General features: G+C 53.0%; 51 protein-coding genes and 2 pseudogenes. 33 read left to right on the forward strand and 20 right to left on the reverse strand.

Annotated features, from left to right (window positions below; translation table 11 throughout):
* Positions 1-179 precede the first annotated feature (179 nt).
* Both ACLD4K_RS13760 and mdtD read left to right on the forward strand, forming a co-directional pair.
* Entirely contained in the window at positions 180-884 is a 705-nt protein-coding gene (locus ACLD4K_RS13760; protein ID WP_001131144.1) for a FadR/GntR family transcriptional regulator, read from the forward strand.
* Positions 885-895: 11 nt separating this feature from the next.
* Entirely contained in the window at positions 896-2,323 is a 1,428-nt protein-coding gene (mdtD, locus tag ACLD4K_RS13765) for a multidrug transporter subunit MdtD (protein ID WP_000202071.1), read from the forward strand.
* On the opposite strand, the gene rbsR is transcribed toward mdtD, so the two are convergent.
* The 7 genes from rbsR to kup form a co-directional block, all read right to left on the reverse strand.
* The gene (gene rbsR, locus ACLD4K_RS13770) at positions 2,289-3,287 is read right to left on the reverse strand and encodes a ribose operon transcriptional repressor RbsR (RefSeq protein ID WP_000224487.1); all 999 of its coding nucleotides are present in this window, start codon (positions 3,285-3,287) and stop codon (positions 2,289-2,291) included. The genes mdtD and rbsR overlap by 35 nt on opposite strands.
* A 3-nt stretch (positions 3,288-3,290) precedes the next feature.
* The gene (rbsK, locus tag ACLD4K_RS13775; protein WP_000844728.1) at positions 3,291-4,220 is read right to left on the reverse strand and encodes a ribokinase; all 930 of its coding nucleotides are present in this window, start codon (positions 4,218-4,220) and stop codon (positions 3,291-3,293) included.
* A 132-nt stretch (positions 4,221-4,352) separates the two neighbouring features.
* The gene (rbsB, locus tag ACLD4K_RS13780) at positions 4,353-5,243 is read right to left on the reverse strand and encodes a ribose ABC transporter substrate-binding protein RbsB (protein WP_001056260.1); all 891 of its coding nucleotides are present in this window, start codon (positions 5,241-5,243) and stop codon (positions 4,353-4,355) included.
* A 24-nt stretch (positions 5,244-5,267) separates the two neighbouring features.
* Positions 5,268-6,233, reverse strand: a complete 966-nt coding sequence (rbsC, locus tag ACLD4K_RS13785) for a ribose ABC transporter permease (RefSeq protein WP_000211345.1) — start codon at positions 6,231-6,233, stop codon at positions 5,268-5,270.
* Positions 6,234-6,238: 5 nt separating this feature from the next.
* Entirely contained in the window at positions 6,239-7,744 is a 1,506-nt protein-coding gene (gene rbsA / locus ACLD4K_RS13790) for a ribose ABC transporter ATP-binding protein RbsA (protein ID WP_000339359.1), read from the reverse strand.
* 7 nt (positions 7,745-7,751) lie between these two features.
* Positions 7,752-8,171 carry a D-ribose pyranase gene (gene rbsD, locus ACLD4K_RS13795; RefSeq protein WP_000715944.1) on the reverse strand — a complete coding sequence of 140 codons (420 nt, stop codon included), beginning with the start codon at positions 8,169-8,171 and terminating at the stop codon, positions 7,752-7,754.
* A 216-nt stretch (positions 8,172-8,387) separates the two neighbouring features.
* Positions 8,388-10,256 (reverse strand): low affinity potassium transporter Kup, encoded by a 1,869-nt coding sequence (kup, locus tag ACLD4K_RS13800; protein ID WP_000102338.1) that lies wholly within the window; start codon positions 10,254-10,256, stop codon positions 8,388-8,390.
* A gap of 347 nt (positions 10,257-10,603) precedes the next feature.
* Between kup and ravA the strand changes: the two genes are divergently transcribed.
* Together ravA and viaA are read left to right on the forward strand one after the other, a co-directional pair.
* Positions 10,604-12,100: an ATPase RavA gene (ravA, locus tag ACLD4K_RS13805; protein ID WP_411012022.1), complete on the forward strand. Its 1,497-nt coding sequence runs from the start codon at positions 10,604-10,606 to the stop codon at positions 12,098-12,100.
* On the forward strand, positions 12,094-13,545 hold the full coding sequence (gene viaA / locus ACLD4K_RS13810) for an ATPase RavA stimulator ViaA (protein ID WP_411012023.1): 1,452 nt from the start codon (positions 12,094-12,096) through the stop codon (positions 13,543-13,545). The genes ravA and viaA overlap by 7 nt, the downstream gene beginning before the upstream one ends.
* Positions 13,546-13,549: 4 nt before the next feature.
* On the opposite strand, the gene asnA is transcribed toward viaA, so the two are convergent.
* On the reverse strand, positions 13,550-14,542 hold the full coding sequence (gene asnA, locus ACLD4K_RS13815) for an aspartate--ammonia ligase (RefSeq protein ID WP_000845123.1): 993 nt from the start codon (positions 14,540-14,542) through the stop codon (positions 13,550-13,552).
* Between the two features lie 150 nt (positions 14,543-14,692).
* Here asnA and asnC point away from each other — a divergent pair, with 150 nt between their 5' ends.
* From asnC to glmS, 16 genes are all read left to right on the forward strand, one after another.
* Positions 14,693-15,151, forward strand: coding sequence for a transcriptional regulator AsnC (gene asnC / locus ACLD4K_RS13820; protein ID WP_000433018.1), 459 nt, complete (start codon positions 14,693-14,695; stop codon positions 15,149-15,151).
* Between the two features lie 89 nt (positions 15,152-15,240).
* Positions 15,241-15,684 carry an FMN-binding protein MioC gene (gene mioC, locus ACLD4K_RS13825; protein WP_000763722.1) on the forward strand — a complete coding sequence of 148 codons (444 nt, stop codon included), beginning with the start codon at positions 15,241-15,243 and terminating at the stop codon, positions 15,682-15,684.
* A gap of 378 nt (positions 15,685-16,062) precedes the next feature.
* Complete coding sequence (gene mnmG / locus ACLD4K_RS13830) at positions 16,063-17,952, forward strand: tRNA uridine-5-carboxymethylaminomethyl(34) synthesis enzyme MnmG (RefSeq protein WP_411012024.1); 1,890 nt, start codon at positions 16,063-16,065, stop codon at positions 17,950-17,952.
* Positions 17,953-18,054: 102 nt separating this feature from the next.
* On the forward strand, positions 18,055-18,678 hold the full coding sequence (gene rsmG / locus ACLD4K_RS13835) for a 16S rRNA (guanine(527)-N(7))-methyltransferase RsmG (RefSeq protein ID WP_001519938.1): 624 nt from the start codon (positions 18,055-18,057) through the stop codon (positions 18,676-18,678).
* Between the two features lie 615 nt (positions 18,679-19,293).
* Positions 19,294-19,674, forward strand: coding sequence for a F0F1 ATP synthase subunit I (gene atpI, locus ACLD4K_RS13840; RefSeq protein WP_000116685.1), 381 nt, complete (start codon positions 19,294-19,296; stop codon positions 19,672-19,674).
* A gap of 8 nt (positions 19,675-19,682) precedes the next feature.
* Positions 19,683-20,498 carry a F0F1 ATP synthase subunit A gene (gene atpB / locus ACLD4K_RS13845; protein WP_000135632.1) on the forward strand — a complete coding sequence of 272 codons (816 nt, stop codon included), beginning with the start codon at positions 19,683-19,685 and terminating at the stop codon, positions 20,496-20,498.
* 46 nt (positions 20,499-20,544) lie between these two features.
* Positions 20,545-20,784: a F0F1 ATP synthase subunit C gene (gene atpE / locus ACLD4K_RS13850; RefSeq protein WP_000429386.1), complete on the forward strand. Its 240-nt coding sequence runs from the start codon at positions 20,545-20,547 to the stop codon at positions 20,782-20,784.
* Between the two features lie 59 nt (positions 20,785-20,843).
* Positions 20,844-21,314 carry a F0F1 ATP synthase subunit B gene (gene atpF / locus ACLD4K_RS13855; protein ID WP_183059031.1) on the forward strand — a complete coding sequence of 157 codons (471 nt, stop codon included), beginning with the start codon at positions 20,844-20,846 and terminating at the stop codon, positions 21,312-21,314.
* A gap of 14 nt (positions 21,315-21,328) precedes the next feature.
* A complete protein-coding gene (atpH, locus tag ACLD4K_RS13860; RefSeq protein WP_368372130.1) occupies positions 21,329-21,862 on the forward strand; it encodes a F0F1 ATP synthase subunit delta in 534 nt (177 codons plus the stop codon).
* A gap of 12 nt (positions 21,863-21,874) precedes the next feature.
* Positions 21,875-23,416 (forward strand): F0F1 ATP synthase subunit alpha, encoded by a 1,542-nt coding sequence (gene atpA, locus ACLD4K_RS13865; RefSeq protein ID WP_183059030.1) that lies wholly within the window; start codon positions 21,875-21,877, stop codon positions 23,414-23,416.
* A 50-nt stretch (positions 23,417-23,466) separates the two neighbouring features.
* Positions 23,467-24,330, forward strand: coding sequence for a F0F1 ATP synthase subunit gamma (gene atpG, locus ACLD4K_RS13870; RefSeq protein ID WP_000896506.1), 864 nt, complete (start codon positions 23,467-23,469; stop codon positions 24,328-24,330).
* Between the two features lie 26 nt (positions 24,331-24,356).
* On the forward strand, positions 24,357-25,739 hold the full coding sequence (gene atpD / locus ACLD4K_RS13875) for a F0F1 ATP synthase subunit beta (RefSeq protein WP_000190499.1): 1,383 nt from the start codon (positions 24,357-24,359) through the stop codon (positions 25,737-25,739).
* Between the two features lie 20 nt (positions 25,740-25,759).
* Positions 25,760-26,179 carry a F0F1 ATP synthase subunit epsilon gene (locus ACLD4K_RS13880; protein ID WP_001251971.1) on the forward strand — a complete coding sequence of 140 codons (420 nt, stop codon included), beginning with the start codon at positions 25,760-25,762 and terminating at the stop codon, positions 26,177-26,179.
* A 229-nt stretch (positions 26,180-26,408) separates the two neighbouring features.
* A complete protein-coding gene (locus ACLD4K_RS13885; RefSeq protein WP_183059029.1) occupies positions 26,409-27,107 on the forward strand; it encodes a Bax inhibitor-1 family protein in 699 nt (232 codons plus the stop codon).
* A gap of 319 nt (positions 27,108-27,426) precedes the next feature.
* Entirely contained in the window at positions 27,427-28,797 is a 1,371-nt protein-coding gene (glmU, locus tag ACLD4K_RS13890; protein WP_183059028.1) for a bifunctional UDP-N-acetylglucosamine diphosphorylase/glucosamine-1-phosphate N-acetyltransferase GlmU, read from the forward strand.
* Positions 28,798-28,985: 188 nt separating this feature from the next.
* Positions 28,986-30,815, forward strand: a complete 1,830-nt coding sequence (gene glmS, locus ACLD4K_RS13895) for a glutamine--fructose-6-phosphate transaminase (isomerizing) (protein ID WP_411012025.1) — start codon at positions 28,986-28,988, stop codon at positions 30,813-30,815.
* A gap of 149 nt (positions 30,816-30,964) precedes the next feature.
* On the opposite strand, the gene ACLD4K_RS13900 is transcribed toward glmS, so the two are convergent.
* On the reverse strand, positions 30,965-32,722 hold the full coding sequence (locus ACLD4K_RS13900) for an SgrR family transcriptional regulator (RefSeq protein ID WP_411012026.1): 1,758 nt from the start codon (positions 32,720-32,722) through the stop codon (positions 30,965-30,967).
* Between the two features lie 94 nt (positions 32,723-32,816).
* Here ACLD4K_RS13900 and ACLD4K_RS13905 point away from each other — a divergent pair, with 94 nt between their 5' ends.
* From ACLD4K_RS13905 to phoU, 7 genes are all read left to right on the forward strand, one after another.
* A complete protein-coding gene (locus ACLD4K_RS13905; protein ID WP_411012027.1) occupies positions 32,817-33,635 on the forward strand; it encodes a shikimate 5-dehydrogenase in 819 nt (272 codons plus the stop codon).
* A gap of 48 nt (positions 33,636-33,683) precedes the next feature.
* Positions 33,684-35,057, forward strand: coding sequence for a fructose-specific PTS transporter subunit EIIC (locus tag ACLD4K_RS13910; RefSeq protein ID WP_000162544.1), 1,374 nt, complete (start codon positions 33,684-33,686; stop codon positions 35,055-35,057).
* A gap of 165 nt (positions 35,058-35,222) precedes the next feature.
* A complete protein-coding gene (gene pstS / locus ACLD4K_RS13915; protein WP_127175729.1) occupies positions 35,223-36,263 on the forward strand; it encodes a phosphate ABC transporter substrate-binding protein PstS in 1,041 nt (346 codons plus the stop codon).
* A 135-nt stretch (positions 36,264-36,398) separates the two neighbouring features.
* Positions 36,399-37,358, forward strand: a complete 960-nt coding sequence (gene pstC, locus ACLD4K_RS13920) for a phosphate ABC transporter permease PstC (RefSeq protein WP_000741630.1) — start codon at positions 36,399-36,401, stop codon at positions 37,356-37,358.
* Entirely contained in the window at positions 37,358-38,248 is an 891-nt protein-coding gene (gene pstA, locus ACLD4K_RS13925) for a phosphate ABC transporter permease PstA (protein ID WP_000212197.1), read from the forward strand. Before pstC ends, pstA begins: the two co-directional genes overlap by 1 nt.
* Positions 38,249-38,334: 86 nt before the next feature.
* Positions 38,335-39,108: a phosphate ABC transporter ATP-binding protein PstB gene (pstB, locus tag ACLD4K_RS13930; RefSeq protein WP_000063118.1), complete on the forward strand. Its 774-nt coding sequence runs from the start codon at positions 38,335-38,337 to the stop codon at positions 39,106-39,108.
* Between the two features lie 14 nt (positions 39,109-39,122).
* Positions 39,123-39,848, forward strand: coding sequence for a phosphate signaling complex protein PhoU (gene phoU / locus ACLD4K_RS13935; protein ID WP_000377800.1), 726 nt, complete (start codon positions 39,123-39,125; stop codon positions 39,846-39,848).
* 94 nt (positions 39,849-39,942) lie between these two features.
* Here phoU and yieH read toward each other — a convergent pair whose 3' ends face one another.
* Positions 39,943-40,608: a 6-phosphogluconate phosphatase gene (gene yieH / locus ACLD4K_RS13940; RefSeq protein ID WP_079944697.1), complete on the reverse strand. Its 666-nt coding sequence runs from the start codon at positions 40,606-40,608 to the stop codon at positions 39,943-39,945.
* Positions 40,609-40,776: 168 nt separating this feature from the next.
* Between yieH and adeP the strand changes: the two genes are divergently transcribed.
* Positions 40,777-42,114 (forward strand): adenine permease AdeP, encoded by a 1,338-nt coding sequence (gene adeP, locus ACLD4K_RS13945; protein WP_411012028.1) that lies wholly within the window; start codon positions 40,777-40,779, stop codon positions 42,112-42,114.
* A gap of 44 nt (positions 42,115-42,158) precedes the next feature.
* Here adeP and ACLD4K_RS13950 read toward each other — a convergent pair whose 3' ends face one another.
* From ACLD4K_RS13950 to mnmE, 5 genes and pseudogenes are all read right to left on the reverse strand, one after another.
* Positions 42,159-42,743 (reverse strand): NADPH-dependent FMN reductase, encoded by a 585-nt coding sequence (locus ACLD4K_RS13950; protein WP_001575173.1) that lies wholly within the window; start codon positions 42,741-42,743, stop codon positions 42,159-42,161.
* Positions 42,743-43,498: a 4'-phosphopantetheinyl transferase family protein gene (locus ACLD4K_RS13955; RefSeq protein WP_000190678.1), complete on the reverse strand. Its 756-nt coding sequence runs from the start codon at positions 43,496-43,498 to the stop codon at positions 42,743-42,745. Before ACLD4K_RS13955 ends, ACLD4K_RS13950 begins: the two co-directional genes overlap by 1 nt.
* Positions 43,499-43,655: 157 nt before the next feature.
* Positions 43,656-43,949, reverse strand: a pseudogene (locus ACLD4K_RS13960) (DNA-binding transcriptional regulator); the annotation flags it as partial.
* Between the two features lies 1 nt (position 43,950).
* Positions 43,951-44,341, reverse strand: a pseudogene (locus ACLD4K_RS13965) (MFS transporter); the annotation flags it as partial.
* A 182-nt stretch (positions 44,342-44,523) separates the two neighbouring features.
* Complete coding sequence (gene mnmE, locus ACLD4K_RS13970; RefSeq protein WP_183059022.1) at positions 44,524-45,888, reverse strand: tRNA uridine-5-carboxymethylaminomethyl(34) synthesis GTPase MnmE; 1,365 nt, start codon at positions 45,886-45,888, stop codon at positions 44,524-44,526.
* 174 nt (positions 45,889-46,062) lie between these two features.
* On the opposite strand from mnmE, the gene ACLD4K_RS13975 reads away from it, so the two are divergent.
* Complete coding sequence (locus tag ACLD4K_RS13975) at positions 46,063-47,172, forward strand: hypothetical protein (protein ID WP_411012029.1); 1,110 nt, start codon at positions 46,063-46,065, stop codon at positions 47,170-47,172.
* A 300-nt stretch (positions 47,173-47,472) separates the two neighbouring features.
* Here the strand turns inward: ACLD4K_RS13975 and yidC are convergent, their stop codons facing one another.
* Genes yidC through rpmH form a run of 4 tightly spaced genes read right to left on the reverse strand, consistent with a single transcriptional unit; the run spans position 47,473 to position 49,859 of the window.
* The gene (gene yidC / locus ACLD4K_RS13980) at positions 47,473-49,119 is read right to left on the reverse strand and encodes a membrane protein insertase YidC (RefSeq protein WP_000378278.1); all 1,647 of its coding nucleotides are present in this window, start codon (positions 49,117-49,119) and stop codon (positions 47,473-47,475) included.
* Positions 49,120-49,121: 2 nt separating this feature from the next.
* The gene (gene yidD, locus ACLD4K_RS13985) at positions 49,122-49,379 is read right to left on the reverse strand and encodes a membrane protein insertion efficiency factor YidD (RefSeq protein WP_001307474.1); all 258 of its coding nucleotides are present in this window, start codon (positions 49,377-49,379) and stop codon (positions 49,122-49,124) included.
* Positions 49,343-49,702 carry a ribonuclease P protein component gene (gene rnpA, locus ACLD4K_RS13990; protein ID WP_000239725.1) on the reverse strand — a complete coding sequence of 120 codons (360 nt, stop codon included), beginning with the start codon at positions 49,700-49,702 and terminating at the stop codon, positions 49,343-49,345. The genes yidD and rnpA overlap by 37 nt, the downstream gene beginning before the upstream one ends.
* Positions 49,703-49,718: 16 nt before the next feature.
* Positions 49,719-49,859, reverse strand: a complete 141-nt coding sequence (gene rpmH, locus ACLD4K_RS13995) for a 50S ribosomal protein L34 (RefSeq protein WP_000831330.1) — start codon at positions 49,857-49,859, stop codon at positions 49,719-49,721.
* 660 nt (positions 49,860-50,519) lie between these two features.
* Here rpmH and dnaA point away from each other — a divergent pair.
* From dnaA to gyrB, 4 genes are all read left to right on the forward strand, one after another.
* The gene (gene dnaA / locus ACLD4K_RS14000) at positions 50,520-51,920 is read left to right on the forward strand and encodes a chromosomal replication initiator protein DnaA (protein WP_000059093.1); all 1,401 of its coding nucleotides are present in this window, start codon (positions 50,520-50,522) and stop codon (positions 51,918-51,920) included.
* 4 nt (positions 51,921-51,924) lie between these two features.
* Positions 51,925-53,025 (forward strand): DNA polymerase III subunit beta, encoded by a 1,101-nt coding sequence (gene dnaN, locus ACLD4K_RS14005; protein WP_000673474.1) that lies wholly within the window; start codon positions 51,925-51,927, stop codon positions 53,023-53,025.
* Positions 53,026-53,222: 197 nt separating this feature from the next.
* Positions 53,223-54,296, forward strand: a complete 1,074-nt coding sequence (recF, locus tag ACLD4K_RS14010; RefSeq protein WP_000059373.1) for a DNA replication/repair protein RecF — start codon at positions 53,223-53,225, stop codon at positions 54,294-54,296.
* 28 nt (positions 54,297-54,324) lie between these two features.
* The gene (gyrB, locus tag ACLD4K_RS14015) at positions 54,325-56,739 is read left to right on the forward strand and encodes a DNA topoisomerase (ATP-hydrolyzing) subunit B (RefSeq protein WP_000072047.1); all 2,415 of its coding nucleotides are present in this window, start codon (positions 54,325-54,327) and stop codon (positions 56,737-56,739) included.
* Between the two features lie 18 nt (positions 56,740-56,757).
* On the opposite strand, the gene ACLD4K_RS14020 is transcribed toward gyrB, so the two are convergent.
* Positions 56,758-57,654: a LysR family transcriptional regulator gene (locus ACLD4K_RS14020; RefSeq protein ID WP_001054589.1), complete on the reverse strand. Its 897-nt coding sequence runs from the start codon at positions 57,652-57,654 to the stop codon at positions 56,758-56,760.
* Positions 57,655-57,671 lie beyond the last annotated feature (17 nt).

Consider the following 57,671-nt stretch of genomic DNA (forward strand, 5'->3'; position numbering starts at 1 on the left):
TTATAGGGAGTTATTTCTGCCTGACAAGAGGAAATTTAAAATAATTTTCTGAGTGTCTCTTTTTTCATCAATGGCGGGATTAACGTGCCATAAAATAAGCAAATTGCCGTTATTGCAACTGCAATCACACTTCCAGGTGGCATACTAATAACCAAACGAAAGAGAAAGGAAGAACATTCATGCCTTTAAGCGCACAACAATTAGCCGCACAGAAAAATCTATCCTATGTTCTGGCTGAAAAGCTGGCGCAGCGGATATTAAAGGGTGACTACGCCCCTGGTACGATTCTTCCCGGCGAAATAGAACTGGGCGAGCAGTACGGCGTAAGTCGAACGGCAGTTCGCGAAGCGGTGAAAACGTTGACGGCTAAAGGTATGGTGCTACCCCGTCCGCGCATTGGTACGCGGGTGATGCCGCAGGGAAACTGGAACTTTCTGGATCAAGAGCTGCTGACCTGGTGGATGACTGAAGAAAATTTTCATCAGGTGGTGGATCATTTTCTGGTGATGCGTATTAGCCTGGAGCCGCAAGCCTGCCTGCTGGCGGCGACTCTTGGCACACCGGAGCAGAAAGCGCGGCTTAATGCCTTAATGGAAGAGATGGTCGCGCTGAAAAAGCATTTTAAGCGTGAACGCTGGATTGAAGTGGATATGGCGTGGCACGAGCATATCTACGAAATGAGCGCCAATCCCTTTCTAATCTCTTTTGCTACGCTATTTCATTCGGTTTATCACACTTACTTTACCTCAATCACCTATAACGAGGTGGTAAAGCTGGATTTGCACCAGGCCATTGTTGATGCCATCGCTGATGGCGACGGCGAACGCGCTTTCCAGGCCTGCCAGGCGTTGTTAATAGCGCCCAATGAGAGACCAGATAATTAACAGGATATTGAATGACCAGCAAAAAAGCGCGCAGTATGGCTGGCCTGCCGTGGATCGCGGCGATGGCCTTCTTTATGCAGGCGCTAGACGCCACCATTTTGAATACCGCTTTACCGGCTATTGCGCATAGTCTTAACCGTTCCCCACTCGCCATGCAGTCCGCTATTATCAGTTATACCCTGACAGTAGCTATGTTAATTCCGGTAAGCGGCTGGCTGGCTGACCGCTTCGGTACGCGTCGCGTCTTTATGGTTGCCGTAAGTCTGTTTACGTTAGGCTCGCTGGCCTGCGCGCTCTCCAGTTCACTATCTGAATTGGTTATTTTTCGCGTCGTACAAGGCGTCGGCGGAGCGATGATGATGCCAGTGGCGCGGCTGGCGTTATTGCGAGCCTATCCGCGTAGTGAGCTGCTGCCCGTTCTTAACTTTGTCACTATGCCGGGGCTGGTAGGTCCGATTCTGGGGCCGGTATTAGGCGGCGTACTGGTGACCTGGGCAAGCTGGCACTGGATCTTCCTGATTAATATTCCCATTGGTGTTGCAGGCATTCTGTATGCCCGCAAATATATGCCCAACTTCACCACGCCGCGTCGCAAGTTTGACATGACCGGCTTCTTTCTTTTTGGGTTAAGTCTGGTTTTATTTTCCAGCGGAATGGAACTGTTTGGCGAAAAGATTGTGGCGACATGGATCGCATCCGCCATTATTTTTTGCAGTATCGTTCTACTATTGGCCTATATCCGCCACGCCCGCCGTCATCCGACACCGTTAATATCACTATCGCTGTTTAAGACACGCACATTTTCCGTCGGTATTGCCGGCAACCTCGCCACGCGTCTGGGGACTGGCTGCGTACCTTTTTTGATGCCGTTAATGCTACAGGTTGGTTTTGGCTACCCGGCTCTGATCGCTGGCTGCATGATGGCACCGACGGCTTTGGGTTCTATTATCGCGAAATCGACCGTAACGCAGGTTTTGCGACGTTTGGGATACCGGAAGACTCTGGTCGGCATTACGGTATTTATCGGTCTGATGATTGCCCAGTTTTCGTTTCAATCTCCCGCCATGCCGATCTGGATGCTCGTGCTGCCGCTATTCATTCTTGGAATGGCGATGTCCACTCAATTTACGGCAATGAATACGATTACTCTTGCGGATCTGACGGACGATAACGCCAGCAGCGGCAACAGCGTTCTGGCAGTTACGCAGCAATTGTCTATCAGTTTAGGCGTGGCGATCAGCGCGGCGGTGTTACGTATTTATGAAGGTTTTGCGGGCACCAGTACCGTAGAACAGTTCCACTATACCTTTATCACGATGGGGGCGATCACTATCGTGTCCGCGCTGATGTTTATGCTGCTAAGAGCCAAAGATGGCAACAATCTGATTAAAGAACGGCATAAATCTAAACCGACCCACGCACCGTCAAAACCGGAGTAAGCTGAAGTCGCTGTTGTTGCAAGGCGGGCTGCGCCATCCGATGAATCAACACATCAATAGCCAGCTCGCCCAATTCATCTTTCGGCTGATGGATAGTCGTCAGCGGCGGCGTCATATAGCGCGCCAGCTCAATATCATCATAGCCAATGACTGCCATATCCTGCGGAATACGAAGCCCCGCCTGATATAGCGCCTGATAGGCGCCGACAGCCATCGCATCGTTTCCGGTAAAAACCGCTTGCGGTCGCTGTTGATGGGCGAGTAACGCCTGCATGGCGTCAAAGCCGCCGCCAAATTCAAAATCGCCGGTGATCTCATAGCCTTGCGGAATAGCCAGCCCTGCGCGTTTCATCGCCGCCCGATACCCTTCCAGCCGCAAACGCGCTGGCGTTTTGTCCAGCGGGCCGGTAATACAGGCTATTCGGGTAAATCCTTTATCGATAAGGTGTTGGGTCGCAAGATCGCCGCCTAACAACGAATTATCCTGAATGAGATCGCTATCGCCCTCACCATCAAACGGCGACCAGTCCATCATGACGGTAGGAATAGACGGATAACGCTCCATGATTTCACGAGAAGGCTGATGCGTTTCGGTACACAGCAGCAGTAAACCGTCTACCCGTTTTTGCATCAGCGTCTCCAGGTTACGGTTCATCCGTTGCTCGTCGCCTTCGGTATTGCACAGCACCAGACTATAACCGCGCTCAAAACAGCTTCGCTCAACGCCGCGCACCAGTTCGGAATAAAAAGGGTTGGTACTGGCGGTAATTAGCATACCAATCGTGCGGGTCTGGTTTAACTTGAGGCTTCGCGCCAGCGCGGAAGGCGCATAGTTAAGTGATTTAATCGCCGCTTCAACTTTTTCGGTTATCGTCTCACTCACAAAGCGATCTTTGTTAATAACGTGAGAGACCGTCGATGTAGAGACTCCCGCCAGGCGGGCAACATCTTTCATAGTAGCCAAGCGTTACCCCTGCTGATGTAAAAACGCTTCTATCTCTTCGCGCCACGGAACGGACGGTTGCGCGCCTTTACGCGTTACGGCAATCGCGGCGGCGGCATGGGCAAAGCGAATCGCTTCCGGCAACGGCGTCTCCTCCAGTATCGCGGTGATAAAGGCGCCGTTAAACGTGTCTCCGGCGGCAATGGTATCGACAGCCTCAACGCTAAACCCAGGAACGCGGCGGCCCTCGCCGTCTACGCTGGCCCAGACGCCACGGCTTCCTAAGGTAATTAATACGGTTCGAATGCCTTTATCATGCAAAACCTGCGCAGCTTTCGCGGCATCGTCGTCATTTTCCACACGCACGCCCGTCAGCTTTTCAGCTTCCGTTTCATTTGGCGTGATGATGTCCACCAGCGCCAGCAGCTCATCCGGTAGCTCACGGGCAGGCGCCGGGTTCAGCGCAACAGTAGTATGATGTTGATGGGCGATTTTCGCCGCCGCCAGTACGCTTTCCAGCGGCGATTCCAGCTGCATCAGTAACGCATCCGCCTGCGCGATACGTTCACGTTGCGCATCAACCAACGCCGGCGATAACGCGGCATTCGCTCCGGCATGAATACCGATGACGTTCTCGCCTTCGCCATTAACGAAAATCAGCGCCACCCCGGTAGACTCGCCTTTAATGACGCTAACTGGCGCGATATCAATACGATCGCTGACTAATTGTTTACGAATACTGTCGCCAATATCGTCATCGCCCGTGCAGGCGATAAACGCAATATTTGCCCCGCTACGTCCCGCAGCAACCGCCTGATTCGCGCCTTTCCCGCCAAACGCGACCTGATAATGGCTACCGGTTACCGTTTCACCCGGGGTAGGGAAGGACTCAAGATTAAGGATATGATCGGCATTAATGCTGCCAAGGACGATGAGATTACCTGCGGTTTTCATATTCGGGGTTCCACGTCAAAGTGCGCCACCGGTTAGGGTGGCGCGTGCCCTGCTTTTCTTTTTTTACGTTCACCTCAGCGGAGGCTCGCGTATTTCTGTCGCCATCAGGCCATAGTTGACCCGTGTCGTTTATTACTGCTTGATGACCAGTTTCAGGTCAACCGGATATTTGGCCTGAACTTTTTCGCCTTTCAGCACCTTATCCGCCACTTCAACGCCTTTGGCGCCGATTTGATCCGGTAACTGAGCGATAGTCGCTGCCAGTTTGCCATCTTTTACGGCCTTTTCGCCATCCGGCGTACCGTCAAATCCAACCACCATCACATCTGCTTTACCGGCAGTTTGCAGCGCGCGCAGTGCGCCCAGCGCCATTTCATCGTTCTGGGCGAAGACAGCCTGAACATCCGGATGCGCGGTCAGCAGGTTCTGCATGACGTTCAGACCCTTAGTACGGTCGAAATCGGCAGGCTGGCTGGCCAGGACATTAAATTTGTGGGCGGCTACCGCCTGCTGGAAACCTTCGCCACGCTCACGCGCCGCAGATGTTCCGGCAATGCCTTGCAACTCAATCACTTTGGCGCCTTCGCCAGCTTTTTTCGCGATATAGTCGCCAGCGATCTTACCGCCCAGCACGTTATCAGACGCGATATGGCTGACGACATCGCCTTTGGTTGCCTGGCGGTCAAGCGTGATAACCGGAATCTTCGCCTGGTTCGCCATCTTCACCGCGTTACCCACCGCATCGGAATCAGTCGGGTTGATCAGCAGAATTTTGGTCCCGCGAACGGTTAAATCCTGCACGTTCGCCAGCTCTTTGGCAGGGTTGTTCTGGGAGTCCAGCACCACCAGGTTATAACCCAGTTTATCCGCCTCTTTTTGCGCCCCGTCTTTTAACGACACGAAGAAGGGATTATTGAGGGTAGAGATCACCAGCGCAATGGTGTCTTTCGCCATTGCATTCGCGCTCACGGTGGCGCTCAGCGCAACAGCAGATACCAGGGTAGCCAGTTTTTTCATGTTCATATTTCAGATGTCCTGTAGTCGTTGTTACTGCTTTTTGTTGTCTACCAGTACCGCCAGCAAAATCACCACCGCTTTGACGATCATCTGGTAATAGGAGGAAACACCTAACAAATTCAAACCATTATTAAGGAAGCCGAGAATCAATGCGCCGATCAATGTCCCAACAATGCGCCCTTTACCGCCTGCAAGGCTGGTGCCGCCCAGCACCACGGCGGCAATAGCATCCAGCTCATAGCCGGTACCCGCCGTCGGCTGCGCGGAAGAGAGGCGCGCCACTTCAATGATGCCCGCCAGCGACGCTGTCAGGCCGCAAAGTGAATAGACGATAATTTTCACTTTGCTCACGCTAATGCCAGACAGGCGCGTCGCCGCTTCGTTACCGCCCAGCGCGTAGATATAGCGTCCCAGACGGGTGTGATGCAGCATATACCAGGCGGCGATAAAGACGATGGCCATGATCCAGACCGGCGTAGGAACGCCCAGCGGACGGCCGATACCGAACCAGCCAAACAGATCGGCGTTATCGGTAAAGCCGGTGTTGACCGGGCTACCGTCGGTGTAAACCATCGTCACGCCGCGCAGTAGCAGCATCATCACCAGCGTAGCGATAAACGCCTGTACGCGGCCTTTCGCGACGATAACGCCAGTAACGGCGCCAATCGCAGCGCCCAGCGCCAGCGCGGCGGCAACCGCGACCAGCGCATTCACTTCAACGCCGACGATTGAAGCGGCAACCGCGCCGGTGAGCGCCAGCAGGGAACCGACGGACAGATCGATCCCCGATGTCAGAATCACCAACGTCATCCCTACCGCCATAATGGCGTTGACGGAGGTCTGTTGAAGAATATTGAACAGATTATTAACGGTAAAAAAGTTGGGGCTCAACGTCGAAACAATCGCGATCAACACCAGCAGGGCAATGAGCGACTTCTGCTCAAGAAGCCACGCTTTAGTGAAATAACGGCGACCAGAAACAGCCTGGGTTGTCATCTTTTTTACTCCTGATTCACGCGATTAAGCTTGCCCACTGCGGCAGCCATTAACACTTCCTGGGTGGCCTGCTCGCGAGTAAATTCACCGCTGAGATGCCCTTCATGCATGACGATGATGCGATCGCTCATGCCTAATACTTCTGGCATCTCAGATGAGACCAGAATGATGCTCAGGCCGTCGGCCTTAAACTGGTTGATAAGCTGGTAAATCTCTTTCTTGGCGCCGACGTCCACGCCGCGGGTCGGCTCGTCGAGAATGAGCACTTTCGGGCGCGTCATCAACCCGCGGGCAATCGCCACTTTTTGCTGATTACCGCCAGAAAGCAGGCCTATCGCCTGTTCCATTGACGGTGTCTTGACGTTGAACAGACGGATAAAATCCCCCACCGCCTGCTGCTCATCTTTGTGTTTCAGGCTTCCGCCAGCGCGGCTGAAATAGTCCAGCGCCGTCAGCGACATATTCTCTTTAACTGACATGCCGAGCACCAGTCCATCGCGCTTACGGTCTTCAGAGATATAAACGATGCCATTGGCCAACCCGTCCTGCGGAGAACGCGTCACCACTTCGTGTCCATCAAGCGTCACGTAACCGCTGGTTCGCGGCATCGCGCCGTACAATACTTTCATCAACTCGGTGCGACCGGCGCCCATCAGGCCGGAGATGCCAAGAATCTCGCCTTTTCGCAGCACAAAAGAGACATCATTCACGCCCGGTCCGCACAGATTATCGACCTTCAGGCGAATCTCACCCGGCGCGTTATCCAGATGCGGGTACTGATCTTCCAGCTTACGTCCCACCATCATTTCGATAAGAGAATCTTCGGTCAACGTGGCCACTTCACGCTCGGCGATAAATTGCCCATCGCGGAAGACCGTCACGTCATCGCAAATTTCGAAAATCTCTTTCATACGGTGAGAGATATAGACAATGCCGCGCCCCTGCGATTTTAATTCGCGGATAACGCGGAACAGAGAGTCGGTTTCAGTGTCGGTCAGCGCATCGGTCGGTTCATCCATAATGATGACTTTGGATTCGAAGCTCAGCACTTTGGCGATTTCCACCATTTGCTGATCGCCGATAGAGAGTTCGCCCACCAGCTTATCGCTCTTAAAGCGCAGATTGAGTTTGGCTAAGAGGTGGTCGGCTTCGGCATACATCTTTTTCCAGTCGATTTTGCCAAAGCGATTCACAAACTCACGGCCCAGGAAGATGTTTTCCGCAATGGTCAACTGCGGGATCAGGTTCAGTTCCTGATGAATAATGCCGATCCCGGCTTCCTGAGACGATTTAGGCCCATTAAAGGTGGTCTCTTTACCCAGCCATAACAACGATCCCGCATCTCGCGTATAGATGCCGGTTAATACTTTCATCATGGTGGATTTTCCGGCGCCGTTTTCCCCCACCAGCGCCATAACGCGGCCAGGATAAACGTTTAACGCGGCGCCGGAGAGAGCCTTCACGCCGGGGAACGCTTTATCGATCCCTTTGAGTTGCAGTAATGCGTCCATAGCGGCCTCAGAAAGTGACGCCAGCGCAAAGAATGACGTTCGCATACGGGGAACACTCCCCGCTGCGAATCACTGCCTGACTGTCTGCAGTCAATTTTTTGAATTGTTCGTGTGTCGTATAACTAATTTTTATGGTGTTTCCCTGGTGTTGCTGCAGTTGCTCAAGGTGAGTGAGCAACGTTTCGTGGAGCTGCGGATTCTGTTGTTTGATTTCCGTTGCAAGAATCGCCGCCTCAACCTGCATTTCCCGGGTCACGACATCCACCACCTGCATAAAAGAAGGTACGCCCTGGGTTAGTGCCATATCGATACGCGCAGTGCTATTCGGGATGGGTAAACCCGCATCACAGACCACCAGAGTATCAGTATGCCCCAGACGGGAAATGACCGACGAGATTTCAGAGTTGAGTACGGTGCCTTTCTTCATTTTTCTGCTCCACTAGCGAAACGTTTCGCTGGCCGCAGTGTAACCCTGGATGTGTTCATAAAACCATCATAACGTAACAGAATTGTGATCGCCGTCGAAACGTTTCGCTAGCGGAAATCAGGTGAAGATAATCACCCGATGGCGATTATCGTGTGGGAATCTACGGATTGGCCAGGCCGGGCAAGCCAACGCGGCCCCCGGCATGGTGATGGGAGGTTAAATCTCGACCTGCGTACCTAACTCAATCACACGGTTAGGCGGGATCTCGAACTGATCCGGCGCGCGCAGGGCGTTGCGTTGCAACAACAAATACAGCTTGCCGCGCAGACGCAAATACCACGGGCGTTTGCCGACAATCAACGACTCGTGCGACATAAAGAACGACGTTTCCATCATCCGACAGCTAAGCCCTTCCAGACCGCAGCGGTGGAACACCTCTTCAACGTTTGGCGTTTCGCGCCAGCCGTAGCTGGCCACCACGCGCCAGAATGTCGGAGACAACTGCTCAATCTGCACCCGGCGAACGTTATGCACATAAGGCGCATCTTCCGTACGCAACGTCAGTAAGATTACGCGCTCATGCAACACTTTGTTGTGCTTCAGGTTATGCAATAAAGCAAAAGGGATCACACTGAGCGCGCGCGACATGTATACGGCAGTACCCGGTACCCGAACCGGCGGTGACTTCTCCAGTGAAGCAATCATCGCTTCCAACGAATTACCGTGTTCATGCATACGACGCAACAGACGGAAACGCTCGCTCTTCCAGGTGGTCATGATCGTGAACATGATCAGGCCCAGGCTCAGCGGCAGCCAACCACCGGACAACAATTTGTCGAGGTTGGCCGAGAACAGCGGGATATCCACGCACAGGAATGCGATGAGGATCAGCGCGACAAAATATTTGTTCCAGTGCCAGTTCTTACGCGCCACGGTCGTAGAAAGAATAGACGTCAGCACCATCGTGCCGGTCACGGCGATACCATAGGCCGCCGCCAGGTTGCTGGAGTGCTCAAAGCTAACAATAACAACCACGACCGCGAAATAAAGCAGCCAGTTAACGAAAGGGATATAGATCTGACCGGACTCCATCTCGGAGGTATGGATAATGCGCATTGGCGACAAATAGCCAAGACGCACAGCCTGACGCGTCAGCGAAAAGACGCCGGAAATTACCGCCTGGGAGGCGATCACCGTCGCCAGCGCGGCCAGAATAAGCAGCGGAATTAACGCCCAGTCCGGCGCCAACAGGAAGAAGGGGTTTTTAATCGCTTCCGGATGCTTTAGTAGCAATGCGCCCTGACCAAAGTAGTTCAGTACTAACGACGGCAATACCACGGTAAACCACGCCAGGCGAATCGGGAACTTACCGAAGTGTCCCATATCGGCGTACAACGCCTCTACGCCGGTAATCGACAGCACCACCGCGCCCAACGCAATAAATGATACGGTTTTATATTCAAGGAAAAAACGTACCGCCCAGACAGGATTCAGCGCATGTAACACTTCGGGATTGGCGATAATACTGCGCAGGCCAAGTACCGCCAGGATTAAAAACCAGGTCAGCATGATCGGCGCAAAGAGTTTCCCTACCATTCCCGTACCGTGCTTCTGAATCATAAACAACAGAGTCAGCACAATAATGGAGAGCGGGACAATCCAGGTATCCAGCTGCGGCGCGACAATCTCCAGGCCTTCAATCGCCGACATCACCGAAATCGCCGGCGTAATCACCACTTCGCCATAGAAAAAGCTGCCGCCTATCAGTCCCATGATAACTAACATGGATGTGGTGCGCGCCGAGGTATTACGCCCGGCAAGCGACATCAGCGTCAAAATTCCACCTTCACCCGCGTTATCGGCGCGCATCACGAAGGTGAGATATTTGATGGAAACCACAAAGATGAGTAGCCAGAAGATCAGCGACAGAAAACCAAACACGGCATCTCGTTCAACGCCAAAACCAAACTGACCGGACAAACATTCACGAAGCGTATAAAGCGGGCTGGTACCAATATCACCGTAGACAACCCCAATAGCTGCGAGGGTTATCGCAGGCAACGATTGCTTATTATCAGTGCTCATAGACTCATCTTTCGTTTATACACGTCACCCTTCACGCTACCTCCTTGTCGGCTGCATTCGCTTACCCCAGTCACACGTTTAAGTCAGTGCCAGGGGATTCACTCCTTTGCCGCCTTGATGTAGTTTGAATGAATGAGTGTATAGATATGAAATGTGTGCTTAGTCCCTTGGCCCACAAAAAAGCGCACAGTATGCACGATTAATCATAAAATCGTACCCCTAAATGAAGCCAGATTAACCTGGCTCAAAGAAAAATAAACAGCGCGTCAGACGATTACAGCCCCGGTGGTGAAACGTCTATACTCGCAATTAGCACGATCCATTTGTCGAAAGGACGCCTCTTTATTATGGCTCACCCACATTTATTAGCGGAAAGAATTTCCCGTCTGAGCAGCGCCCTTGAGAAGGGGCTGTATGAACGTAGTCACGCCATACGCCTTTGCCTACTGGCGGCGTTAAGCGGTGAGAGCGTCTTTTTGTTGGGCCCGCCCGGTATCGCCAAGAGTCTGATTGCCCGCCGCCTGAAGTTTGCTTTCCAGCGCGCCCGCGCGTTTGAATATCTGATGACACGCTTTTCCACGCCGGAAGAGGTTTTTGGCCCGCTCTCTATTCAGGCGCTGAAAGATGAAGGACGTTACGAGCGTTTGACCGCCGGTTATCTTCCGGAGGCCGAAATTGTTTTTCTGGATGAAATCTGGAAAGCCGGGCCCGCTATCCTGAACACATTGCTGACCGCCATTAACGAACGCCATTTCCGCAACGGCGCGTTTGAGGAAAAAATTCCGATGCGGCTGCTGGTGGCGGCCTCTAACGAACTGCCCGAAGCGGACAGCAGCCTGGAAGCCTTGTACGACCGAATGTTGATTCGCCTGTGGCTGGATAAAGTTCAGGATAAAGCCAATTTCCGCTCCATGCTGGTTAGTCAGCAGGATGAGAGCGATAACCCGGTCCCCGCCTCGTTACAGGTTAGCGACGAAGAATATCAACAGTGGCAAAAAGATATCGGCGCGATTTCACTCCCTGATCCGGTCTTTGAGCTGGTATTTACTCTGCGCCAACAGCTGGATAATTTGCCGAATGCGCCTTATGTCTCCGACCGTCGCTGGAAGAAAGCCATCCGCCTGTTACAGGCCAGCGCCTTCTTTAGCGGACGCGACGCGGTTGCGCCGATTGACCTTATCCTGCTAAAAGATTGCTTGTGGTATGACGCGCAGAGTCTGAATCTCATGCAACAGCAACTGGAAATATTGATGACCGGACACGCCTGGCAGCAGCAGGCCATGCTGACTCGCCTCGGCGGTATCGTCCAGCGCCGCCTCCAGTTGCAGCAACAGCAAAGCGATAAAACCGCCTTCACCGTCATTAAAGAAGGCGGTATGTTCAGCCGTCGCCCGCATTACACTTTACCGCCGGAAGCCAGTGCGTCAACGTTGACGTTATTGCTACAAAAACCGCTAAAACTGCATGATATGGAAGTAATCCATATTACCTTTGACCGCAGCGCGCTGGAACTTTGGCTGACCAAAGGCGGCGAGATCCGCGGCAAACTGAACGGGATCGGCTTTGCCCAAACGTTGAATATGGAAGTCGATAACACTCAACATCTGGTGGTGCGCGACATCAGTCTACAAGGTACCCGTCTGGCGTTACCGGGAGCGGCTGAAGACAGTATGCCTGCGGAGATCAAACAGCAGTTGGAAACGTTAGAAAACGACTGGCGCCAGCAGCATACCCGCTTCAGTGAGCAGCAACATTGCCTGTTTATTCACAGCGACTGGTTAGGGCGCATTGAGGCCAGCCTGCAGGATGTAGGAGAACAGATCCGCCAGGCGCAACAATGCTGACGCTGGATACGCTAAATGCCATGCTGGCCGTCAGCGAAGAGGGAATGGTCGAAGAGATGATCCTTGCGCTACTGGCTTCCCCACAGCTGGTCATTTTCTTTGAAAAGTTTCCGCGTTTAAAAAACGCCGTGACCGCCGATCTCCCGCGCTGGCGGGAAGCGCTACGCAGCCGTCTTAAAGACGCACGCGTTCCGCCGGAACTCACGGAAGAGGTCATGTGTTATCAACAAAGCCAACTTCTCTCTACATCACAGTTCATCGTGCAACTGCCGCAAATACTGGCGTTGCTTCACCGCCTGAATTCACCGTATGCCGCGCAGGCGAAGCAGTTGACGGAGAGCAACAGTACCTTTACCCCTGCGCTACACACGCTTTTTTTGCAACGCTGGCGGTTAAGTCTGGTCGTGCAGGCCACCACGTTAAACCAGCAACTACTGGAAGAAGAGCGCGAGCAGTTGCTGAGTGACGTTCAGGAACGGATGACGCTGAGCGGGCAACTGGAACCGACGCTGGCGGAAAATGATAATGCCGCAGGCCGCCTGTGGGATATGAGCGCGGGCCAGCTTAAACGTGGTGATTATCAACTGATCGTAAAATACGGCGAATTTCTCGCCGCCCAGCCGGAGCTAATGCAACTGGCGGAACAACTGGGACGTTCGCGGGAAGCCAAATCGGTACCGAAAAAAGACGCGCCGATGGAAACCTTTCGTACACTGGTACGCGAACCCGCTACGGTGCCGGAGCAGGTTGACGGTATTCAGCAAGGCGATGATATTCTGCGCCTGTTGCCGCCAGAGCTGGCGACGCTCGGCATCACCGAGCTGGAATATGAATTCTACCGCCGGTTAGTGGAAAAACAGCTCCTCACCTATCGCCTGTATGGCGAAGCGTGGCGTGAGAAAGTGACCGAACGGCCGGTAGTACACCAGGATGTCGACGAGCAGCCGCGCGGACCGTTTATTGTCTGCGTCGATACTTCAGGCTCGATGGGAGGATTTAACGAGCAGTGCGCAAAAGCGTTCTGCCTGGCGTTGATGCGCGTTGCGCTGGCGGATAACCGCCGCTGCTTTATTATGCTGTTTTCCACTGACGTTGTGCGTTATGAACTCTCCGGCCCGGAAGGTATCGAGCAGGCCATCCGCTTTTTAAGTCAGCGTTTTCGCGGCGGCACAGATATCGCCAGCTGTTTTCGCGCCATTATTGAAAGAATGCAGGGACGGGAATGGTTTGATGCCGATGCGGTGGTCATTTCGGATTTTATCGCCCAGCGCTTGCCGGATGACGTGGTGAGCAAAGTGGAAGAGTTGCAGCGTCTTCACCAGCATCGATTCCATGCGGTGGCGATGTCGGCGCACGGCAAACCCGGCATCATGCGCATTTTCGATCATATCTGGCGCTTTGACACCGGGATGCGAAGCCGCCTGCTGAGACGCTGGCGGCGCTAACGGCTTATAAAATAGCAGGAATGCTTTCGCGAACCTGCGCGGGCCATACGCCGCACTGTACCTGACCAATATGCGGCAATTGCAGCAGCAACATCGTCAGACGCGACTGCCCAATCCCGCCGCCGATGGTCTGCGGCATTTCGCCGCGCAGCAGCGCCTGATGCCACTCCAGTTGCAGGCGATCTTCATCACCGGTCAACGCCAGCTGGCGCATCAGCGTATCGGCATCTACGCGGATACCCATAGAGGAAAGCTCAAACGCATCTTCCAGCACCGGGTTCCACACCAGGATATCGCCGTTCAGACCGGCGTAGCCCAGCTCAGATGCGGAGCTCCAGTCATCATAATCCGGCGCGCGTACATCATGGCGGTGGCCATCGCTCAGTTTACCGCCGATCCCCACCAGGAAAACGGCGCCAAGTTCTTTGGCGATCGCGCGTTCGCGCCCTTTCGCATCCAGATCCGGATAGCGAGACAACAGCTCCTGGCTGTGAACAAACTGAATTTGCTCTGGCAGGAACGGCGCCAGACCAAACTGTTTATGCACTTCCGCTTCCGTCGCCTTAATTCCTGCCCATATAGCCTCTACTGTGCTTTTCAGGGTGGAAAATTGGCGCTCGCCATCGCCCATGACACGCTCCCAGTCCCACTGATCCACATAGACCGAGTGGAGCGGAGAGAGTCGGTCTTCATCGGGGCGAAGGGCTTTCATGTGCGTGTACAGCCCTTCGCCCGCGCTGAAGTCATGTTGCCCCAGGGTTTGACGTTTCCACTTCGCCAGTGAATGCACCACTTCGAACTGGGCGTCAGGCAACGCTTTCACTTTTACCTGCACCGCTTTTTCACAGCCGGACAAATTATCCTGCGTACCATCCCCTACGCGACTCAGAATCGGCGCCTGGACCTCAATCAGACCCAGACGCTCCTCCAGCTGGCGAGAGAAATGTGATTTCACGAAGCTAATTTGACGTTGTTTGGCAATGTAAGCGGTTTTCATTTTTTTACTCCTGCGTCCTGTTGCCTATGATTAAGCAACAAAACGAGAGTACTATTCAATAATCTACAGATAAAAAGCTAACTTCGATTTTGATTCGTTAAAAATAATGGCTAAAATAGAAATAATCATTAATCTGCATAAGAAAAAGCGATGGAAAATTATCAGATCGACAATCTGGACCGCGGCATACTTGACGCCTTAATGGGAAATGCCCGCACCGCCTACGCCGAACTGGCCAAACAATTTGGCGTTAGCCCTGGAACCATTCACGTTCGCGTCGAGAAAATGAAGCAGGCCGGGATCATTACGGGCGCACGGATTGACGTCAGCCCTAAACAACTGGGCTACGATGTGGGCTGCTTTATTGGCATCATCCTCAAAAGCGCCAAAGACTATCCCTCCGCACTGGCCCGGCTGGAAAGCCTGGATGAGGTGACGGAAGCGTATTACACCACCGGTCACTACAGCATCTTTATAAAAGTGATGTGCAAATCAATCGACGCGCTTCAGCACGTACTTATCAACAAGATCCAAACAATTGATGAAATTCAGTCCACTGAGACACTGATCGTCTTGCAGAACCCGATCATGCGCACCATCAAGCCATGATCGGCTTTTTTAATCCCACATTTTTCCACAGGTAGATCCCAGCTCGTTCACAGAGTACAATGCAGCCTCTTTACCTGAGCGAGCGATCAATGGCAGACATTACTCTTATCAGCGGCAGCACCCTGGGCGGCGCCGAATACGTCGCGGAACATCTGGCGGAAAAGCTGGAAGCTGCCGGTTTTTCAACCGAAACGGTGCACGGTCCGCTATTAGAGGATCTGTCAACTTCCGGGATCTGGCTGATAATCAGCTCAACGCACGGCGCCGGAGACATTCCGGACAACCTGACCCCTTTCTATGAAGACCTTCAGACGCAGAAACCCGATCTTTCCGCGGTACGTTTCGGCGCAATTGGCATTGGCAGTCGAGAATACGACACGTTTTGCGGCGCGATTGAGAAAATAGAAGCGGAACTGAAAGGCGCTGGCGCAAAACAGGTTGGGGAAACACTGAAGATCAACATTCTTGAACATGAGATTCCGGAAGATCCAGCGGAGATTTGGCTCGGATCCTGGATTAATTTACTCAAATAAGTGTAAAGATCGTGCGATCCATTGTGGATAAATCTGGTGGAAAGCTTGGATCAACCGGTAGTTATCCAAAGAATAACCGTTGTTCACTTTTTGAGTTGTGTATAAGTACCCGTTTTGATCCCAGCTTATACGGGCCACGATCACCGATCATTCACAGCTAGTGATCCTTTCCAACGCATTGATCTTTATTACAGGATCCGGGTTATCCACAGTCTGGTGCGATCCTAATAAGAGATCACAATAGTACAGATCTCTAAATAAAAAGATCTTCTTTTTAATAGCCCGGATCCCGGGGCTTTCTCCATCGGCTAAAGTTGAGTAGAATCCACCGCCTGGGCTTCAATCCATTTTCACACCGCGTTATGCGAGGCAATTACCATGTTTTATCAGGATCCTTTTGACGTCATTATTATTGGCGGGGGTCATGCAGGCACTGAGGCCGCGATGGCCGCAGCGCGTATGGGTCAACAGACTCTGCTTTTGACACACAATATTGACACGTTGGGACAGATGAGCTGCAACCCGGCGATCGGCGGTATTGGAAAGGGACATCTGGTAAAAGAGGTGGATGCGCTCGGCGGTCTGATGGCGAAAGCGATCGATCAGGCAGGTATTCAGTTTAGGATACTAAACGCCAGCAAAGGTCCGGCTGTTCGCGCTACCCGGGCTCAGGCGGATCGAGTGCTTTATCGCCAGGCGGTTCGTACCGCGCTGGAGAATCAGCCGAATCTGATGATCTTCCAGCAGGCGGTTGAAGATCTGATTGTCGAGAACGATCGCGTTGTTGGCGCCGTCACCCAGATGGGACTCAAATTCCGCGCCAAAGCGGTGGTACTGACCGTCGGGACCTTCCTCGACGGCAAAATTCATATTGGTCTGGATAACTACAGCGGTGGCCGCGCTGGCGATCCGCCGTCCATCCCGCTGTCACGCCGTCTGCGTGAACTCCCGCTTCGCGTCAGCCGCCTGAAAACCGGCACACCGCCGCGTATTGATGCGCGCACGATTGATTTCAGCGTGCTCGGCCAGCAAAACAGCGATAACCCGATGCCGGTCTTCTCATTCCTGGGTGATGCTTCTCAGCATCCGCGCCAGATGCCGTGTTACATCACGCATACCAATGAGAAAACCCATGACGTGATCCGCAATAACCTCGATCGTAGCCCAATGTACGCTGGCGTGATCGAAGGGATCGGCCCACGCTACTGTCCGTCGATCGAAGACAAGGTGATGCGCTTTGCCGATCGTAACCAGCACCAGATCTTCCTGGAGCCGGAAGGACTGACCTCTAACGAAATTTACCCTAACGGTATCTCCACCAGCCTGCCGTTTGACGTGCAGATGCAGATTGTCCGTTCCATGCAGGGTATGGAGAACGCGAAGATCGTTCGCCCTGGTTACGCGATTGAGTATGATTTCTTCGACCCGCGCGATCTGAAACCGACTCTGGAAAGTAAATTTATTCACGGCCTGTTCTTTGCTGGTCAAATCAACGGTACTACCGGCTATGAAGAGGCTGCGGCGCAGGGCTTGCTCGCTGGTCTGAATGCCGCGCGTCTTTCCGCCGACAAAGAGGGCTGGGCGCCTGCGCGTTCTCAGGCTTATCTCGGCGTGCTGGTGGACGATCTCTGTACGCTGGGCACCAAAGAGCCGTATCGCATGTTTACCTCCCGCGCCGAATATCGCCTGATGCTGCGTGAGGACAACGCCGATCTGCGTCTGACCGAAATGGGCCGCGAGCTGGGTCTGGTGGATGATGAACGCTGGGCGCGATTCAACGAGAAGCTGGAAAATATCGAACGCGAACGTCAGCGGCTGAAATCGACATGGGTAACGCCGTCTGCGGAATCCGCCGATGAAGTGAATGCGCATTTGACCACGCCTCTCTCCCGTGAGGCCAGCGGCGAAGATTTGTTGCGTCGTCCGGAAATGACCTACGCGCAGCTCACTTCACTTGCCGTATTCGCGCCTGCGCTTGAAGATGAGCAAGCCGCTGAGCAGGTGGAAATCCAGGTCAAATACGAAGGTTATATCGCTCGCCAGCAGGATGAGATTGAAAAACAACTACGTAACGAGAATACGTTGCTGCCTGCCACGCTGGATTATCGTCAGGTTTCCGGTCTGTCGAACGAAGTTATCGCCAAGCTGAACGATCATAAACCGGCGTCTATCGGCCAGGCATCGCGTATCTCCGGCGTTACGCCAGCGGCAATCTCCATTCTGCTGGTATGGCTGAAAAAACAAGGTATGCTGCGTCGTAGCGCTTGATAACACTAATTTGGCGGGGGCGTTTCGCTTGCCCGCCCTACAAATTTGTAGGCCCGATAAGCGAAAGCGCATCGGGCATTTGATTATTAACAGGTAATGACCGTGCTCAACAAACTCTCTCGTCTGCTGGCTGATGCCGGTATTTCTCTTACCGATCACCAGAAAACGCTGCTGGTCGCCTACGTTGATATGCTGCACAAATGGAACAAAGCATACAACCTGACGTCAGTGCGGGATCCCAACGAAATGTTGGTACGCCATATTCTCGACAGCATAGTCGTTGCGCCGTATCTTCAGGGACAGCGTTTTATCGACGTAGGAACAGGACCGGGACTGCCGGGCATCCCGCTGGCTATTGTTCTCCCTGACGCGCATTTCACCTTACTCGACAGCCTGGGCAAGCGGGTACGTTTTCTGCGTCAGGTCCAGCACGAACTGAAACTGGAAAACATCACGCCGGTTCAAAGCCGCGTTGAAGCCTATCCCTCCGAACCGCCGTTTGATGGCGTTATCAGCCGCGCTTTCGCATCGTTGAATGATATGGTGAGCTGGTGTCACCATCTGCCGGGAGAGAAAGGGCGTTTTTATGCCTTAAAAGGGCAATTGCCAGGGGATGAAATTGCCTCACTACCTGACAATTTTAGCGTCGAATCTGTTGAAAAATTACGCGTTCCGCAACTGGAAGGCGAGCGGCATCTGGTGATTATTAAGTCAAACAAAGTTTAATTTTTATCAAAAAAAATAGAAAAAAAACGACGCGGCTTGTGTTAAAAATCGACAGGTATAACGCATTTCAGCGTTGTTACATTTAACTCTGGATTTACGGTTTCGTTTCAACATGACAACGTCGCTTCTTTTGTTAAAACAGAGAGTAATCAACTTTGTAAATATCAGTCTGCTAAAAATCGAATCGAAAAATCACTTTTGCTTGTTAAATTTTTATTATAAATGTCAATGGGGCGTTTTTAAGGTGTAAGCTGGTATTTTTAAAACAGTACCTGGTTTTACGCTTAAATATCAAAAAGATGAAAAGGCATGAATTGACACGTAAATGAATTGCGTAAGCATGAATATGTTTAATGTGTGATCTGGTGCACGCTTTATCGCCAGTGTTTTCGCGCTATTTGCAGTTTTGTACGATCGTTCACACTTTGGCTAAAAGTTAAAAATGCGGGCCAGAGAAAAATATTTAAACATTTATTCACCTTTTGGCTACTTATTGTTTGAAATCACGGGGGCGCACCGTATAATTTGACCGCTTTTTGATGCTTGACTCTAAGTCTTAAAGAACGTTTTATACGACACGCGGCATACCTCGAAGTGAGCAGGAGTAAAAACGTGATGTCTGTGTCGCTCGTGAGTCGAAACGTTGCTCGTAAGCTTCTGTTCATTCAGTTTCTGGCGGTAATAGCAAGTGGATTGCTGTTTTGCCTCAAAGACCCCTTCTGGGGCATCTCCGCAGTATGTGGGGGATTGGCAGTGGCACTGCCTAATATGTTGTTTATGATATTTGCCTGGCGTCACCAGGCGCATACACCTGCTAAGGGCCGCGTGTCCTGGACTTTCGCCTTCGGTGAAGCCTTCAAGGTGTTAGCGATGCTGGTTTTACTGGTGGTGGCGTTGGCGGTTTTAAAGGCGGTTTTTTTGCCGCTGATCGTTACGTGGGTTTTGGTGCTGGTGGTTCAGATACTGGCGCCGGCTGTAATTAACAACAAAGGGTAAAAGGCATCATGGCTTCAGAAAATATGACGCCGCAGGAATACATAGGACACCATCTGAATAACCTTCAGCTGGACCTGCGTACTTTCTCGCTGGTAGATCCGCAGAACCCCCCAGCCACCTTCTGGACGCTCAATATTGACTCCATGTTCTTCTCGGTGGTGCTGGGTCTGTTGTTTCTGGTGATGTTCCGTAGCGTTGCTAAAAAAGCGACCAGCGGCGTGCCAGGCAAGTTTCAGACCGCGATTGAGCTGATAGTCGGCTTTGTGCATGGCAGCGTCAAAGACATGTACCATGGCAAAAGCAAGCTGATTGCGCCGCTGGCCCTGACGATTTTCGTCTGGGTATTCCTTATGAACCTGATGGACTTACTGCCTATCGACCTGCTGCCGTATATCGCTGAGCATTGGCTGGGTCTGCCGGCAACGCGCGTGGTGCCGTCTGCTGACGTCAACATCACCCTGTCGATGGCGCTGGGCGTATTCATCCTTATTCTGTTCTACAGCATCAAAATGAAAGGCATCGGCGGCTTCGCAAAAGAGTTGACGCTGCAGCCGTTCAATCACTGGGCGTTCATTCCTGTCAACTTAATCCTTGAAGGGGTAAGCCTGCTGTCCAAACCGGTATCTCTGGGTCTGCGACTGTTCGGCAACATGTATGCCGGTGAGCTGATTTTCATTCTGATTGCTGGTCTGTTGCCGTGGTGGTCACAGTGGATTCTGAATGTGCCGTGGGCCATTTTCCACATCCTGATTATTACGCTACAAGCCTTCATCTTCATGGTTCTGACGATTGTCTATCTGTCGATGGCGTCCGAAGAGCATTAATTTACCAACACTACTACGTTTTAACTGAAACAAACTGGAGACTGTCATGGAAAACCTGAATATGGATCTGCTGTACATGGCTGCCGCTGTGATGATGGGTCTGGCGGCAATCGGTGCTGCGATCGGTATCGGCATCCTCGGGGGTAAATTCCTGGAAGGCGCGGCGCGTCAACCTGATCTGATTCCTCTGCTGCGTACTCAGTTCTTTATCGTTATGGGTCTGGTGGATGCTATCCCGATGATCGCTGTAGGTCTGGGTCTGTACGTGATGTTCGCTGTCGCGTAGTAAGCGTTGCTTGAATTAAGAGCAATATCAGAAGGTTAACTAGATAGAGGCATTGTGCTGTGAATCTTAACGCAACAATCCTCGGCCAGGCCATCGCGTTTATTATCTTTGTCTGGTTTTGCATGAAGTTCGTATGGCCGCCGTTAATGGCAGCCATCGAGAAACGTCAGAAAGAAATTGCTGACGGTCTCGCTTCTGCTGAACGAGCACATAAGGATCTTGACCTTGCAAAGGCCAGCGCGACCGACCAGCTGAAAAAAGCGAAAGCGGAAGCTCAGGTAATCATCGAGCAGGCAAACAAACGCCGCGCTCAGATCCTGGACGAAGCCAAAACTGAAGCAGAGCAGGAACGTACTAAAATCGTGGCGCAGGCGCAGGCGGAAATTGACGCCGAGCGTAAACGTGCCCGTGAAGAGCTGCGTAAGCAAGTTGCTATCCTGGCTGTTGCTGGTGCCGAGAAGATCATCGAACGTTCCGTGGATGAAGCTGCTAACAGCGACATCGTGGATAAACTTGTCGCTGAACTGTAAGGAGGGAGGGGCTGATGTCTGAATTTGTTACGGTAGCTCGCCCCTACGCCAAAGCAGCTTTTGACTTTGCCGTTGAACACCAAAGTGTAGAGCGCTGGCAGGATATGCTGGCGTTTGCCGCCGAGGTAACCAAGAACGAACAAATGGCAGAGCTTCTCTCTGGCGCACTGGCGCCGGAAACGCTCGCTGAGTCGTTTATCGCAGTCTGCGGTGAGCAGTTAGACGAAAACGGTCAGAACCTGATTCGGGTGATGGCTGAAAATAATCGTCTGAATGCGCTCCCGGATGTTCTGGAGCAGTTTATTCATCTGCGTGCCGCCAGTGAAGCTACCTCCGAGGTAGAAATTACGTCGGCAACCGCATTGAGTGAAGAGCAGCTTTCGAAAATCAGCGCCGCGATGGAAAAACGTCTGTCACGCAAAGTGAAGCTGAATTGCAAAATCGATAAGTCTGTAATGGCAGGCGTTATCATCCGGGCGGGTGATATGGTCATTGATGGCAGCGTACGCGGCCGTCTTGAGCGCCTTGCAGACGTCTTGCAGTCTTAAGGGGACTGGAGCATGCAACTGAATTCCACCGAAATCAGCGAACTGATCAAGCAGCGCATTGCTCAGTTCAATGTGGTGAGCGAAGCTCACAACGAAGGTACTATTGTTTCTGTCAGTGACGGTGTTATCCGCATTCACGGCCTGGCCGATTGTATGCAGGGTGAAATGATCTCCCTGCCGGGTAACCGTTACGCTATCGCATTGAACCTGGAGCGCGACTCCGTGGGTGCGGTAGTCATGGGTCCATACGCTGACCTTGCCGAAGGCATGAAGGTTAAATGTACGGGTCGTATCCTGGAAGTTCCGGTTGGCCGCGGCCTGCTGGGACGTGTGGTAAACACCCTGGGTGCGCCAATCGACGGTAAAGGTCCGGTTGATAATGACGGCTTCTCTGCCGTTGAAGCGATTGCGCCGGGCGTTATCGATCGTCAGTCTGTCGATCAGCCGGTGCAGACCGGTTATAAATCCGTTGACGCCATGATCCCAATCGGTCGTGGTCAGCGTGAACTGATCATCGGTGACCGTCAGACCGGTAAAACCGCACTGGCTATCGATGCCATCATCAACCAGCGCGATTCCGGTATCAAATGTATCTATGTCGCTATCGGCCAGAAAGCGTCCACCATCTCTAACGTGGTGCGTAAACTGGAAGAACACGGCGCGCTGGCTAACACCATTGTAGTGGTGGCAACCGCGTCCGAATCCGCTGCGCTGCAATATCTGGCGCCGTATGCCGGTTGCGCAATGGGCGAATACTTCCGCGACCGCGGCGAAGATGCACTGATCATTTACGATGACCTGTCTAAACAGGCTGTTGCTTACCGTCAGATCTCCCTGCTGCTGCGTCGTCCACCAGGACGTGAAGCATTCCCGGGCGACGTATTCTACCTCCACTCTCGTCTGCTGGAGCGTGCTGCGCGTGTTAACGCCGACTACGTCGAAGCCTTCACCAAAGGTGAAGTGAAAGGGAAAACCGGCTCTCTGACCGCGCTGCCGATTATTGAAACGCAGGCAGGTGACGTTTCCGCGTTCGTTCCGACCAACGTAATTTCGATTACCGATGGTCAGATCTTCCTGGAATCTAACCTGTTTAACGCCGGTATTCGTCCTGCGGTTAACCCGGGTATCTCGGTATCCCGTGTAGGTGGCGCAGCCCAGACCAAGATCATGAAAAAACTGTCCGGTGGTATTCGTACCGCGCTGGCGCAGTATCGTGAACTGGCGGCGTTCTCTCAGTTTGCATCCGACCTTGACGATGCCACCCGTAAACAGCTTGACCACGGTCAGAAAGTGACCGAACTGCTGAAACAGAAACAGTATGCGCCGATGTCCGTCGCGCAGCAGTCTCTGGTTCTGTTCGCAGCAGAACGTGGTTATCTGGCGGATGTCGAACTGGCGAAAATCGGTAGCTTCGAAGCCGCACTGCTGGCTTACGTCGACCGTGATCACGCTCCGCTGATGCAAGAGATCAACCAGTCCGGTGGCTATAACGACGAAATCGAAGGCAAGCTGAAAGGCATCCTCGATTCCTTCAAAGCAACCCAGTCCTGGTAACGTCTGGCGGCTTGCCTTAGGGCAGGCCGTAAGGCATTGAGGAGAAGCTCATGGCCGGCGCAAAAGAGATACGTAGTAAGATCGCAAGCGTCCAGAACACGCAAAAGATCACTAAAGCGATGGAGATGGTCGCCGCTTCCAAAATGCGTAAATCGCAGGATCGCATGGCGGCCAGCCGTCCTTATGCAGAGACCATGCGCAAAGTGATTGGTCACCTTGCGAACGGTAATCTGGAATATAAGCACCCCTACCTGGAAGAGCGCGACGTTAAACGCGTGGGCTACCTGGTAGTGTCGACCGACCGTGGTTTGTGCGGTGGCTTGAACATTAACCTGTTCAAAAAGCTGCTGGCGGATATGAAGGCATGGTCCGATAAAGGCGTTCAGTGCGAACTCGCAATGATCGGCTCTAAGGGCGTGTCATTCTTTAATTCCGTAGGTGGCAACGTTGTCGCTCAGGTGACAGGTATGGGGGATAACCCTTCGCTGTCCGAACTGATCGGTCCGGTTAAAGTGATGTTGCAGGCCTACGACGAAGGCCGTCTGGACAAGCTTTACATTGTCAGCAACAAATTTATTAACACCATGTCTCAGGTGCCGACGATCACTCAACTGCTGCCGCTGCCGGCGTCAGAAGATGATGATCTGAAGCGTAAAGCCTGGGATTACCTGTATGAACCCGACCCGAAAGCGCTGCTGGATACTCTCCTGCGTCGTTATGTGGAGTCTCAGGTTTATCAGGGCGTGGTAGAAAACCTGGCCAGCGAGCAGGCCGCACGAATGGTGGCGATGAAAGCCGCAACCGATAATGGCGGCAGCCTGATTAAAGAGCTGCAGTTGGTATACAACAAAGCTCGTCAGGCCAGCATTACTCAGGAACTCACCGAGATTGTCTCGGGGGCCGCCGCGGTTTAACCAGGTTATTTCGTAGAGGATTTAAGATGGCTACTGGAAAGATTGTCCAGGTAATCGGCGCCGTGGTCGACGTCGAGTTCCCTCAGGATGCCGTACCACGCGTGTACGATGCCCTTGAGGTGCAGAATGGTAATGAGAAGCTGGTGCTGGAAGTTCAGCAGCAGCTTGGCGGCGGTATCGTGCGTACCATCGCGATGGGGTCTTCTGACGGTCTGCGTCGCGGTCTGGATGTAAAAGATCTCGAACACCCGATCGAAGTCCCGGTAGGTAAAGCCACGCTGGGTCGTATCATGAACGTCCTGGGCGAACCGGTCGACATGAAAGGCGAGATCGGCGAAGAAGAACGTTGGGCGATTCACCGCGCAGCGCCTTCCTACGAAGAGTTGTCAAACTCTCAGGAACTGCTGGAAACCGGTATCAAAGTTATCGACCTGATGTGTCCGTTCGCGAAGGGCGGTAAAGTCGGTCTGTTCGGTGGTGCGGGTGTAGGTAAAACCGTAAACATGATGGAGCTTATCCGTAACATCGCGATCGAGCACTCCGGTTACTCTGTGTTTGCGGGCGTAGGTGAACGTACTCGTGAGGGTAACGACTTCTACCACGAAATGACCGACTCCAACGTTATCGATAAAGTATCCCTGGTGTATGGCCAGATGAACGAGCCGCCGGGAAACCGTCTGCGCGTTGCATTGACCGGTCTGACCATGGCGGAGAAATTCCGTGACGAAGGTCGTGACGTACTGCTGTTCGTCGATAACATCTATCGTTACACCCTGGCCGGTACGGAAGTATCCGCACTGCTGGGCCGTATGCCTTCCGCAGTAGGTTACCAGCCGACTCTGGCGGAAGAGATGGGCGTTCTGCAGGAACGTATCACCTCCACCAAAACCGGTTCTATCACCTCCGTACAGGCGGTATACGTACCGGCGGATGACTTGACTGACCCGTCTCCAGCCACCACCTTTGCGCACTTAGATGCAACCGTGGTACTGAGCCGTCAGATCGCATCCCTGGGTATCTACCCGGCCGTTGACCCGCTGGACTCCACCAGCCGTCAGTTGGATCCGCTGGTTGTTGGTCAGGAACACTACGACACCGCGCGTGGCGTTCAGTCCATCCTGCAGCGTTATCAGGAACTGAAAGACATCATCGCCATCCTCGGTATGGATGAACTGTCTGAAGAAGATAAACTGGTGGTAGCACGCGCGCGTAAAATTCAGCGCTTCCTGTCCCAGCCGTTCTTCGTGGCGGAAGTATTTACCGGTTCTCCGGGCAAATACGTTTCCCTGAAAGACACCATCCGTGGCTTTAAAGGCATCATGGAAGGCGAATACGATCACCTGCCGGAGCAGGCGTTCTACATGGTCGGTTCCATCGACGAAGCCGTGGAAAAAGCCAAAAAACTTTAACGCCTTAATCGGAGGGTGATATGGCAATGACTTACCACCTGGATGTCGTCAGCGCGGAGCAACAAATGTTCTCCGGTCTGGTCGAGAAAATCCAGGTTACGGGTAGCGAAGGCGAACTGGGGATTTACCCGGGGCACGCGCCGCTGCTCACCGCCATTAAGCCTGGTATGATTCGCATCGTTAAGCAGCACGGTCATGAAGAGTTTATCTATCTGTCCGGCGGCATTCTGGAAGTGCAGCCTGGCAGCGTGACCGTTCTGGCGGATACCGCGATTCGCGGTCAGGATCTCGACGAAGCGCGAGCCCTGGAAGCGAAGCGTAAAGCCGAAGAGCACATTAAGAGCTCGCACGGTGACGTGGATTACGCTCAGGCGTCTGCGGAACTGGCCAAAGCGATCGCTAAACTGCGCGTTATCGAGTTGACCAAAAAAGCGATGTAACACCGGCTTGAAAGCATAAAACCAGTCTGATTGCGGACTGGTTTTTTTTTATCCTCTCAATTTTTATTCGATAAACTAGCAACGACAAAAACAAGCGGCTGAAGGCGATGCGTTTTCAGCGACAGCGCTGTTTTCATTAAATCCTTCTTTCTGTCATTGGCATCTGCACATTGTGCGAAGAAGGAAGGAATGGATGCGTTTTTATTGCATTAAATGAGGGATTATTACTATGTCATTTCAGCCGTCCTTTGCGGGTCCACAACCCGACTCAAGGATTGATCGTACTACCTTTATTCGTCGCGCTTATCTCCATCTCGCCGTCGCCATCGTCGGTTTTATCGTGTTGAGCGCGGCATGGATGTTCATAGGGGTCGGCGAGCTTATGCTTGATGTCCTGCTGGCTGGCGGAAAATATAGCTGGTTGGTGGTTCTCGGCGCTTTTATGCTGGTGGGAATGCTGGCAACACGACTGGCGGATGATGCTGGCTCTAACCATACGCAACTTATTGGTCTGGGGATTTATGTTCTGGCGGAATCCCTGATTTTTGCCCCGTTGTTAACGCTGGCGGCGTATATTAACCCGTCGATCATTGGCGCGGCGGCGATTACGACCCTGTTGCTGGTTGGCGGCCTGACGTTTACCGCTTTTTCCACAAAAAAAGATTTTTCATTTCTGCGCTCGCTTTTGACTATGGCTGGATGCATTGCTCTTGGGGCGATTATTGCCAGCGTCATCTGCGGCTTCTCGCTGGGCGTCTGGTTTTCTGCGCTAATGGTACTGCTGTGCGCCGGGTTTATACTTTACGATACTTCTAACATTATTCACCATTACCCTACCGATCGTCCTGCTGGCGCGGCGTTACATCTGTTCGCTTCTATCGCGACCATGTTCTGGTATATTTTGCGGATTTTTATGTCGCGTAATTAAGTAAAAAATACGCGCAACGGAAAACCAGCGGCCCCTGTCGCTGGTTTTTGCTTTTCTGACCCCCCTGCGCTTTACTACGTTATCTTCTTTATTTATGGTGCAAAAAAACAGCAAAAACATCGGACTACGTTGCCAATACGCGGGTATTTTTACTTTTCAGGAGACAAAAGGCGCGCTAATGAACGAAAATGATTCATTAGCAGGCGGGGATGTTATCCCGGTGAGCGTTTTATCCTTCTTCCATTTTACGATGAAAAAAATGTAGTATTTTCAACGTGAAACAGTATAAATTCGTTCTCAAATTACAGTCAGGACGCGTATGTTAAATAGTGCTATGAGCGTAGTGATCCTTGCCGCAGGTAAAGGCACGCGCATGTATTCCGATATTCCTAAAGTGCTGCACACGCTGGCGGGTAAACCCATGGTGCAGCATGTCATTGATGCAGCAACTAAATTAGGGGCCGCACAGGTTCATCTGGTCTATGGCCACGGTGGCGAGTTGTTAAAACAGACCCTGAAAGATGACAAGCTGAACTGGGTGCTCCAGGCGGAACAGTTGGGAACAGGTCACGCAATGCAGCAGGCCGCGCCCTTCTTTAGCGACGATGAAGATATTTTAATGCTTTACGGCGACGTGCCGCTGATTTCGGTTGAAACCTTACAGCGCCTGCGCGATGCCAAACCGCAGGGGGGTATTGGGTTATTAACCGTAAAGCTGGACGATCCGAGCGGCTATGGCCGTATTACGCGTGAAAACGGTAAAGTGACCGGCATCGTTGAACATAAAGACGCCACTGATGAACAGCGTCAGATCCAGGAAATTAACACCGGTATTCTGATCGCCAACGGCGCGGACCTGAAACGCTGGTTGTCTAAGCTGACTAACAATAATGCGCAGGGTGAATATTACATCACAGATATCATCGCGCTGGCTTATCAGGAAGGACGGGAAATCGCCGCGGTGCATCCGGCTCGCATCAGCGAAACGGACGGAGTGAATAACCGTCTACAGCTTTCTCGTCTGGAGCGTATTTACCAGGCCGAACAGGCGGAGAAACTGCTGCTGGCAGGGGTGATGCTGCGTGATCCGGCACGTTTTGATCTGCGCGGTAATCTGGCTCACGGGCGTGATGTCGAAATTGACGCTAACGTTATCATCGAAGGTAACGTGGCGCTCGGTCATCGCGTGAAGATCGGCGCAGGCTGCATTATTAAAAACAGCGTCATTGGCGATGGCTGTGAAATCAGCCCATACAGCGTGGTGGAAGATGCGCATCTGGAAGCAGCCTGCACCATCGGTCCGTTTGCTCGCCTGCGTCCCGGCGCGGAGCTGTTAGCGGGCGCTCACGTCGGCAATTTCGTTGAGATGAAAAAAGCGCGCCTCGGTAAAGGTTCTAAAGCCGGTCATCTGACCTACCTGGGCGATGCGGAAATTGGCGACAACGTGAATATCGGCGCGGGGACCATCACCTGTAACTATGATGGCGCGAATAAATTCAAAACGGTTATTGGCGACGATGTGTTTGTCGGCTCCGATACCCAACTGGTGGCGCCGGTTACTGTTGGTAAAGGGGCTACCATCGCCGCAGGGACTACCGTCACCCGTAACGTAGCTGACAATGAACTGGTATTAAGCCGCGTGCCGCAGGTGCATAAACAAGGCTGGCAGCGTCCGGTGAAGAAAAAGTGATTTTGTAGGCCGGATAAGCGTCAGCGCCATCCGGCAGACCGGAGATGAGAAGATAAAATAATCCTCCGCTCCATGAGCAGTACTTATAAAAATAACCCCACTCTCTACAAGGCTCGGGGCGCCCGCAACGACGGGCATACAGGTCAGCGACAACGCATGGCGTAATGCCATAATCAGGAAATAAAACTATGTGTGGAATTGTTGGCGCTATCGCGCAGCGTGATGTAGCTGAAATCCTTCTTGAAGGTTTACGTCGTCTGGAATACCGCGGATATGACTCTGCCGGTCTGGCCGTGGTTGATGCAGAAGGTCATATGACCCGCCTGCGTCGCCTCGGTAAAGTACAAATGCTGTCTCAGGCCGCGGAAGAACATCCGCTGCATGGCGGCACCGGTATTGCTCACACTCGCTGGGCGACGCACGGCGAACCTTCAGAAGCTAACGCGCATCCGCATGTTTCTGAACACATTGTGGTGGTGCATAACGGCATCATCGAAAACCATGAACCGCTGCGTGAAGCGTTAAAAGCGCGTGGCTATACCTTCGTTTCTGAAACCGACACCGAAGTGATTGCACACCTGGTAAACTGGGAACTGAAACAGGGCGGTACTCTGCGTGAGGCTGTTCTGCGTGCTATCCCGCAACTGCGTGGTGCGTACGGTACAGTGATCATGGATACCCGTCACCCGGATACCCTACTGGCGGCACGTTCTGGTAGCCCGCTGGTGATTGGCCTGGGTATGGGCGAAAACTTTATCGCTTCTGACCAGCTGGCGCTGTTGCCAGTGACTCGTCGCTTTATCTTCCTTGAAGAGGGCGATATCGCTGAAATCACTCGCCGTTCGGTAAATATCTTCGATAACACCGGCGCGGAAGTAAAACGTCAGGATATCGAATCCAATCTGCAATATGACGCGGGCGATAAAGGTATTTACCGCCACTACATGCAGAAAGAGATCTACGAACAGCCGAACGCGATTAAAAACACCCTTACCGGGCGCATCAGCCACGGTCAGGTGGATTTAAGCGAGCTGGGACCGAACGCCGACGAACTGCTGTCGAAGGTTGAGCATATTCAGATCCTCGCCTGCGGTACGTCTTACAACTCCGGTATGGTTTCCCGTTACTGGTTTGAATCGCTGGCAGGTATTCCGTGCGACGTTGAAATCGCCTCTGAATTCCGTTATCGCAAATCTGCCGTGCGCCGTAACAGCTTGATGATCACGCTCTCCCAGTCTGGCGAAACCGCAGATACCTTAGCGGGCCTGCGTTTATCCAAAGAATTGGGCTACCTCGGATCGCTCGCCATTTGTAACGTGCCGGGCTCTTCGCTGGTGCGTGAATCCGATCTGGCGCTGATGACCAACGCGGGTACGGAAATTGGCGTAGCATCTACCAAAGCCTTTACCACCCAGTTAACCGTGCTGTTGATGCTGGTGGCGAAACTGGCGCGTCTGAAAGGTCTGGATGCGTCCATTGAGCATGATATCGTTCATGGCCTACAGGCGCTGCCGAGCCGTATTGAGCAGATGCTATCGCAGGACAAACGTATCGAAGCCCTGGCGGAAGATTTCTCCGACAAGCATCACGCGTTATTCCTCGGTCGTGGCGATCAATATCCGATTGCGCTCGAAGGCGCGCTGAAGCTGAAAGAAATCTCTTATATTCACGCGGAAGCCTATGCTGCAGGCGAGCTGAAACACGGTCCGCTGGCGCTGATTGACGCCGACATGCCGGTGATTGTGGTGGCACCGAACAACGAACTGCTGGAGAAACTGAAATCCAACATCGAAGAAGTTCGCGCGCGTGGCGGTCAGTTGTACGTCTTCGCCGACCAGGATGCGGGTTTTGTGAGCAGCGACAACATGCACATCATTGAGATGCCGCATGTGGAAGAAGTGATCGCGCCTATCTTCTACACCGTTCCGCTGCAACTGCTGGCGTATCACGTGGCGCTGATTAAAGGCACCGACGTTGACCAGCCGCGTAACCTGGCGAAATCGGTGACGGTAGAGTAAGTCAAATGTAGTACCAGGCAGAAGGCCGTCGATAGACGGCCTTTTTTTGTGCGCCGTGACAGGCGCTGTTCTTTCTCTATGGTGGCTGAAGAGCGACTAAGAGGTGCTACGCCTGCCAGCGCTACGGGCACCCGGTAACATTCTCTTCTTTAAGGCCCTGGCTCAATCCAGGTGGATCGGAAATCAAACCATCCCAGGTTATTCAGGTGGATCCCCCTGGCCCGGTCGGGGCTTTTGAGTCGCATCCAGTGGTGAAAAAGCGGCTGTAGCCAGCCTGAACGGGTGGTTTCCCTGACCAGTTGTTCCGCGCTGATGGTTTCGGCATGCCACTGGGTTTCCCATTGGGCCAGCAGCGCATCATCCCCACCGCTGATGGCGTGGCGCAGTAAAGGGGAGCCCAGCAGCCATGTACCGACGTTCCACTCTTCGGGAATGGGGAAATTGACCGTCCCCAGCCAGAGATCAACCTCAGCCTTGCCGCTTGCCCAGTCATCATAATTCAGTGCAACGCCCTCAAGTAAAATGCCCTGCTGGCGCATGATCTCTTGCATGATATCCAGGAGCATTGGAAATTCAGGGTGCTGATCGTGATAGGCCAGACGCAGTTTCGCGTAGGGCGACGACGAGATAAAAGGTGAACAGGCCGGGCCCGCCTCAATAGTATGAAACCAGGAGGACAGCAGGCTACCGCCCGGTACCCAGAAGGGGCGAATTGCCTCACTCAGATGCTGGAGTATGGCGTAAGGGCTGAGTGTTTCCCGCAGCCAGCGGCGATGTTCGGCGGTATGCCAGTGCGGGGAGCGGCTGTCGCATAATAAAAAATATCCTCCACGCTCGAGAAACATCTCGCGCAGGTTGTCAGAAGGTTTGCCGGCTACCTGGCTAAGCCGTCCGGAAACGTAATCCTCATCGCTCAGGCTGGAGCTGAGCCAGGCTGCCGTGTCGTTATCCGACAGCGATTCCGCCAGGTTGTCTGTCTCCGTTAAATTCGGCCAGATAAAGACCTCCACTTCATCCAGCAGCCCGCGCAGACCGAAATAGTGGTCAAAGGCCTTCATTTGCAGATGAAAGCCATTGTTTTCCACCACCTCATAAGGGCCAGTCCCCACAGGATGTGCCGGGAAATCAGCGCGTTGTGTATGATCAGGCGGTAGGATCATGGCATCAATATGACTGAGCAGCAGCGGCAGTCGGTTATCCGGGTGCGCCAGCGTAATTTCAAGACTCAGCGGCCCGGTGGCCTGAATGGTCTGCAAGTGCGAGAACAACGGCAGCTTAGCGCTGCGGGTCAGTGAAGCGATAACCGCGTCGATCGTCAGCTCCTGGCCATCATGCCAGAGGACGGCGGGGCGCAGATAAAAACGCCAGCGCAGTGGATCAATCTGCCGCCAGTGGTGGGCAAGATCGGCTTCGACTTCACCTTTTTCCTCATTTATGCGCGTCAGGCCGCTAAAAATCTGCCTGACCAGATGCTGCTCAGAGCGACGCAACGGTATGCCGGGGCACAGCGACGGCATTGTCCGGTAATAGGGGATGCACAGCCGCTGATAGTCCGCCCGCACGCTATAGCCCAGTTTTGAGCGCAGCAGTTGCGCCACCTGGTGCTTATTTTTACCCAGCAGTTGAATGGCCTGATCAACATGACCAGACTCCAGTAACTGCTCCGCCTTTTCGCTTAATAGCTGTTCTGGTTTATAGCGCAGGTGAAGCCGGGCGCGATGCCCACGTCCGGCCTGTGATTGCCAGATGAGCCACTTTGCCTCCTGCATCTGAAGCAACAGATTACGCATATGCCGCCGGGTGCAGAACAACACATCCGCCAGCTCCTGTAATGTCACGCTAACAGGCTTGTCGCCATAGTGCTGGAGTAGCTTTAAGTATTTTTGTTCAGTGTGCCGGGTTGTCATAAAAGGTGAAATTTCCCGAACGGGAATGAGCAATTTTTAATATCCCCTTTTTAGCCGATGATTTTCTCTATCGCAACTTCTATGAGGATTCATCATGACAAAGCGCATTAATAAAGACACTCAGGTCTGCATGTCCCTGGCGGCACGCCCAAGTAACTTCGGTACACGCTTTCACAACTATCTGTACGAAGCGCTGGATCTCAATTATCTCTACAAAGCTTTCTCGCCGACCGATCTTACGCAGGCCATTAGCGGCGTGCGCGGTCTGGGGATCCGCGGGTGCGCGATCTCTATGCCATTTAAGGAAGCCTGCATTCCGCTGGTGGATGAACTGGATGCTTCTGCTCAGGCCATTCACTCAGTTAATACCATTGTGAATACCAATGGCCATCTGAAGGCGTACAACACCGATTACATTGCAATAGCTCGCTTGCTGGCGAATTACAAGGTCTCTCCCGACCTGGTGTTTGCTTTGCGTGGCAGCGGTGGTATGGCAAAGGCGGTGGCCTGCGCGCTGAAGGATGCGGGGTTTACCCGTGGTTATATTGTCGCGATTGATGAAGCGTCAGGTAAACAACTGGCCGAACTCTATGGCTATGAATGGCGCCCGGATACCGACGGTATTAAAGCCGATTTGTTAATTAACGCCACGCCTATCGGAATGGCTGGCGGTAATGATGCCGACAAACTCTCTTATTCCAAACAAGAAGTAGATAAGGCGAGCGTTATCTTTGATGTGGTGGCGCTACCGCCCGTCACGCCGCTAATCCGCTACGCCCGTGAATGCGGTAAAACCGTGATTACCGGTTCCGAAGTGTTTGCTATTCAGGCCGTGGAGCAATTTGTCCTTTATACCGGGATTCGCCCGGATGACGCGCTGTTCCAGAAAGCCGCGGCCTGGTCACGCCTGTAACATTTTTTCCCGCTTTTTCTTTAAATTAAAAGAACAGGGTACCCTACTATGACTAAAAAAATTGTTGCTGTGACGGCCTGTCCGACGGGCGTCGCCCATACCTTTATGGCTGCCGAAGCGCTGGAAATTGAAGCCCGCAAGCGTGGTGACTGGATCAAGGTTGAAACCCGCGGTTCCGTCGGGGCGAAGAACACGCTGACCGCGGAAGAGATAGCGCAAGCGGATGTGGTGATTATCGCGGCGGATATTGAACTGGATCTGTCAGGCTTTGTTGGCAAAAGACTCTATCGCACCAGTACCGGCGCGGCGCTAAAAAAGAGTGCGCAGGAAATGGATAATGCTTTCAATAGCGCCGAGGTCTATCAGGGGAGTGCCGGGCGCTCTTCTTCAGCTGGTAAAACAGAGCTACCCGGCGTTTATAAGCATTTAATGACCGGCGTATCCCATATGCTTCCTTTGGTGGTGGCGGGAGGATTGTGTATCGCACTCTCTTTTGTCTTCGGTATCCAGGCCTTCAACGAGCCGGGCACGCTGGCGGCTGCGCTATTTCAAATTGGTGGTAAGGCGGCCTTTGCGCTGATGGTGCCGGTACTGGCTGGGTTTATTGCCTTCTCAATTGCCGATCGTCCGGGTCTGGCCCCGGGGCTTATTGGCGGGATGTTGGCCAGCCTGTGCGGCGCTGGTTTCCTGGGAGGGATTGTGGCCGGTTTTCTGGCCGGTTACAGCGTACGGTTTCTGGCGCAAAATATTAAGCTGCCGGCGTCAATGGAAGCGCTTAAGCCTGTGCTGGTTTTGCCGCTACTGTCTACGCTGATTACTGGCCTTATCATGATTTACGTGGTGGGGGGCCCGGTGTCTGCGGTGATGGAAGGGCTGACGACGTTCCTGGGGAATATGACCTCTACGAATGCTATTTTGCTGGGAATGTTGCTGGGCGCAATGCAAGGTTTTGACCTTGGCGGGCCGGTGAATAAAGCGGCGTATACCTTCGGCGTCGGTTTACTGGCTTCTCATTCGTATATGCCGATGGCGGCCATTATGGCGGCAGGGATGGTACCGGCATTAGGAATGGGCGTCGCAACCTGGGCGGCCAGAGCGAAATTCAATGCCGCTGAGCATGAAGCGGGTAATGCATCTTTTATCCTGGGGCTGTGCTTTATCTCTGAAGGGGCGATTCCCTTCGCCGCGCGTGACCCGATGCGCGTGATCCCTTCCACGATGGTTGGTGGCGCAATCGCCGGGGGGCTTTCCATGTATTTCGGTTGTACGTTGATGGCGCCACACGGCGGTCTCTTTGTCCTGGCGATCCCGCATGCGGTAGAACATGTGATGCAGTACCTGCTCTCGATTGCCCTGGGCACTATTGCCTGCGGCCTGATGTACGCGCTGTTGAAACCGTCTGCGGTTGCGCAAACAGTTTAATTCATCTCCCCCTGCAGGCTGGTCTGGTGTCTCCCCGGGCCAGCTTTTTTATTTCCATTGTCATCAAACCGTAATAATCAAGACATATAACTGTCATCAATTTGTCCTATTTTGCTCATCGTAGCAACTCAAACAATGATTTACCGAAACCGTGCAGGAGACATTATGAAAGTTATGCGTACCACTGTCGCAACTGTTGTCGCCGCGACCTTATCGATGAGCGCGTTCTCTGCCTTTGCAGCAGCAAGCCTGACAGGTGCCGGTGCAACGTTTCCTGCGCCGGTGTATGCCAAATGGGCAGATACCTATAACAAAGAAACGGGTAATAAAGTTAACTACCAGGGTATCGGCTCCTCCGGCGGCGTGAAACAAATCACCGCGAATACCGTTGATTTTGGCGCTTCCGATGCCCCGCTGTCTGACGAAAAACTGAATCAGGAAGGCCTGTTCCAGTTTCCGACGGTGATCGGCGGCGTGGTGCTGGCGGTGAATATTCCAGGCCTCAAATCCGGCGAACTGGTGCTGGACGGTAAAACGCTGGGTGACATCTACCTCGGTAAAATCAAAAAGTGGGATGATGAAGCCATCACCAAACTGAACCCAGGCGTGAAGCTGCCTTCTCAGAACATCGCCGTGGTGCGTCGCGCTGACGGTTCCGGTACCTCCTTCGTGTTCACCAGTTACCTGGCGAAAGTCAACGACGAGTGGAAGTCGAAAGTGGGCGCGGGTTCTACCGTGAACTGGCCAACCGGCCTGGGCGGTAAAGGTAACGACGGCATCGCGGCATTTGTACAGCGTCTGCCAGGCGCTATCGGCTACGTTGAGTATGCGTATGCCAAGCAGAACAACCTGGCCTACACCAAACTGGTTTCTGCCGACGGCAAGCCGGTAAGCCCGACGGAAGAGAGCTTCTCTAATGCGGCGAAAGGCGCAGACTGGAGCAAAACCTTCGCGCAGGATCTGACCAACCAGAAAGGTGACGATGTGTGGCCAATCACCTCCACCACCTTTATCCTGGTCCACAAAGCGCAGAAGAAACCTGAGCAGGGTGCTGAAGTGTTGAAGTTCTTCGACTGGGCCTACAAAAATGGCGCTAAACAGGCGAATGATCTGGACTACGCCAGCCTGCCGGATAACGTCGTTGAGCAGGTTCGTACTGCCTGGAAGACCAGTATAAAAGACAGCAACGGTAAGGCGCTGTATTAATTAACGAATTGGCGGATGGCGCTACGCTTATCCGCCCTACGGTTTCGACCGCAGGCCCACGTTGTAGGCCGGATAAGCGTAGCGCCATCCGGCAGGGGCAACGTCGTAAAATGCGTTTAATGGAAAGAGTAATTTATGGCTGCAACCAAGCCTGCTTTTAACCCGCCGGGTAAAAAAGGCGACATGATTTTCAGCGCGCTGGTAAAACTGGCTGCGCTGATTGTGCTATTGATGTTGGGCGGTATTATCGTCTCATTGATCATCTCCTCCTGGCCAAGTATTCAGAAATTTGGTTTCTCATTTCTTTGGACTAAGGAATGGGACGCGCCAAACGATATCTACGGCGCGCTGGTGCCCATTTACGGCACGCTGGTGACCTCCTTTATCGCACTGCTGATCGCCGTTCCGGTCAGTTTCGGCATTGCCCTGTTTTTAACCGAGCTGGCGCCAGGCTGGCTAAAGCGTCCGCTCGGCATCGCTATTGAACTGCTGGCGGCAATTCCCAGTATCGTGTACGGCATGTGGGGGCTGTTTATCTTCGCGCCGCTGTTTGCGACGTACTTCCAGGAGCCGGTAGGCAATATTCTTTCCAACATTCCGTTTGTCGGCGCGCTGTTCTCCGGCCCGGCATTTGGTATCGGCATTCTGGCGGCGGGCGTCATCCTCGCCATCATGATCATCCCCTACATTGCGGCGGTTATGCGCGACGTCTTCGAGCAAACGCCGGTAATGATGAAAGAGTCCGCTTACGGTATCGGCTGTACTACCTGGGAAGTTATCTGGCGCATCGTGCTACCGTTCACCAAAAATGGCGTGATCGGCGGCATTATGCTGGGACTGGGCCGTGCTCTGGGTGAAACGATGGCGGTCACTTTTATCATCGGCAACACCTACCAGCTCGACAGCGCGTCGCTGTATATGCCGGGCAACAGCATCACTTCCGCGCTGGCGAACGAATTCGCTGAGGCGGAATCGGGTCTGCACGTGGCAGCGTTGATGGAACTGGGGCTGATCCTGTTTGTGATCACCTTTATCGTCCTGGCGGCGTCTAAGTTCATGATTATGCGTCTGGCGAAGAACGAGGGAGCACGTTAATGGCTACGCTTGATATGCAGAACACCGCGCAGCTCGCGGAATCCCGTCGCAAGATGCAGGCGCGCCGCCGCATGAAGAACCGTATCGCACTAACGCTCTCAATGGCGACGATGGCATTTGGCCTGTTCTGGCTGATCTGGATTTTGATGTCCACCATCACGCGTGGTATCGACGGGATGTCGCTGGCGCTGTTTACCGAAATGACGCCGCCGCCGAACACGGCGGGCGGCGGGCTGGCGAACGCCCTGGCGGGGAGTGGATTGTTGATTCTCTGGGCTACCGTATTGGGTACGCCGCTGGGGATTATGGCCGGGATCTATCTGGCGGAATATGGCCGTAAATCCTGGCTGGCGGAAATCATTCGCTTTATTAACGACATTCTGCTTTCCGCGCCGTCAATTGTTGTGGGGCTGTTTGTTTACACCATCGTGGTGGCGCAGATGCAGCACTTCTCCGGTTGGGCAGGGGTGATTGCGCTGGCGCTGCTGCAGGTGCCGATCGTTATTCGTACCACTGAAAACATGCTCAAGCTGGTGCCGGATAGCCTGCGTGAAGCCGCTTATGCGCTGGGTACGCCGAAGTGGAAGATGATCTCCGCGATTACGCTGAAAGCCTCTATCTCCGGCATTATGACCGGTATCCTGCTGGCGATTGCGCGTATCGCCGGCGAAACGGCGCCATTGTTGTTTACCGCGCTCTCGAACCAGTTCTGGAGCACCGACATGATGCAGCCGATCGCCAACCTGCCGGTGACCATTTTTAAATTCGCGATGAGCCCGTTTGCCGAATGGCAACAATTAGCCTGGGCGGGCGTGCTGATTATTACCCTGTGCGTACTGCTGCTGAATATTCTGGCGCGTGTTGTTTTCGCGAAGAAAAAACACGGTTAAAGACATTGTAGGCCTGATAAGCGTAGCGCCATCAGGCATTATTTTACGGCGTGGCGGATGCGGCGCTGGATGAGGAAAAGAGTGAAATGAGTATGGTTGAAACTGCCCCGAGTAAGATTCAGGTTCGTGATTTGAACTTCTACTACGGCAAATTCCATGCCCTGAAGAACATTAATCTGGATATCGCGAAGAATCAGGTAACGGCATTTATCGGGCCATCCGGCTGCGGTAAATCAACGCTACTGCGTACCTTCAATAAAATGTATTCGCTTTATCCGGAGCAGCGCGCGGAAGGTGAAATTCTGCTGGATGGCGACAATATTCTCACCAACACCCAGGATATCGCGCTGCTGCGCGCAAAAGTGGGAATGGTATTCCAGAAGCCGACGCCGTTCCCGATGTCCATCTATGACAATATCGCCTTTGGCGTGCGTCTGTTTGAGAAGCTGTCTCGCGCCGATATGGACGAGCGCGTGCAGTGGGCGTTGACCAAAGCCGCATTATGGAACGAAACCAAAGATAAATTGCACCAGAGCGGGTACTCTCTCTCCGGTGGTCAGCAGCAGCGTCTGTGCATTGCGCGCGGTATCGCCATTCGCCCGGAAGTGTTGCTGCTGGATGAGCCATGTTCAGCTCTGGACCCGATCTCCACCGGGCGTATTGAAGAGCTGATCACCGAGCTGAAACAGGATTACACCGTGGTGATCGTGACCCACAACATGCAGCAGGCGGCACGTTGTTCCGATCATACGGCGTTTATGTACCTGGGCGAGTTGATTGAGTTCAGCAACACGGACGATCTGTTCACCAAGCCCGCGAAGAAACAAACAGAAGACTATATCACCGGTCGTTACGGTTAATTCAGGAGTGCGTAATGGACAGTCTGAACCTTAATAAACATATTTCCGGCCAGTTCAACGCCGAACTGGAAAGCATCCGCACTCAGGTAATGACCATGGGCGGCATGGTGGAGCAGCAGCTTTCTGACGCTATCACCGCCATGCACAACCAGGACAGCGAGCTGGCGAAGCGCGTGGTAGAAGGCGATCATCAGGTTAATATGATGGAAGTCGCCATCGATGAAGCCTGTGTGCGTATTATCGCCAAGCGCCAGCCGACGGCGAGCGATCTGCGTCTGGTAATGGCGATTATCAAAACCATCGCCGAACTGGAGCGCATTGGCGACGTGGCGGATAAAATCTGCCGTACCGCGCTGGAGAAATTCTCCCAGCAGCACCAGCCGCTGCTGGTCAGTCTGGAGTCACTGGGTCGCCACACCGTGCAGATGCTGCACGACGTGCTGGATGCGTTCGCGCGCATGGATCTCGACGAAGCGGTGCGTATCTACCGTGAAGACAAGAAAGTTGACCAGGAGTACGAAGGTATCGTGCGTCAGCTGATGACCTACATGATGGAAGACTCGCGCACGATTCCCAGCGTGCTGACCGCGCTGTTCTGCGCGCGCTCTATCGAGCGTATCGGTGACCGTTGCCAGAATATCTGCGAATACATCTTCTACTTTGTGAAGGGGCAGGATTTCCGTCACGTCGGCGGCGATGAGCTGGATAAGCTGCTGGCGGGGAAAGATCCGAAAGAGTAAATCTCATCCTTTTGCCCGGTGGCGCTGCGCTTACCGGGCCTACAGGTACAGATGCTGTAGGCCGGATAAGCGTTAGCGCCATCCGGCATTTCAGTTAACGCGTAATCTCCCACCCGCGCGCTTTCCACAATCCCGGCAACTGCGCCAAATCGGTAAACGTCGTCACGTTAGGGTGATCGATCGGCTTGTTATGCGGATCGGCGCAGAAATAAAACACTTCCATTCCCGCCGCAATTCCTGACTGCGCGCCTGCGCTGGAATCATCCACCAGAATACACCTCTCAACATTGACCTTCATGGCGTTCGCCGCATGGAGCATCAGCGCCGGATCGGGCTTCCAGCGTTGAATATCGTAACCGCTAAACAGCAAATCGGGAAAATAATGCAACATGCCCAGTTTACCCAGCGAATGCTGCATCTTACTGACCGGTCCGTTGGATACCACGCACATAGGCGTCTTAATGCTCTCCAGCAGGGTATTTGCGCCCGCGATCGCTTCCAGTTCGGTATCGAACAGACGCGCAACCTCGGCGCGGTACACCGGCTCCAGCTCCGCTTTTGCCAGCGCAACGCCATGCTCTTTACTGATGGTATCGATAATTTCGTAGAGCTTTACGCCTTTAAAGCGTCTGAATACTTCCGTGAGCTCAAGCGTAATGCCGAACTGCCGGAACATAGTGACATAGGCGCGCGAGCAAATTACTTCACTGTCGACCAGCGTGCCGTCACAGTCAAAAAACACCGCTTCGATTTGGGACATGTCATTTCCATTTTAACAAGTTTAACGTTTACGTAATGCTGAATGAGGGGACGCAATCGTTGCCGTACTAACAAATTGAGTGAAAAAAATTACCACACAACTGCGCCAGGTGTCGCATTTTGGTATAGGATAACGGCGAATTTTCCCTCCTTTCTCCGGAAATTGATAATGAGTCAACAACACACCACCCAGGCTTCTGGTCAGGGTATGCTGGAACGCGTGTTTAAACTGCGCGAACATGGCACGACGGCACGAACCGAAGTGATCGCCGGTTTTACCACTTTCCTGACGATGGTTTATATCGTTTTTGTTAACCCGCAAATTCTGGGCGTAGCTGGCATGGACACCAGCGCCGTCTTTGTGACCACCTGTCTGATTGCGGCCTTTGGCAGTATTCTGATGGGCCTGTTCGCTAACCTGCCGGTGGCGCTGGCGCCCGCGATGGGGCTGAATGCGTTCTTTGCCTTCGTGGTTGTGCAGGCAATGGGACTGCCGTGGCAGGTAGGCATGGGCGCCATTTTCTGGGGCGCTGTTGGTCTTTTATTGCTGACTATCTTCCGCGTGCGTTACTGGATGATCGCCAACATTCCGCTCAGCCTGCGCGTGGGCATCACCAGCGGCATTGGCCTGTTTATCGGCATGATGGGGCTAAAAAACGCCGGCGTGATCGTCGCTAACCCGGAAACGCTGGTCAGCATCGGCAACCTGACCTCGCACAGCGTGCTGCTGGGGGTTCTCGGATTCTTTATTATTGCGATTCTCGCTTCGCGCAACATTCATGCGGCGGTGCTGGTGTCCATCATCGTCACGACGCTGCTTGGCTGGATGATGGGCGATGTACACTACAATGGCATTATCTCCGCACCGCCAAGCGTCACCAGCGTGGTAGGGCATGTCGATTTAGCAGGTTCGTTCAATCTTGGCCTGGCGGGGGTTATTTTCTCTTTCATGTTGGTAAACCTGTTTGACTCCTCCGGTACGCTGATTGGCGTGACCGATAAAGCCGGCCTGGCGGATGAGAAAGGCAAATTCCCGCGCATGAAGCAGGCGCTGTTTGTTGATAGTATTTCTTCCGTCACTGGCGCATTTGTCGGAACGTCTTCTGTGACCGCTTATATTGAATCCTCTTCCGGCGTTTCGGTGGGCGGTCGTACCGGTCTGACGGCAGTGGTGGTCGGTATTTTGTTCCTGCTGGTTATCTTCCTGTCGCCGCTGGCGGGCATGGTGCCGCCTTACGCGGCGGCGGGCGCGCTGATTTACGTCGGCGTGCTGATGACCTCCAGCCTGGCGCGGGTAAACTGGCAGGATTTAACCGAATCGGTCCCGGCGTTTATTACGGCGGTAATGATGCCGTTTAGCTTCTCGATCACCGAAGGTATCGCGCTGGGCTTTATCTCTTACTGCGTGATGAAGATTGGTACCGGTCGCCTGCGCGACCTTAGCCCGTGCGTAGTGATTGTCGCGCTGTTATTCGTGCTGAAGATTGTGTTTATTGACGCACACTGATGAAATGAACCCTCGCCCCATCGGGGGGAGGGTTTTTAACGAACTTACGCTTTAACGCGCTGAATATACTCGCCAAATGCGGTCAACTGACCGGTCAAATGATCTAACGTTCCCTGATCCACCACTTCTCCAGTCTGCGGGTCGACTTTATTCTGAATCACGCCGCCCATAAACTCCGGTTTGTTCATCACCATCGCATCAAGGAACACCAGAATCTGGCGCAGATGATACTGGCAGCGCGCGCCGCCAATCGCCCCCATTGAACTGGTCTGGATAAGAACGGGTTTACCCGCCAGCGGCTGCTCAGGCAGACGGGATAGCCAGTCGATGGCATTCTTCAGGCCGCCGGGAACGGAATAGTTATATTCCGGCGTCACAATGACGACGCCGTCAGCGTTGCGAATCTGCTCCGCCAGCGCCTCTACGCTGGCTGGAAATCCCTCTTCCTGCTGGATATCGGCGTCATACAGCGGAATATCCCCGATCGAAGGCAGCGGCGATACCGTCATTCCTGCCGGCGCGACTTTAGGCAGCGTACGCGCCACCATTCCGTTAAAGGAACCTTTGCGTAAACTTCCCAGCAATGTAACCACATTCAGCGTTTCAGACATACGTGCCCCTTTTTTCATTATGAACGATTAAGCGTATACGATTTGGCGGCGGGGAGTTGGGCGAATCGCATCAGACGACCGGTTGGCTCATTGGCGCGCGTCTGGATATCGGGCAGGCTTTTCCAGCCCAGTTTGCCATCGAACTCCCACACTTTTAATTTTTCTATCGCTGGCGTAACGGTTACGGACCATACCAGCACATCTTCCGCATCGCACACGGCTTCAAGCTGCGTGACATGCGCGCACTTCAGGCGTCCGGCAACGGGTAAAAGTTGCAGCTCCCGCGGATCGTCATTCATGACATCGCCGGTGAGTTTTAACACGCTCTGGCGCAATGTAATGAGTTGCGCTCGCGCTTCGTTGGGATCGTTTTGATTGGCTACCCATAAGTTTTCATTACGGGAGAAAGGGTGGCGTTCGAGCGAATGCGGATGGTGAAAGCCGCGGGAGGTGCGCTGTAATTCCATATCCAGCCCGCACTCTCCTTCGGTGGTCAACGCCACGCCAACCATATTTCCGGCGTAGGAGATAGAAAAACCTGGCAGATTTTTGTCACGAAACGCGGGCTTACCTTTCGCCTGAATAATGATTTCCGGCAGCTCGCTAATTCCGTACAGCATAAACATCAGTTCGGCAAGAAGGCCTCTGGAGGCGAGAAAACGCGTTCGTCGGTGAGCAGGCAGGTTTCTGGCTTCAATATGGCAAGACGAAGAGAGACGAATTGAAACTAACTGTCCCTCCGTAAGTATCCCTCTGGCAAAGTGAGTCGCCATTTTTCGCTCCGTGATTAATGGGCCGTGATAATGACGAGAGTAACATTAACGTAAATTATGGACAGGTTTTACGCGCTAAAAATTCAATTTCAGAAGGTTCTTTAATCAGACGGTGACATTTCTGGTAAGAGGAAGGTTAATTTATCAACGCAGGTGGTCAGATAAGGCGACGGCAGAGCGTGTTGATAGCCTGTTGTAGCCATACAATCTTGGGATTATGACTATTACGTTTGTGCCATAATAGGGTAAACGGCACCATCAGCTTTTCCCGCTGTTGCGCATCAAAAGGCAAGGGGCGCGCCACTAACGGTAGCTGGTGGAGCTGATTGTAGTGCTGGCAATAGCGCGACGCGGTTGCTATCAGGGTGTGATCCGGCTGGGCGGCCATAAAGAGCGACTGCTCGAACCCCGGCAGGCTCAATGCGATATGGCGTTTGCGCCCCATTTCTTGCCCCATTCAATAATGACAGCACTTTCGCCCGGCGATGCTCGTCGAGCGTGTCGCGCAGAATGGCGAACGCCACCACATAGCAGCCGCCTGCTCCTACCCCCCTGAAGAAAACGCCCACTCAGAAATAGCGAGCCTTTCGACGCCCATGAACAAAGCAGTGAGGCCATCATAAAGACGATCTCGACCGGCTTGCGGCCTGACTGGTCGGCTATCTTCCCGGCAAACAGCATGGCCGTCGCCATTCCGGCCAGGTAAACGGAGAAGGCGATATGCAAATGCGCCTCACTGGCGTTCAGATCGGCGGCTATATGCGGTAAACCGACCACATACATATCAATACCGGTAGGATAGAGTAAAACCAGGGCAAAACTACACAGTAGAAAATGTTTCATAGCGGCCTCATGAAAAGCGTGGCGCTAAGAATGCGGGGCGACGTTGCGCAAGACGAGTTGCCATTTGGACAACAGTGATTTCCGCATGGGAAATTATTGTTGCCGGATGGCGGCGTAAACGCCTTATCCGGCCTACGGATTCTGTAGGCCCGGTAAGCATTGCGCCACCGGGCAACACAACGTTATTTACCAATACAGAAGCTGGAGAAAATCCGTCCCAGCAGGTCGTCGGAAGTAAATTCGCCGGTAATCTCGCTTAAGCTTTGCTGCGCCAGGCGCAACTCTTCCGCCAGCAGTTCCCCCGCCCATGCGCCTAATAGCTGCGCTTTGCCCTGTTCAAGATGTTCAGCGGCTTCCGCCAGCGCCTGTAGGTGACGGCGGCGGGCCAGGAAGCCGCCTTCCATATTGGTATCAAACCCTATGCTCTGCTTGAGGTGGTTACGCAACACGTCGACGCCTTCGCCGGTACGCGCCGAGAGGCGAACCAGTGAGTGACCATTTACTTCACTAATACCCAGAGTTTCGCCGGTGATATCCGCCTTGTTACGTACCACGGTAATCGGTAGATTTTTGGGCAGCCGGGCGATAAAGTCCGGCCAGATGTCGGCAGGGTCAACGGCGTCCGTCGTGGTGCCATCCACCATAAACAGCACGCGATCGGCCTGTTCAATCTCCTGCCAGGCGCGTTCGATGCCGATACGCTCAACTTCGTCGCTGGCGTCGCGCAGTCCGGCGGTATCGATGATATGCAGCGGCATCCCGTCGATGTGGATATGCTCGCGCAACACGTCGCGCGTGGTACCGGCGATATCGGTGACAATGGCCGCTTCACGGCCCGCCAGCGCATTCAGCAGGCTTGATTTCCCGGCATTCGGGCGTCCGGCAATCACTACCTTCATTCCTTCGCGCAGCAGGCTGCCCTGGCGCGCTTCGGTGCGCACGGCGTCAAGATCGGCAATGACACCATTGAGCTGCGCTTCAATTTTGCCGTCAGAGAGAAAATCGATCTCCTCATCCGGAAAATCGATAGCAGCTTCGACGTAGATTCGCAGGTGAGTAAGTGCTTCCACAAGGTGGTTAACGCGGGCGGAAAATGCCCCCTGTAACGAGTTTAGCGCCGAACGCGCCGCCTGTTCGGAACTGGCGTCGATCAGGTCGGCAATAGCTTCCGCCTGGGCTAAATCGAGCTTATCGTTGAGGAACGCTCGCTCGGAGAACTCGCCCGGTCGGGCAATTCGCACGCCTGGAAGCGTCAGGATACGTTTTAACAGTAGGTCCAGGATCACCGGACCGCCGTGCCCTTGTAGCTCCAGCACATCTTCACCGGTGAAGGAGTTCGGGCCGGGGAACCACAGCGCAATACCCTGATCCAGCGCGCTGCCGTCAACGTCTTTAAACGGCAGGTAGTCGGCATAGCGCGGCTTCGGCAGCTTGCCCAGCACCGCCTGAGCGACCTCTTTAGCATTCAGACCGGAAATACGCAGGATACCGACGCCACCGCGTCCCGGTGGGGTAGCCTGGGCGACAATAGTGTCGTTATGGCTCATGATATGTCTCGTAAAATACGAATAAAAAGGCGGTCGTCAACCGTTCCTTTTTTACCAGACTATGTCTGTTTCCGGGAACCGACAGGCCTACAAATAAGGTAAAAAGCTTATCACCATCAGGCGGAATAGCAAATATAATAATATTTCTTTTTTATTAACTCACAGGACGGACATATGGGACTTACTGTTGGTCATTCATATTGTACTGCTACTATCAGCAGAGAAACAATAAATAAAATGCTCTCTTCCGGTGAGCTCCCACATATGACTATATGGGAGTGCATAAAAGATTTTTTCTTTAGTACAGGGCAAAGAGAAGCTTTAAATTGTTTACATAAATTATGTAATCCCACACCAGATTTAAAGGATACAGACGTTACATCTTGTTTCTTTAGGTTAAAAGAGCTAGCTTCACCAGGATATCAGGAAAGATTTATTCATGATTTTGAAGGCTCTTTTACGGGGAGTACGGAGAGTACGGGGAGTACGGGGAGTACGGGGAGCACGGGGAGCACGGGGAGTTTGTATCTTAAAGATAACTCTGGGGATGTTTTTCTGTATATAGAAATGAGTGAAGGATCTTGTAATTATACCATACTTGGGAAAACATTTATTTTTAACACCAGCCAAATGCCGCATTCTCAACAGAAATGCGAAATAAGCACGCCAGGGTTATCCATAATCTTTCAAGAAAGTGAATCTCAATCAAGCACTGATAGTATATTGTGGTTAAAAGACGGTTGTTATAAAGTATCGTATGAAACAGGTGAATTTAACTTAGATTTCAATGGTTTTTACCAGCGTGTGTTGAACTTCATTACCTCAGTACAAAAAGGTGATAATTTCAGGTTGTGGCAAGATGAAGAAAAAGAAACCTATCTCTCGGCAATGGTTAATAAAGCAATAGATCTTCATTTTGACGAGAAACAGGTGAAATTATCAAAACAAGTAAAAGAGGGGATTTTTGAACATGTAAAAAATAACTTAGGTGTGTGTGACCTACGGTTAAATAGTGCCTGTGCACAAAGTTCAATAAAGCATTGTGTGTTAACATTGTTAAATAAAGATGAATGCTGGGACAGTTTTATTAATCAAACCTCTACTGACCGCGAGGTCAAAAAAACAATAACCGCCGATATAGTTAGCACCGTTTCAAATAGAATTTTCGAAAATATGTTTAGGGACGAAATGAAATTGCCTGAGAAATGGAGTAGCAGAGTGTATTCTTTAGTAAGGGATTCAATAAAATTGATGAGCGAGCCATCTGATTTTATCATGCAATAGAAGTATACGGGTTTTAAGCTCTAACAACAAAGTAGTTTAAGTGTTTTTAATAGCCAGCAATCAACCGAGAAATTAACTATACTTATTTTGGCTCATTTAAATTTCGCGTATGGATGAAAATATCATCGTGTCAGAATAATATTCAATAATATTTGTTCAGCCAGGCTGAAGTGAAGAAGATGGTCATATTTCGAGTGGTAAAAAAACCGCAATGTGTAGGTTGCGGTTTTTTTCAGGGCTTGACTGACCATCCGTTAGATTAGCCGGACGTCGGCATAAACGCCTTATCCGGCCTTACGGTCAGGATTTTTTCTTCTCGCGGCTATGCAGGCCACGCTTCTCCAGACCACGGTAAATCAGCTGCTGCTGAATGATGGTGACCAGGTTGCTGACGATATAGTACAGCACCAGACCTGACGGGAACCACAGGAAGAACACCGTAAAGATGACCGGCATAAAGGTCATGATCTTCTGCTGCATCGGGTCGGTCACAGTGGTCGGCGACATCTTCTGAATGAAGAACATCGTTACGCCCATCAGGATCGGCAGAATGTAGTACGGGTCCTGTGCGGACAGGTCATGAATCCACAGCGCGAACGGCGCATGACGCAGTTCAATGGAACCCATCAGCATGTAGTACAACGCCAGGAAGATAGGCATCTGGATGATCAGCGGGAAGCAGCCGCCCAGTGGGTTAACCTTCTCCGCTTTGTACAGGGCCATCATCTCCTGGCTTTGGCGCTGTTTATCATCGCCAAGACGTTCGCGCATCGCCTGAATTTTCGGCTGCAGCATACGCATCTTCGCCATTGACGTGTACTGCGCTTTGGTCAGCGGGTACATGATACCGCGAACGATAAAGGTAATGATGATAATGGAGAAGCCCCAGTTGCCCACAAAGCTGTGGATCCATTTCAGCAACTTGAACAGTGGCTGAGAGATGAACCACAACCAACCGTAGTCCACGGTCAAATCCAGGTGCGGTGCAACAGCCGCCATTTTATCCTGAATTTCCGGGCCGACCCACAGGGTGCTGGTCATCGCGCCAGTCTGGCCTGGCTGTACCAGTACCGGCTGCGCTTTATAGCCGATAGCGACAATGCCGTTACCCAGATTGGCGGTGTAGAAATTGTTGGTGCCGTCGTTACGCGGAATCCATGCGGTAGCGAAATACTGTTGCAACATTGCCACCCAACCGCCTTTGGAGCTGACGTTGAGGTTTTCGTTATCGGCAATAGTGTCGAATTTGTATTTCTCATACTTCTCATCCGGCGTGGAGTACGCTGCGCCGCGGAACGTATGCAGCGCAAAGTTGCTGCTGCCGGTGTCGCGATGAGGAGGCAGGTTGACGGATTGTTTTAACTGACCAAAGGTGGAGACTTCCAGCGGTTTTTCGCCGGTGTTCTGCACGCTATAGTTCACGTTAACCGCATAATCGCCACGCTTAAAGACAAACGTTTTGGTAAACGTGTTGCCTGCGGCGTCAGTATAAGTCATCGGAACCTGCAGTTCGTTCTGACCGTCGGCCAGTACAAACGCATCTTTCTCGACGTTGTACAGCGGACGCGGGCCGTTCGCCGGGTTATCCGGGCCGTCGCGGCCTGTCAGGCCGCTTTGCGCCTGATAGATAAACTGCGGGGTGGTTTCCAGCAGCTGGAACGGTTCGTTGGAACCCAGTTCTTTCGGGTAAGCCGGGAGCAAGGCCTGCTCGACATCACCACCACGGGTGTTGATAGTCAAATCAAGCACATCGGTTTTCACCGTAATCATTTTCCCCTGGCCACTGGCTGGTACGCCCTGGTCGGCGGCGCTACCCGCTGCGGTGGTCGTTGTCTGCGTGGTCTGTTGAGTCTGAGGTTGCGGATTTTTATCCTGCTCCCAGGCTTGCCAGATCATGAAAGACACGAACAGCAAAGCGATGACTAAAAGATTGCGTTGCGAATCCATCGTTAGTGTTCTCTGGTATCAAATGGTCCGGGCGGGACGGGATCGTCACCACCAGGGTGTAAAGGGTGGCATTTTAATACGCGTTTCACCGTCAACCAACTGCCTTTTATCACTCCAAACCTGCGCAATGCCTCAATTCCGTAGCTTGAGCACGTTGGCGTGAAACGACAATGTGGCCCAAGCAGCGGACTGATCAGGCGTTGATAGACCCGAATAAGGGCTATCAGGACCCGCGAGCCAGGCGACAGTGGCGGCGCCATAATTTTTCCAACGCTTCCGAGAGAGCACGGTTATCGAGGTCGGCAACCCCTTTTTTCGCCACCACCACGAAATCCATTGCAGGAAGTTCATGCTGGCGCAGACGGAAGCTTTCACGCGTCAGACGTTTAATCCGGTTGCGTTCATGCGCACGTCGAACGTTTTTCTTGGCGACGGTAAGACCGATACGGGGATGCCCCAGCGAATTCAGGCGGCCGAGGATGGTGATTTGCGGCGTGCCAGCCCGTTGAGGTTGCTGGAAGACGAATGTGAAATGAGCGGGAGTTAACAAACGTAACTCCCTGGGAAATGCGAGCTTAACCACTCAGGGGTTAGCTTTATTACTTGGAAACGGTCAGACGAGCGCGGCCTTTAGCACGACGACGTGCCAGAACCTGACGACCATTTTTAGTAGCCATACGAGCACGGAAGCCGTGAGAACGGTTGCGCTTCAGTACAGACGGTTGAAAAGTGCGTTTCATGGCGATTTCTACCTAAACTTGAATAAATTCACTGACTTTTGCGTATACCCGAACAAACTTTGAACGACTTACGCCACAGTGTGGGTGATTAAAGAGGCCGGATTGTAATAATTGTACACTCCGGAGTCAATTCTCTTTCCTTATTTTCCCGCGATTTTCCACGCCTTTTTGTGCGGAAAATAAGCAGCGTTGACGCCATATGACGGGCATTGCGCGACGGGTGGAGAATTATACGGACTGCCAGGTAAAGCGCAAGGATCGCCATGGATCTTTGTGCGATCTTTTAGGCGTCTGCTCACCTTTACCTATTAATTTTTTCAATATGCGCGCGAAAGCGTACAGGAGTTCCCCTGGATCGATTACACTTATCCTTTCCTGGAAAGTCCTGTGGATAAATCGGGAAGAATCTGTGAGAAACAGAAGATCTCTTGCTCAGTTTAGGCTATGATCCGCGGTCCTGATCGTTTCAAACGATCCTGGTCAGGCATGAACACGAAATCTTTCAGACTGCGTGAAGTCGCGATCGTTTGAAAGATCCGTGAAAACCGCAGACAGCGGTTCGTGCGTCACCCTTCATGCAGGGTCTTATCGACGTGCGCCAACAATCATTAATGTATCAGCCTTTGTCATTTATCGACTTTTGTTCGAGTGGAGTCCGCCGTGTCACTTTCGCTTTGGCAGCAGTGTCTTGCCCGATTGCAGGATGAGTTACCAGCCACAGAATTCAGTATGTGGATACGCCCGTTGCAGGCGGAACTGAGCGATAACACGCTGGCTTTGTATGCGCCAAACCGTTTTGTGCTCGATTGGGTAAGAGATAAGTACCTCAACAATATCAATGGATTACTCAACACATTCTGCGGCGCGGATGCCCCACAACTGCGTTTTGAAGTGGGAACAAAGCCCGTTACGCAAACGCTAAAAACGCCTGTGCATAACGTTGTCGCGCCTGCGCAGACAACGACGGCGCAGCCGCAGCGCGTAGCGCCTGCGGCCCGTTCGGGCTGGGATAACGTACCAGCGCCGGCGGAGCCGACCTACCGCTCCAACGTCAATGTTAAACATACATTTGATAACTTCGTCGAAGGTAAATCCAACCAACTGGCGCGCGCGGCGGCACGTCAGGTGGCGGATAATCCTGGCGGCGCCTATAACCCGTTATTCCTCTATGGCGGCACCGGTCTGGGTAAAACTCACCTGCTGCACGCGGTGGGGAACGGCATTATGGCGCGCAAACCCAACGCGAAAGTCGTGTATATGCACTCCGAGCGCTTTGTGCAGGACATGGTAAAAGCCCTGCAAAATAACGCCATCGAAGAGTTTAAACGCTACTACCGCTCCGTTGACGCATTGCTGATCGACGATATTCAATTCTTCGCCAATAAAGAACGATCCCAGGAAGAGTTTTTCCACACCTTTAACGCTCTGCTGGAAGGCAATCAGCAGATCATTTTGACGTCGGATCGCTATCCGAAAGAGATCAACGGCGTTGAGGATCGTCTCAAGTCCCGCTTTGGTTGGGGGCTAACAGTGGCGATCGAACCGCCAGAACTGGAAACCCGCGTGGCGATCCTGATGAAAAAAGCGGACGAAAATGATATTCGTCTGCCAGGCGAGGTCGCGTTCTTTATCGCCAAGCGGCTACGCTCTAACGTACGTGAACTGGAAGGCGCGCTGAACCGGGTGATCGCCAATGCCAACTTTACCGGCCGGGCGATTACTATCGACTTTGTGCGCGAAGCGCTGCGCGATTTACTGGCGTTGCAGGAAAAACTGGTCACCATCGACAATATTCAGAAGACGGTGGCCGAGTATTACAAAATCAAAATTGCGGATCTGCTTTCTAAGCGTCGATCTCGCTCGGTAGCACGTCCGCGCCAGATGGCTATGGCGCTGGCAAAAGAGCTCACCAACCACAGTCTGCCGGAAATCGGCGATGCGTTTGGCGGGCGCGACCACACTACCGTACTTCATGCCTGTCGTAAAATTGAGCAACTGCGTGAAGAAAGCCACGATATCAAAGAAGATTTTTCGAATTTAATCAGAACATTGTCGTCGTGATCCTATGAAATTTACCGTTGAACGTGAACATTTATTAAAACCGCTTCAGCAGGTCAGCGGCCCGCTGGGCGGTCGTCCTACGCTGCCGATTCTCGGTAACCTGCTCCTCCAGGTAGCGGACGGTACGCTTTCTCTGACCGGCACCGATCTTGAAATGGAGATGGTCGCGCGCGTTACGCTTTCTCAGCCGCATGAGCCGGGCGCCACTACCGTGCCGGCGCGGAAATTCTTTGATATCTGCCGCGGCCTGCCGGAGGGCGCGGAGATTGCCGTTCAGTTGGAAGGCGATCGGATGCTGGTGCGTTCTGGCCGTAGCCGCTTCTCGCTGTCTACGCTGCCTGCCGCCGATTTCCCGAATCTTGACGACTGGCAAAGCGAAGTTGAATTTACGCTGCCGCAGGCCACGATGAAGCGCCTGATTGAAGCGACCCAGTTTTCGATGGCTCATCAGGATGTGCGCTACTACTTAAACGGTATGCTGTTTGAAACGGAAGGTAGCGAACTGCGCACTGTCGCGACCGACGGCCACCGCCTGGCGGTGTGCTCAATGCCGCTGGAAGCGTCTTTACCCAGCCACTCGGTGATTGTGCCGCGTAAAGGCGTGATTGAACTGATGCGTATGCTCGACGGCGGCGAAAACCCGCTGCGCGTGCAGATCGGCAGTAATAATATCCGCGCGCACGTCGGCGACTTTATCTTTACCTCGAAGCTGGTGGATGGTCGCTTCCCGGATTACCGTCGCGTTCTGCCGAAGAATCCGGATAAACATCTGGAAGCGGGCTGCGATATCCTCAAGCAGGCGTTTGCCCGCGCGGCAATCCTCTCGAATGAGAAATTCCGCGGCGTGCGTCTGTACGTCAGTGAGAATCAGCTCAAAATCACCGCCAATAACCCGGAACAGGAAGAAGCGGAAGAGATTCTGGACGTGAGCTACGGCGGGACGGAGATGGAAATCGGCTTTAACGTCAGTTACGTGCTGGACGTGCTCAATGCGCTGAAGTGCGAAACCGTGCGCATTATGCTGACGGATTCCGTATCCAGCGTACAGATTGAGGATGCGGCGTCACAGTCGGCTGCCTATGTTGTTATGCCAATGCGCTTGTAAAGAATATCGGGCTATCTTACTTGTTATTCTGGCTCCGGGCAGTGCTCGCACAAAATACGAAGTATTTTGGACGTCTTATGGACGGCCCGAAGGGCGAGCGCAGCGAGCAATCCTCACGTACTCCAGTACGCTCCGGTTGCTGTGCGCTGGCCGTAACCAGACTAACTGCGCCGATAACGCCCTGGTTATGAGTTGATATGTCGCTATCCAGACTGCTAATCAAAGATTTCCGCAACATAGAAAACGCGGATCTCGCTTTATCCCCCGGCTTTAACTTCCTGGTTGGCGCCAACGGCAGCGGCAAAACCAGCGTGCTGGAAGCTATCTATACGCTTGGTCACGGTCGGGCGTTTCGCAGTTTGCAGCCTGGCCGCGTGATTCGTCATGAGCAGGAAGCGTTTGTTCTCCACGGGCGATTACAGGGCGAAGAGCGTGAGACGTCGATTGGTTTAACCAAAGATAAGCAGGGCGACAGCAAAGTCCGTATCGATGGTACCGACGGTCACAAGATCGCGGAGCTGGCGCATTTAATGCCGATGCAGTTGATTACGCCGGAGGGGTTTACTTTACTCAACGGCGGCCCCAAATACAGAAGAGCGTTCCTTGACTGGGGATGCTTTCACAACGAAGCCGGATTCTTCACCGCCTGGAGCAACCTGAAACGATTGCTGAAACAGCGTAATGCCGCGCTGCGCCAGGTGAGTCGTTATGAGCAATTGCGCCCGTGGGATAAAGAGCTGATCCCGTTGGCGGAACAAATTAGTACCTGGCGGGCGGAGTACAGTAGCGCTATCGCACAGGACATGGCGGATACCTGTCAGCAGTTTTTACCTGAATTTTCCCTGACGTTCTCTTTCCAGCGCGGCTGGGAGAAAGAGACAGACTATGCGGACGTGCTGGAGCGAAGCTTTGAGCGTGACCGTATGTTGACCTACACCGCGCACGGGCCGCATAAAGCGGACTTTCGCATTCGCGCTGACGGCGCGCCGGTGGAAGATACCCTGTCGCGCGGGCAGCTAAAGTTATTGATGTGCGCCTTACGTCTGGCGCAGGGCGAGTTCCTCACCCGCGAAAGCGGGCGGCGCTGCCTGTACCTGATAGATGATTTTGCCTCTGAACTTGACGATGCGCGTCGCGGACTGCTGGCCAGCCGCTTAAAAGCCACGCAATCGCAGGTCTTTGTCAGCGCAATTAGCGCTGAACACGTTATAGACATGTCGGATGAAAATTCGAAGATGTTTACCGTGGAAAAGGGTAAAATAACGGATTAACCCAAGATTAAATGAGCGAGAAACGTTGATGTCGAATTCTTATGACTCCTCCAGTATCAAAGTCCTGAAAGGGCTGGATGCGGTGCGTAAGCGCCCGGGTATGTATATCGGCGACACGGATGACGGCACCGGTCTGCACCACATGGTATTCGAGGTGGTAGATAACGCTATCGACGAAGCGCTCGCGGGTCACTGTAAAGATATCGTCGTGACTATTCACGCCGATAACTCCGTGTCCGTAACGGATGATGGCCGTGGCATTCCGACCGGGATTCACCCGGAAGAAGGCGTCTCGGCGGCGGAAGTGATCATGACCGTTCTGCACGCGGGCGGTAAATTTGACGATAACTCCTATAAAGTCTCCGGTGGTCTGCACGGCGTGGGCGTCTCGGTAGTCAACGCTCTGTCGCAAAAACTGGAACTGGTTATCCAGCGAGATGGCAAAATTCACCGTCAGATCTACGAGCACGGCGTGCCGCAGGCACCCCTGGCCGTCACTGGCGATACCGATAAAACCGGCACGATGGTACGTTTCTGGCCGAGCCACGAAACCTTCACCAACGTCACTGAATTTGAATATGAGATCCTGGCGAAACGCCTGCGTGAACTGTCATTCCTGAACTCAGGCGTCTCCATCCGCCTGCGCGACAAGCGCGATGGCAAAGAAGATCATTTCCACTACGAAGGCGGCATCAAGGCGTTTGTTGAATATCTGAACAAGAATAAAACGCCGATCCACCCGAATATCTTCTATTTCTCTACCGAAAAAGACGGTATCGGCGTCGAAGTAGCGCTGCAGTGGAACGATGGTTTCCAGGAAAACATCTACTGCTTTACCAACAACATTCCGCAGCGCGACGGCGGTACCCACCTGGCAGGCTTCCGTGCGGCGATGACCCGTACGCTGAACGCCTACATGGACAAAGAAGGCTACAGCAAAAAAGCCAAAGTCAGCGCCACCGGCGACGATGCCCGTGAAGGTCTGATTGCGGTGGTTTCCGTGAAGGTGCCGGACCCGAAATTCTCCTCGCAGACTAAAGATAAGCTGGTCTCTTCCGAGGTGAAATCGGCGGTAGAACAGCAGATGAACGAATTGTTGAGCGAATACCTGCTGGAAAACCCATCTGACGCGAAAATCGTCGTCGGCAAAATTATCGACGCCGCGCGTGCGCGTGAAGCGGCGCGTCGCGCCCGTGAAATGACCCGTCGTAAAGGCGCGCTCGATTTAGCCGGTCTGCCGGGCAAACTGGCGGACTGCCAGGAACGCGACCCGGCGCTGTCCGAACTGTACCTGGTGGAAGGGGACTCCGCGGGCGGTTCTGCGAAGCAGGGGCGTAACCGCAAGAACCAGGCGATTCTGCCGCTGAAAGGTAAAATCCTCAACGTCGAGAAAGCGCGCTTCGACAAGATGCTCTCCTCTCAGGAAGTGGCCACGCTGATTACCGCGCTGGGCTGCGGTATCGGTCGCGACGAGTACAACCCGGACAAGCTGCGCTATCACAGCATCATCATCATGACCGATGCGGACGTCGACGGCTCGCACATCCGTACGCTGCTGTTGACCTTCTTCTACCGTCAGATGCCGGAAATCGTTGAACGCGGCCACGTCTATATTGCGCAGCCGCCGCTGTACAAAGTGAAGAAAGGCAAGCAGGAACAGTACATTAAAGACGACGAAGCGATGGATCAGTACCAGATTTCCATCGCGCTTGACGGTGCGACTCTGCACGCGAACGCCCATGCGCCGGCGCTATCCGGCGAAGCGTTAGAAAAGCTGGTCTCTGAATATAACGCCACGCAGAAAATGATTGGTCGTATGGAGCGTCGCTTCCCGAAAGCGCTGCTCAAAGAGCTGGTGTATCAGCCAACTCTGACCGAAGCCGATCTTTCTGATGAGCAGACTGTAACGCGCTGGGTGAATGCGCTGATTACCGAGCTGAATGAGAAAGAGCAGCACGGCAGTCAGTGGAAGTTCGATGTTCATACTAATACGGAACAGAATCTGTTCGAGCCGATCGTTCGCGTGCGTACGCACGGCGTGGATACCGATTATCCGTTGGATCACGAGTTTGTGACCGGCGCGGAATATCGTCGTATCTGCACGCTGGGCGAGAAGCTGCGCGGTCTGATTGAAGAGGACGCGTTTATCGAACGCGGCGAGCGTCGCCAGCCGGTAACCAGCTTCGAGCAGGCGCTGGAGTGGCTGGTGAAAGAATCACGTCGCGGTCTGGCTATCCAGCGTTATAAAGGTCTGGGTGAAATGAACCCGGATCAGCTGTGGGAAACTACCATGGACCCGGAAAGCCGCCGTATGCTGCGCGTGACCGTTAAAGATGCGATTGCTGCCGACCAGTTGTTCACTACGCTGATGGGCGACGCCGTTGAGCCGCGTCGTGCCTTTATCGAAGAGAACGCCCTGAAAGCGGCGAATATCGATATTTAACCTGCCTTAATCCCCGGCCTACCGCTGGTTGGCCGGGGCATCATGATGTTCATCGACATAGCTGAATAAAAAATCTCTAAAGCGCTGAGTGGCGGGCGTTTGTGCGCGCCACGCATGGAAATAAAGGTTCATATTGCGCCGCAGCGGAGGCGTGAGCGAACAGGTCGCTAATTGGTAGCTTTTGGCGTAATGGCGGGAAAAGGTTCCGGCGATCACCACGCCTTCACACTGCGCCGCCAGCGACATGGCGGTCGCCATATGTTCCACCGTCATTTTGGGCTTAATGCGCACGCCAGCGGTTGCGGAGATCATCGGAATGGATTCGTTGCCAACGGCGATCAGCTCTTCGCTTTGAATCTCTTCCCAGCGAACCGTTTTTTTATGCAGCCGATAGTCCGGATGGCAGTACAGGGCGATTTCCGTTGTGAACAGCGTTTGTTTGTCGATTTCCGGCTCCAGCGGCCGCTCCGGGCCGATACCAAAATCGGCTTCTCCCAACATAATGCTTTTTTGTAATTGCGACATGGGCTTATCAATAAGCTGTACGTGGGTATGCGGATGCTGCCGCTTAAAGGCATGGATGATTTGCGGCAGAAAAGCACAGGCGATCAGCGGCGCGCCAACAACCCGCACCAGGGATTTTTTGATCTCTTTCAGGTCGCGGGCATAATTTTCGGCCCGTTGAAACTCTTCAACAACCCGCATGGCGGCGGGTAAAAACTTTTCGCCGTCGGGCGACAGCTTCACCACGCGCGAAGTGCGGTCGAAAAGGGAAACCTCCATCTGGCTTTCCATTTCGTTGATTAAACCGCTAACAGCTCCCTGCGTGATGCACAGATATTTGCTGGCGGCGGTAAAACTACGCAAATCCGCGACGGCCAGAAACGCGCGAAATTGCCGGATAGTTAAATTCATTTGCCACCTGTGTTACC

It is taken from the genome of Salmonella sp. 741265055_HSA (assembly GCF_046569525.1).
In the GTDB taxonomy this organism is placed as follows: domain Bacteria; phylum Pseudomonadota; class Gammaproteobacteria; order Enterobacterales; family Enterobacteriaceae; genus Salmonella; species Salmonella enterica.

What these genes read in the sequence shown, in the direction of transcription:
- ACLD4K_RS13760 (WP_001131144.1), top strand. Translation starts at nt 180, where the DNA reads ATGCCTTTAAGCGCACAACAATTAGCCGCACAGAAAAATCTATCCTAT.
- mdtD (WP_000202071.1), top strand. Translation starts at nt 896, where the DNA reads ATGACCAGCAAAAAAGCGCGCAGTATGGCTGGCCTGCCGTGGATCGCG.
- rbsK (WP_000844728.1), bottom strand. Translation starts at nt 4,220, where the DNA reads ATGAAAACCGCAGGTAATCTCATCGTCCTTGGCAGCATTAATGCCGAT.
- rbsB (WP_001056260.1), bottom strand. Translation starts at nt 5,243, where the DNA reads ATGAACATGAAAAAACTGGCTACCCTGGTATCTGCTGTTGCGCTGAGC.
- rbsC (WP_000211345.1), bottom strand. Translation starts at nt 6,233, where the DNA reads ATGACAACCCAGGCTGTTTCTGGTCGCCGTTATTTCACTAAAGCGTGG.
- rbsA (WP_000339359.1), bottom strand. Translation starts at nt 7,744, where the DNA reads ATGGACGCATTACTGCAACTCAAAGGGATCGATAAAGCGTTCCCCGGC.
- rbsD (WP_000715944.1), bottom strand. Translation starts at nt 8,171, where the DNA reads ATGAAGAAAGGCACCGTACTCAACTCTGAAATCTCGTCGGTCATTTCC.
- kup (WP_000102338.1), bottom strand. Translation starts at nt 10,256, where the DNA reads ATGAGCACTGATAATAAGCAATCGTTGCCTGCGATAACCCTCGCAGCT.
- ravA (WP_411012022.1), top strand. Translation starts at nt 10,604, where the DNA reads ATGGCTCACCCACATTTATTAGCGGAAAGAATTTCCCGTCTGAGCAGC.
- viaA (WP_411012023.1), top strand. Translation starts at nt 12,094, where the DNA reads ATGCTGACGCTGGATACGCTAAATGCCATGCTGGCCGTCAGCGAAGAG.
- asnA (WP_000845123.1), bottom strand. Translation starts at nt 14,542, where the DNA reads ATGAAAACCGCTTACATTGCCAAACAACGTCAAATTAGCTTCGTGAAA.
- asnC (WP_000433018.1), top strand. Translation starts at nt 14,693, where the DNA reads ATGGAAAATTATCAGATCGACAATCTGGACCGCGGCATACTTGACGCC.
- mioC (WP_000763722.1), top strand. Translation starts at nt 15,241, where the DNA reads ATGGCAGACATTACTCTTATCAGCGGCAGCACCCTGGGCGGCGCCGAA.
- mnmG (WP_411012024.1), top strand. Translation starts at nt 16,063, where the DNA reads ATGTTTTATCAGGATCCTTTTGACGTCATTATTATTGGCGGGGGTCAT.
- atpI (WP_000116685.1), top strand. Translation starts at nt 19,294, where the DNA reads ATGTCTGTGTCGCTCGTGAGTCGAAACGTTGCTCGTAAGCTTCTGTTC.
- atpB (WP_000135632.1), top strand. Translation starts at nt 19,683, where the DNA reads ATGGCTTCAGAAAATATGACGCCGCAGGAATACATAGGACACCATCTG.
- atpE (WP_000429386.1), top strand. Translation starts at nt 20,545, where the DNA reads ATGGAAAACCTGAATATGGATCTGCTGTACATGGCTGCCGCTGTGATG.
- atpH (WP_368372130.1), top strand. Translation starts at nt 21,329, where the DNA reads ATGTCTGAATTTGTTACGGTAGCTCGCCCCTACGCCAAAGCAGCTTTT.
- atpA (WP_183059030.1), top strand. Translation starts at nt 21,875, where the DNA reads ATGCAACTGAATTCCACCGAAATCAGCGAACTGATCAAGCAGCGCATT.
- atpG (WP_000896506.1), top strand. Translation starts at nt 23,467, where the DNA reads ATGGCCGGCGCAAAAGAGATACGTAGTAAGATCGCAAGCGTCCAGAAC.
- atpD (WP_000190499.1), top strand. Translation starts at nt 24,357, where the DNA reads ATGGCTACTGGAAAGATTGTCCAGGTAATCGGCGCCGTGGTCGACGTC.
- ACLD4K_RS13880 (WP_001251971.1), top strand. Translation starts at nt 25,760, where the DNA reads ATGGCAATGACTTACCACCTGGATGTCGTCAGCGCGGAGCAACAAATG.
- ACLD4K_RS13885 (WP_183059029.1), top strand. Translation starts at nt 26,409, where the DNA reads ATGTCATTTCAGCCGTCCTTTGCGGGTCCACAACCCGACTCAAGGATT.
- glmU (WP_183059028.1), top strand. Translation starts at nt 27,427, where the DNA reads ATGTTAAATAGTGCTATGAGCGTAGTGATCCTTGCCGCAGGTAAAGGC.
- glmS (WP_411012025.1), top strand. Translation starts at nt 28,986, where the DNA reads ATGTGTGGAATTGTTGGCGCTATCGCGCAGCGTGATGTAGCTGAAATC.
- ACLD4K_RS13900 (WP_411012026.1), bottom strand. Translation starts at nt 32,722, where the DNA reads ATGACAACCCGGCACACTGAACAAAAATACTTAAAGCTACTCCAGCAC.
- ACLD4K_RS13905 (WP_411012027.1), top strand. Translation starts at nt 32,817, where the DNA reads ATGACAAAGCGCATTAATAAAGACACTCAGGTCTGCATGTCCCTGGCG.
- ACLD4K_RS13910 (WP_000162544.1), top strand. Translation starts at nt 33,684, where the DNA reads ATGACTAAAAAAATTGTTGCTGTGACGGCCTGTCCGACGGGCGTCGCC.
- pstS (WP_127175729.1), top strand. Translation starts at nt 35,223, where the DNA reads ATGAAAGTTATGCGTACCACTGTCGCAACTGTTGTCGCCGCGACCTTA.
- pstC (WP_000741630.1), top strand. Translation starts at nt 36,399, where the DNA reads ATGGCTGCAACCAAGCCTGCTTTTAACCCGCCGGGTAAAAAAGGCGAC.
- pstA (WP_000212197.1), top strand. Translation starts at nt 37,358, where the DNA reads ATGGCTACGCTTGATATGCAGAACACCGCGCAGCTCGCGGAATCCCGT.
- pstB (WP_000063118.1), top strand. Translation starts at nt 38,335, where the DNA reads ATGAGTATGGTTGAAACTGCCCCGAGTAAGATTCAGGTTCGTGATTTG.
- phoU (WP_000377800.1), top strand. Translation starts at nt 39,123, where the DNA reads ATGGACAGTCTGAACCTTAATAAACATATTTCCGGCCAGTTCAACGCC.
- yieH (WP_079944697.1), bottom strand. Translation starts at nt 40,608, where the DNA reads ATGTCCCAAATCGAAGCGGTGTTTTTTGACTGTGACGGCACGCTGGTC.
- adeP (WP_411012028.1), top strand. Translation starts at nt 40,777, where the DNA reads ATGAGTCAACAACACACCACCCAGGCTTCTGGTCAGGGTATGCTGGAA.
- ACLD4K_RS13950 (WP_001575173.1), bottom strand. Translation starts at nt 42,743, where the DNA reads ATGAAAAAAGGGGCACGTATGTCTGAAACGCTGAATGTGGTTACATTG.
- ACLD4K_RS13955 (WP_000190678.1), bottom strand. Translation starts at nt 43,498, where the DNA reads ATGGCGACTCACTTTGCCAGAGGGATACTTACGGAGGGACAGTTAGTT.
- mnmE (WP_183059022.1), bottom strand. Translation starts at nt 45,888, where the DNA reads ATGAGCCATAACGACACTATTGTCGCCCAGGCTACCCCACCGGGACGC.
- ACLD4K_RS13975 (WP_411012029.1), top strand. Translation starts at nt 46,063, where the DNA reads ATGGGACTTACTGTTGGTCATTCATATTGTACTGCTACTATCAGCAGA.
- yidC (WP_000378278.1), bottom strand. Translation starts at nt 49,119, where the DNA reads ATGGATTCGCAACGCAATCTTTTAGTCATCGCTTTGCTGTTCGTGTCT.
- yidD (WP_001307474.1), bottom strand. Translation starts at nt 49,379, where the DNA reads ATGGCGCCGCCACTGTCGCCTGGCTCGCGGGTCCTGATAGCCCTTATT.
- rpmH (WP_000831330.1), bottom strand. Translation starts at nt 49,859, where the DNA reads ATGAAACGCACTTTTCAACCGTCTGTACTGAAGCGCAACCGTTCTCAC.
- dnaN (WP_000673474.1), top strand. Translation starts at nt 51,925, where the DNA reads ATGAAATTTACCGTTGAACGTGAACATTTATTAAAACCGCTTCAGCAG.
- recF (WP_000059373.1), top strand. Translation starts at nt 53,223, where the DNA reads ATGTCGCTATCCAGACTGCTAATCAAAGATTTCCGCAACATAGAAAAC.
- gyrB (WP_000072047.1), top strand. Translation starts at nt 54,325, where the DNA reads ATGTCGAATTCTTATGACTCCTCCAGTATCAAAGTCCTGAAAGGGCTG.
- ACLD4K_RS14020 (WP_001054589.1), bottom strand. Translation starts at nt 57,654, where the DNA reads ATGAATTTAACTATCCGGCAATTTCGCGCGTTTCTGGCCGTCGCGGAT.